Origin of the sequence: Aquimonas voraii, from assembly GCF_900101825.1 — a bacterium.
Lineage (GTDB): Bacteria > Pseudomonadota > Gammaproteobacteria > Xanthomonadales > Xanthomonadaceae > Aquimonas > Aquimonas voraii.
Genome location: NZ_FNAG01000002.1, coordinates 282,032 through 339,702, shown reverse-complemented (window position 1 = coordinate 339,702; position 57,671 = coordinate 282,032). Strand labels below are relative to the sequence as shown.

At 69.6% G+C, this 57,671-nt stretch carries 37 protein-coding genes and 1 pseudogene (2 of these 38 running past the window's edge); 16 read left to right on the top strand and 22 right to left on the bottom strand.

Features of this window, described 5'->3' with window-relative positions; genetic code table 11:
* Positions 1 to 805: the 3' portion of a peptidylprolyl isomerase gene (locus BLP83_RS06085; protein WP_091240137.1), read on the top strand. The gene continues 149 nt to the left of window position 1, outside the view; 805 of the gene's 954 nt are visible here — the last part of the coding sequence; the start codon falls outside the window, past its left edge; the stop codon is at positions 803 to 805.
* A gap of 103 nt (positions 806 to 908) precedes the next feature.
* Here BLP83_RS06085 and BLP83_RS06080 read toward each other — a convergent pair whose 3' ends face one another.
* Complete coding sequence (locus BLP83_RS06080; RefSeq protein ID WP_091240135.1) at positions 909 to 2,321, bottom strand: cryptochrome/photolyase family protein; 1,413 nt, start codon at positions 2,319 to 2,321, stop codon at positions 909 to 911.
* 205 nt (positions 2,322 to 2,526) lie between these two features.
* Here BLP83_RS06080 and BLP83_RS06075 point away from each other — a divergent pair, with 205 nt between their 5' ends.
* The gene (locus BLP83_RS06075; RefSeq protein ID WP_218121204.1) at positions 2,527 to 3,456 is read left to right on the top strand and encodes a DMT family transporter; all 930 of its coding nucleotides are present in this window, start codon (positions 2,527 to 2,529) and stop codon (positions 3,454 to 3,456) included.
* Between the two features lie 293 nt (positions 3,457 to 3,749).
* Here the strand turns inward: BLP83_RS06075 and BLP83_RS06070 are convergent, their stop codons facing one another.
* The 3 genes from BLP83_RS06070 to BLP83_RS06060 form a co-directional block, all read right to left on the bottom strand.
* Entirely contained in the window at positions 3,750 to 6,935 is a 3,186-nt protein-coding gene (locus tag BLP83_RS06070; protein WP_176764033.1) for a ligand-binding sensor domain-containing diguanylate cyclase, read from the bottom strand.
* 295 nt (positions 6,936 to 7,230) lie between these two features.
* Positions 7,231 to 10,539, bottom strand: coding sequence for a ligand-binding sensor domain-containing diguanylate cyclase (locus BLP83_RS06065; RefSeq protein ID WP_218121203.1), 3,309 nt, complete (start codon positions 10,537 to 10,539; stop codon positions 7,231 to 7,233).
* Positions 10,540 to 10,727: 188 nt separating this feature from the next.
* Entirely contained in the window at positions 10,728 to 12,281 is a 1,554-nt protein-coding gene (locus BLP83_RS06060; RefSeq protein ID WP_091240123.1) for a cryptochrome/photolyase family protein, read from the bottom strand.
* 44 nt (positions 12,282 to 12,325) lie between these two features.
* Here BLP83_RS06060 and BLP83_RS06055 point away from each other — a divergent pair, with 44 nt between their 5' ends.
* Positions 12,326 to 17,197, top strand: a complete 4,872-nt coding sequence (locus BLP83_RS06055; protein WP_091240121.1) for an alpha-2-macroglobulin family protein — start codon at positions 12,326 to 12,328, stop codon at positions 17,195 to 17,197.
* 81 nt (positions 17,198 to 17,278) lie between these two features.
* On the opposite strand, the gene BLP83_RS06050 is transcribed toward BLP83_RS06055, so the two are convergent.
* Together BLP83_RS06050 and BLP83_RS06045 are read right to left on the bottom strand one after the other, a co-directional pair.
* The gene (locus BLP83_RS06050; protein WP_091240119.1) at positions 17,279 to 18,034 is read right to left on the bottom strand and encodes a helix-turn-helix domain-containing protein; all 756 of its coding nucleotides are present in this window, start codon (positions 18,032 to 18,034) and stop codon (positions 17,279 to 17,281) included.
* 3 nt (positions 18,035 to 18,037) lie between these two features.
* Entirely contained in the window at positions 18,038 to 20,101 is a 2,064-nt protein-coding gene (locus BLP83_RS06045) for a dipeptidyl-peptidase 5 (RefSeq protein ID WP_091240116.1), read from the bottom strand.
* A gap of 175 nt (positions 20,102 to 20,276) precedes the next feature.
* Between BLP83_RS06045 and BLP83_RS06040 the strand changes: the two genes are divergently transcribed.
* On the top strand, positions 20,277 to 21,863 hold the full coding sequence (locus BLP83_RS06040) for a peptide MFS transporter (RefSeq protein ID WP_245679970.1): 1,587 nt from the start codon (positions 20,277 to 20,279) through the stop codon (positions 21,861 to 21,863).
* 150 nt (positions 21,864 to 22,013) lie between these two features.
* Here BLP83_RS06040 and lptG read toward each other — a convergent pair whose 3' ends face one another.
* Both lptG and lptF read right to left on the bottom strand, forming a co-directional pair.
* On the bottom strand, positions 22,014 to 23,111 hold the full coding sequence (gene lptG / locus BLP83_RS06035; protein ID WP_091240113.1) for an LPS export ABC transporter permease LptG: 1,098 nt from the start codon (positions 23,109 to 23,111) through the stop codon (positions 22,014 to 22,016).
* On the bottom strand, positions 23,108 to 24,205 hold the full coding sequence (lptF, locus tag BLP83_RS06030; RefSeq protein WP_176764032.1) for an LPS export ABC transporter permease LptF: 1,098 nt from the start codon (positions 24,203 to 24,205) through the stop codon (positions 23,108 to 23,110). The genes lptG and lptF overlap by 4 nt, the downstream gene beginning before the upstream one ends.
* A gap of 248 nt (positions 24,206 to 24,453) precedes the next feature.
* Here lptF and BLP83_RS06025 point away from each other — a divergent pair, with 248 nt between their 5' ends.
* Both BLP83_RS06025 and BLP83_RS06020 read left to right on the top strand, forming a co-directional pair.
* Positions 24,454 to 25,929 carry a leucyl aminopeptidase gene (locus BLP83_RS06025; protein ID WP_091240108.1) on the top strand — a complete coding sequence of 492 codons (1,476 nt, stop codon included), beginning with the start codon at positions 24,454 to 24,456 and terminating at the stop codon, positions 25,927 to 25,929.
* A 243-nt stretch (positions 25,930 to 26,172) separates the two neighbouring features.
* Entirely contained in the window at positions 26,173 to 26,595 is a 423-nt protein-coding gene (locus tag BLP83_RS06020) for a DNA polymerase III subunit chi (protein WP_091240105.1), read from the top strand.
* Positions 26,596 to 26,757: 162 nt separating this feature from the next.
* On the opposite strand, the gene BLP83_RS06015 is transcribed toward BLP83_RS06020, so the two are convergent.
* From BLP83_RS06015 to BLP83_RS06005, 3 genes are all read right to left on the bottom strand, one after another.
* On the bottom strand, positions 26,758 to 27,222 hold the full coding sequence (locus BLP83_RS06015; RefSeq protein WP_091240103.1) for a hypothetical protein: 465 nt from the start codon (positions 27,220 to 27,222) through the stop codon (positions 26,758 to 26,760).
* A 184-nt stretch (positions 27,223 to 27,406) separates the two neighbouring features.
* The gene (locus BLP83_RS06010; RefSeq protein WP_091240101.1) at positions 27,407 to 28,051 is read right to left on the bottom strand and encodes a response regulator; all 645 of its coding nucleotides are present in this window, start codon (positions 28,049 to 28,051) and stop codon (positions 27,407 to 27,409) included.
* A gap of 2 nt (positions 28,052 to 28,053) precedes the next feature.
* On the bottom strand, positions 28,054 to 29,712 hold the full coding sequence (locus BLP83_RS06005) for a sensor histidine kinase (protein WP_091240098.1): 1,659 nt from the start codon (positions 29,710 to 29,712) through the stop codon (positions 28,054 to 28,056).
* A 328-nt stretch (positions 29,713 to 30,040) separates the two neighbouring features.
* Between BLP83_RS06005 and BLP83_RS06000 the strand changes: the two genes are divergently transcribed.
* Together BLP83_RS06000 and BLP83_RS05995 are read left to right on the top strand one after the other, a co-directional pair.
* Positions 30,041 to 31,174 (top strand): choice-of-anchor Q domain-containing protein, encoded by a 1,134-nt coding sequence (locus tag BLP83_RS06000; RefSeq protein ID WP_091240096.1) that lies wholly within the window; start codon positions 30,041 to 30,043, stop codon positions 31,172 to 31,174.
* A gap of 451 nt (positions 31,175 to 31,625) precedes the next feature.
* Positions 31,626 to 34,448: a valine--tRNA ligase gene (locus BLP83_RS05995; protein WP_091240094.1), complete on the top strand. Its 2,823-nt coding sequence runs from the start codon at positions 31,626 to 31,628 to the stop codon at positions 34,446 to 34,448.
* 57 nt (positions 34,449 to 34,505) lie between these two features.
* On the opposite strand, the gene BLP83_RS05990 is transcribed toward BLP83_RS05995, so the two are convergent.
* The 3 genes from BLP83_RS05990 to BLP83_RS05980 all read right to left on the bottom strand — a co-directional run bounded on the left by BLP83_RS05990 (position 34,506) and on the right by BLP83_RS05980 (position 38,821).
* Positions 34,506 to 35,711 (bottom strand): GGDEF domain-containing protein, encoded by a 1,206-nt coding sequence (locus BLP83_RS05990; protein ID WP_091240091.1) that lies wholly within the window; start codon positions 35,709 to 35,711, stop codon positions 34,506 to 34,508.
* 69 nt (positions 35,712 to 35,780) lie between these two features.
* Entirely contained in the window at positions 35,781 to 36,455 is a 675-nt protein-coding gene (locus tag BLP83_RS05985) for a methyltransferase domain-containing protein (protein ID WP_218121202.1), read from the bottom strand.
* Positions 36,452 to 38,821, bottom strand: coding sequence for a hypothetical protein (locus tag BLP83_RS05980; protein WP_091240088.1), 2,370 nt, complete (start codon positions 38,819 to 38,821; stop codon positions 36,452 to 36,454). Before BLP83_RS05980 ends, BLP83_RS05985 begins: the two co-directional genes overlap by 4 nt.
* Positions 38,822 to 39,010: 189 nt before the next feature.
* Here BLP83_RS05980 and BLP83_RS05975 point away from each other — a divergent pair, with 189 nt between their 5' ends.
* From BLP83_RS05975 to pdeM, 4 genes and pseudogenes are all read left to right on the top strand, one after another.
* Positions 39,011 to 40,003 (top strand): ligase-associated DNA damage response exonuclease, encoded by a 993-nt coding sequence (locus tag BLP83_RS05975; RefSeq protein WP_091240085.1) that lies wholly within the window; start codon positions 39,011 to 39,013, stop codon positions 40,001 to 40,003.
* Positions 40,003 to 41,730, top strand: a complete 1,728-nt coding sequence (locus tag BLP83_RS05970) for an ATP-dependent DNA ligase (RefSeq protein WP_091240083.1) — start codon at positions 40,003 to 40,005, stop codon at positions 41,728 to 41,730. The genes BLP83_RS05975 and BLP83_RS05970 overlap by 1 nt, the downstream gene beginning before the upstream one ends.
* Before the next feature lie 163 nt (positions 41,731 to 41,893).
* Positions 41,894 to 44,389 (top strand): annotated as a pseudogene (locus tag BLP83_RS05965) (ligase-associated DNA damage response DEXH box helicase); the annotation flags it as partial.
* Positions 44,390 to 44,474: 85 nt separating this feature from the next.
* Positions 44,475 to 45,203 (top strand): ligase-associated DNA damage response endonuclease PdeM, encoded by a 729-nt coding sequence (gene pdeM, locus BLP83_RS05960; protein ID WP_176764031.1) that lies wholly within the window; start codon positions 44,475 to 44,477, stop codon positions 45,201 to 45,203.
* On the opposite strand, the gene purT is transcribed toward pdeM, so the two are convergent.
* Positions 45,191 to 46,387, bottom strand: coding sequence for a formate-dependent phosphoribosylglycinamide formyltransferase (gene purT, locus BLP83_RS05955; protein ID WP_091240074.1), 1,197 nt, complete (start codon positions 46,385 to 46,387; stop codon positions 45,191 to 45,193). The two genes, pdeM and purT, sit on opposite strands and share 13 nt — an antisense overlap.
* 204 nt (positions 46,388 to 46,591) lie before the next feature.
* Between purT and BLP83_RS05950 the strand changes: the two genes are divergently transcribed.
* From BLP83_RS05950 to efpL, 3 genes are all read left to right on the top strand, one after another.
* Positions 46,592 to 47,452, top strand: coding sequence for a hypothetical protein (locus BLP83_RS05950; protein ID WP_218121201.1), 861 nt, complete (start codon positions 46,592 to 46,594; stop codon positions 47,450 to 47,452).
* Entirely contained in the window at positions 47,445 to 47,996 is a 552-nt protein-coding gene (locus BLP83_RS05945; RefSeq protein ID WP_245679969.1) for a putative toxin-antitoxin system toxin component, PIN family, read from the top strand. Before BLP83_RS05950 ends, BLP83_RS05945 begins: the two co-directional genes overlap by 8 nt.
* 79 nt (positions 47,997 to 48,075) lie before the next feature.
* Positions 48,076 to 48,642 carry an elongation factor P-like protein EfpL gene (gene efpL, locus BLP83_RS05940; protein ID WP_091240879.1) on the top strand — a complete coding sequence of 189 codons (567 nt, stop codon included), beginning with the start codon at positions 48,076 to 48,078 and terminating at the stop codon, positions 48,640 to 48,642.
* Positions 48,643 to 48,732: 90 nt separating this feature from the next.
* Here the strand turns inward: efpL and BLP83_RS05935 are convergent, their stop codons facing one another.
* From BLP83_RS05935 to BLP83_RS18165, 7 genes are all read right to left on the bottom strand, one after another.
* Positions 48,733 to 49,635 (bottom strand): flavin monoamine oxidase family protein, encoded by a 903-nt coding sequence (locus tag BLP83_RS05935; protein ID WP_143006561.1) that lies wholly within the window; start codon positions 49,633 to 49,635, stop codon positions 48,733 to 48,735.
* Between the two features lie 139 nt (positions 49,636 to 49,774).
* The gene (locus tag BLP83_RS05930) at positions 49,775 to 50,086 is read right to left on the bottom strand and encodes a hypothetical protein (protein WP_091240068.1); all 312 of its coding nucleotides are present in this window, start codon (positions 50,084 to 50,086) and stop codon (positions 49,775 to 49,777) included.
* Positions 50,087 to 50,131: 45 nt separating this feature from the next.
* Positions 50,132 to 50,935 carry an ABC transporter permease subunit gene (locus BLP83_RS05925; protein ID WP_091240065.1) on the bottom strand — a complete coding sequence of 268 codons (804 nt, stop codon included), beginning with the start codon at positions 50,933 to 50,935 and terminating at the stop codon, positions 50,132 to 50,134.
* A gap of 328 nt (positions 50,936 to 51,263) precedes the next feature.
* Positions 51,264 to 52,121 (bottom strand): ABC transporter permease subunit, encoded by an 858-nt coding sequence (locus BLP83_RS05920; RefSeq protein ID WP_245679977.1) that lies wholly within the window; start codon positions 52,119 to 52,121, stop codon positions 51,264 to 51,266.
* Between the two features lie 280 nt (positions 52,122 to 52,401).
* Positions 52,402 to 53,544, bottom strand: coding sequence for an ABC transporter ATP-binding protein (locus BLP83_RS05915; RefSeq protein ID WP_091240061.1), 1,143 nt, complete (start codon positions 53,542 to 53,544; stop codon positions 52,402 to 52,404).
* Between the two features lie 81 nt (positions 53,545 to 53,625).
* Positions 53,626 to 54,780, bottom strand: a complete 1,155-nt coding sequence (locus BLP83_RS05910) for a polyamine ABC transporter substrate-binding protein (protein WP_091240058.1) — start codon at positions 54,778 to 54,780, stop codon at positions 53,626 to 53,628.
* A gap of 435 nt (positions 54,781 to 55,215) precedes the next feature.
* Positions 55,216 to 55,560 carry a RidA family protein gene (locus BLP83_RS18165; protein WP_143006560.1) on the bottom strand — a complete coding sequence of 115 codons (345 nt, stop codon included), beginning with the start codon at positions 55,558 to 55,560 and terminating at the stop codon, positions 55,216 to 55,218.
* 261 nt (positions 55,561 to 55,821) lie between these two features.
* Between BLP83_RS18165 and BLP83_RS05905 the strand changes: the two genes are divergently transcribed.
* Positions 55,822 to 57,671: the 5' portion of a TonB-dependent receptor family protein gene (locus BLP83_RS05905; protein WP_176764030.1), read on the top strand. 313 nt of this gene lie beyond the right edge of the window; 1,850 of the gene's 2,163 nt are visible here — the first part of the coding sequence; its start codon is at positions 55,822 to 55,824; its stop codon lies beyond the right edge, outside the window.

The following is a 57,671-nucleotide window of genomic DNA, read 5'->3' as shown; positions in this document are numbered from 1 at the left end:
CCTCGCCTACGTCGAAGACGGCAGCTACAACAACACCCTGGTGCACCGCATCGTGAGGGACTTCGTGGTGCAGGCCGGCATTCGCAAGGCCAGCTACGCGCCTATCGCCACCCGCGGCGCCATCGGCTCGGAAGTCCGTCCTGCCCCCAGCAATCTGCGCGGCACCGTGGCGATGGCGCTGACCAGTCTCAACGGCGCCGTCAACCGCAATTCGGCCACTGCAAGCTTCTTCATCAATACGCGCAACAATCCGAATCTTGATCCGGACTTCACCGTGTTCGGACGGGTCGTCTACGGCATGGGTCTGGTCGACCAGCTCAACGCGGAGCCGACCTTTGCCAGCGAAGAGCCGGTGCGCTTCCCCCTGATCAAACGCGCCGTTCGCACCAGCGGTTTCCCGATCCTGCCCCTGCACGCGGGCTCCTGGTTCGACCCGGACAAGTCGGGGCGCGGCATTGTGGTGGAGATCGCGCAGAGTGCGCCGGGCAGCGCCAGCGGCGACCAACCGGTGATGGTCGTCTACTGGTACGACTACTTCGAGGGTCGGCAGATCTGGATGAACGGCGCCGCCACCTTCAACTGGGGCGCGAGTGAGGTCACGCTCCCGCTGCAGATCACGCGCGGTGGCCAGTTCGGTGCCGCCTTCGCTCCCAGCGAGATCGAGGCTGATCGCGAATGGGGGCGGCTGACCGTACGCTTCACCGCCTGCGATCGCGGTCTGTTCCGCTTCGAGTCGAGCTATGGCAATGGCGAATACAGCCTGACCCGCATCACCGTGCCGACGTCCGCGCGCTGCGAGCTCTGATCTCAAGCAACCGCAGGCAGCTGAACGAGCGGGGTCCGCGACCACGAAGCCGAGGTCGCGCACTGGCGCGGGTCGCCGCCGGCGCGCGCGTCGTCCGCCCGACTCAGCCGCGCATCGCCTTGTAGGTCGCCAGCGCGGCCTCGCGCGACGCCTTCATGTCGACCACCGGGCGCGGATAGTCCGGCGCCAGCCGACGCTGCAGATCGGCGTGCTCGAAGGGCGCGTACAGGGCCTTGTCCGGCAGGCGCGCGAGCTCGGGTACCCACTGGCGGATGTAGCTGCCGCGGGCGTCGAACTTCTCGGCCTGGCTCACCGGATTGAAGATGCGGAAGTAGGGCGCGGCGTCGGCGCCGGTGCCGGCGCTCCACTGCCAGCCGCCGGTGTTGTTGGCGAGGTCGGCGTCGACCAGGGTGTCCCAGAACCAGCGCGCGCCGTGCAGCCAGTGCAGGCGCAGGTTCTTGGTGAGGAAGCTCGCCACGATCATGCGCACCCGGTTGTGCATCCAGCCGGTGTGCCAGAGCTCGCGCATGCCGGCATCGATGATCGGGATGCCGGTCCGGCCGCGCTGCCAGGCTTCGAGCTTCCCGTCTGGCGCGTTCCAGGCGAAGTGCTCGAACTGCGGACTCAGGTTTTCGTTGGCGGTCTGCGGAAAGTGATACAGCAGGTGGGCGTTGAACTCGCGCCAGCCGAGCTCGCGGATATAGCCCTCGACCTGCTCGCCGGCGGCGGCCGGCCAGGCCTCGCGCTGCAGGCGGCGGATGACTTGCGCCGGGCTGATCTCGCCGAAATGCAGATGTGCTGACAGCCGCGAGGTGCCGGCACGGTCGGGCAGATCGCGCTGGCTGACATAGCTCGCGGCCGCGCCTTCGATGAAGGCCTCCAGCGCCTCATGCGCACCCGTCTCACCGGGCGTGAAGCGTTCCCAGAAGCCGGCATCCCAACCGAGTCTCGGGGCGAGCTTCAGCGTCGCGATCGGCAGCGACTCGACGGCGGGCGGCTCGGGCAGGCGCGCTGGCGCCTGAACCGCCGCGCCGACCTCGACGCGCGGCCGCGCGTTGCGCCAGAAGGGGGTGAACACGCGGTAGGGCCCGCCGCCGCCAGTCATGACCTCGTCGCGCTCGAACAGGGTGGCGCCGCGGAAGCTCTCGGCGCGTAGTCCGGCGGCCTTCAGGCCCGCCTTGACCGCGGTATCGCGGGCGATCACGGCGGGCTCGTAGCGGCGCTGCCAGTAGATCGACTCGGCGTCGCAGTCGCGGGCCAGCTGCAGCAGGCTGTCCAGGCTGGCGCCGCGGCGAACGATCAGGCGCGAGCCGCGCGCCCGCAGGTCGCCATCCAGCGCCTGCAGCGATCGGTGCAGCCAGGCCAGCGAGGCCGCGCCCGGCGCCCACTCGCCTTCTTCTTCCGGCGCATGCACGTAGACGAAGACCGGCGCCTCGCCGCGCTCCAGCGCAGCGGCCAGCGGCAGGTGGTCGGACAGGCGCAGATCGCGGCGCAGCCAGATCAGGGCGCGGGGCATGGGAACACTCACAGCTTCGGGTCGCAAAGTGTCGTGCAGGTGGCGTGAGCAGGGCAGCAAGGTCCACGCCTGCGGCACACGGAACCCGCGCCGGCCAACGGCCGCAGGACGCGGCTCATGACGCCCTCAGCCCTCGCAGCCGCGTCGCACGTGTTGGCCTCGCGCACTCGCTATGCTGCGCGCCCTGCCCCCGGCCCGGATCGTCTTGAACACGCCCTCCTCCGCCACGCTGAACCACCGCAGCGGCCTGCTGCTCGCCGCAGCTGGCGCCATCCTGTTCTCGGCCAAGGCCATCCTCGCCAAGTTCCAGTACCGCTATGGCCTCGATGCCCTCGACGTGCTGGCCCTGCGCATGCTGTTCGCGCTGCCGCTGTTCGCCCTGCTCGGCCTGCGCGAACGCCTGCGCGGTCCCGGCCCGCGGCTGAGCCGGCGCCAGCGTTGGGCCCTGCTGGTGCTCGGTCTGCTCGGCTACTACCTGTCCTCGCTGCTGGACTTCTGGGGCCTTGAGTACGTGCCGGTTTCGCTGGAGCGGCTGATCCTGTTCCTGAACCCTACCTTCGTGCTGCTGATCGGCCTGCTGTTCCTCGGGCAGCGCGTCAGCGGCCGACAGTGGCTGGCGATGGCCGTGAGCTACGCGGGCATCGTGCTGGTGCTGATCGAGAGCCTGCGCGTCGAGGGCAGCCACGTACTGTTTGGCGCCACCCTGGTGTTGGGCGCGGCGATCTCGTACGCGCTGTATCTCGCGGTCTCGGGCGAGCTGGTCAAGACCCTGGGCACGGCGCGCCTGGTGGTGGCGGCGATGACAGTCTCGACCGCTGCCGTGGTCGCGCACTATCTGCTGCTGCGCTCGCCCACCGACCTGCTCGGCTTTGCGCCGGCGGCCTACGGCTGGGCGCTGGCCAACGCCTTCTTCTGCACCTTCCTGCCGGTCACCTTCACCATGGCGGCGGTGCGCCGGGTCGGGCCCGGCACCGCGGCCCAGCTGTCGGTGATCGGCCCGGTCTCGCTGGTGTTCCTCGGCGCCTGGCTGCTGGACGAGCCGGTGACGGTGCTGCAGGTGCTCGGCACGGCGGTGGTGCTGGCGGCCGTCTATGTGCTGACCCGGGCGAAACCGGCCCGAGCCTGCGCGGACTGAGAGCATGTGAGAACCCTCCGCCTACTGCGGCCGCCTCTGGACGCCGGCAGCGGCAGGGCGCTACGCGAATTCCGCGGTCATTGGGTCCACCAAACTCCCTTGAATTCACGCACCGCGCTTAGCCACGAACGCCCAGCGACGCCCCCGCTACGGCGTCCGGGCTCATTCACACGCTCTGAGGGCACACGGTTAAGGCAAGGCCCAGACTTCAGGCCAGGCCTGCGCCGATGCGATGGCCACGGGGACATGCGAAGGCCACGACGGACACCTCGCCCGACGTCTTCGACTGCGGCTCAGGCCCGCTCCAGTTGCTCCGCATCCTCGGCCAGGGCGGCCAGCGCGTCCTCGACGGGCAGGCTGCTCACCAGCACGGCATCCTCGGCCCGCAGGCGCTGAGGATCCGCCCACTGCTGGGCTTTACGCGGCAGGGCTTCGGCATTGCACGGGAACACGCCCAACCAAGCGTTGCGGCCACCACGCTTGGCCGCATAGAGCATCCGATCGGCGAGATCGACCACCTCCTCCCAGCCGGCCGCCGTGGGCAGCTCGGGCAGAAGCGGAAAGGGCGCGAATCCGATGCTGGCGGTGCAGCCGACACGGTCGCCGCCCTCCAGCAGGAAGGCACGCTCAGCAACCAGACGACGAACGCGCTCCGCCAGTTCGGCCGCATACTCGCGGCCGGTCTCGCGGGCCACCACCAGGAACTCTTCGCCGCCCCAGCGCACCAGGTGGTCAGAACCGCGGAACACTTCGCGCAGGCGCTGGGCAAACTCGACCAGCACGGCATCGCCGGCGGCGTGGCCGTGCTGGTCGTTGATGGCCTTGAAGTGGTCGATGTCGATCAGGAACAGCACCATGCCCGAGCTGTCGGGCTCCGGCTCCAGCGCCGCGGCCTCGATGCGGCGCAGGCAGAGCGCGACTTCCTTGGGCAGCTCCTGCATGGCGAAGCGGCGGTTGCTGAGCCCGGTCAAGGCATCGGTGAGGCTGGCGCGCTCGTATTCGTGGTTGCGCAGCCGCAGCTCCGCCGACAGGCTCTGCAGGTCGGCGGTGCGGGCCTGCACCTCGGCCTCCAGACGGTCTCGCGCGCGCCGCAGCCGGCCTTCGCGCCAGCGCACCACGGCGAATACCGCCAGCGCCAACAGCAGCAGGGCGGCCACCGCTGCAGGAAGGGTCTGCCACCAGTGCGGCAGCACCTGCACATCGATCACCCGCACCGGCGCGGCGAAGCGGCCGTCGCGCGTGCTGCCCTGCAGTTCAAGCCGGTAGCGGCCCGGCCAGAGACCGCCGAAGCTGGCCTGGCGCACGCCGGCGCCGACGTTGACCCACTCGGGCGCGGCGTCCAGCAGGCGGTAGCGATAGCTCAGCAGCTCGGGTGCACTGAAATCCAGCGCAGCGAACTCAAGGGTGAAGCCACGCTCGCCGGGCTTGAGCTCGATGCGCTCGGCCAAGGGCCCCAGTGCGCGGGGCTCGCCGTCGATGCGCAGCTCAGTGGGCACCAGCGGCGGCACGAAATCCCAGGCCCGGAAACGCTCGGGGCGGATCACCAGCAGGCCCTCGGTGGCGCCGAACACCATGCGTCCACCGGGCAGGCGCGCGTAGGCGCGGAACCAGCCGGTGCCGACATGGGCGCCGTCGGCGCGACCCAGGCGGTGGAACTCGCCATGCGCGGGGTCGTACATGAAGCGATGCGACCAGATGCGGCCCTCGGCGTCGTCCAACAAATTGGCGCCGAACGCCACTCCGGCGAAGCCGTGGCGCGCACTGATCGCTTCCAGCGCAATGCCGGTGCCGTCCGCATCGGCGTCCGCGTCCCGCGCGCGATGCAGGCCCGAAGCGTCGATCCACAGCTGGCCGCCGGCGTCGATCAAAAGTCCGAGCACGTCGACGCCCAGCTCGGCGCCATCGACCGTCATCGGCCTGCGCTGCAGATGGGCGCCAGTGGCATCCAGCCGATAGAGGCCGCTGCTGCCGCCGACCCAGCCGCCCTGCTCATCGAACACCAGGGCATTGATCGAGCCGCCGACGCGACTGCCGTCGGCGCTGGTGAGGCGCGCCAGCTGGCCATCCGCGTCGCGCCGGAACAGGCCATCGCCGGTGGCGATCCACAGCCGCCCGTCGGGCCGTGCCCAGAGGCCGCGGATCGCGGCCCGCTCGAGAAACTCGGGCCCGCTGGCAAGTGCGAAGACGCTGGCGCCGGGTTCGCGCATGAACAGACCGCGCTCCGTCGCCACCCACAGCCGGCCGTCTGCAGCCTCGACCAGCCCCGAGGGCTGCTGTCCGGCAAACGCTCCCAGGGCCGGATCGCCCTCGCGCAGGAACTCGCGGATGCCAAGTTCGGCATCAAGACGCACCAGCCCGTTCTGGGCGACGCCCACCCACAGCCCGCCCTCGCGGTCAGGGGCCAGGGTGAGCGCGCTGAGCTGGCTCAAGGGCGCATCGACCAGCGGATCGAAGCGCCGCGACAGCAGGGCGCCGGGGCGCGGATCGATGCGCTGCAGGCCACCGCCGAAACTGCCGCTCCAGATCCAGCCCGAGTGGTCGAGCAGCAGGTCGCGGATCTCGGCATTGGCCAGTGCCCGCGCATCGACGGCGCGCGGGCGGATGCGCTCGCGCAACTCGCCGCTGGCGCTGTCGAAGATATCGATGCCGCGGGCGTGAGCCAGCCACAGGCTGCCGTCGCCCGGCTCGACCGCCGCATTCATGCCGGTGCCGCGCCAGCGCTGCACCTCCTCGGCCCGCGGCGGCGTCGCGCGCTCGGCCACGGCAGCGGGAATGCGCGCCATCTGGCCCTGCTGGGCGCCGACCCACACGTCACCGCTGCGGCTGACGTGGATGCCGCGGATGGTGGTGTTGGCGAAGCCCTCGGCGTCGTCCGGGTCGGACAGCACGCGCTCGACCGTATCGCTGCCCGGCCGCAGGCGCCCAAGGCCCTGCCAGCTGCCGATCCAGAGGGTGCCGGCGCGGTCCACCGCCAGCGCCGAGATGCGTGCGTCCATCTGCAGGCCGCCGGCATCGGCGGCGAGGAAACGGCCAACGCGACCGTCGGGCTCGATGCGCCCCAGCCCGTTGCCGGTGGTGCCGACCCAGACCACGCCGTCGGGCGTCTGCGCCAGCGCCCGGACCGTGCCCGCCGGCAGGCCGTCCTCGCGCCCCGGTTCGGCGCGGAAACGATGGAAGCGGTCGGCCACCGGGTCGTAGACCGCAACGCCATCACCGTGGGTGCCCAGCCAGAGGCGGCCATCGGCGCCGGTCAGGAGCTGCTGGATTCGGTTGCCCGGCAGGCTGTGCGAGTCTTCTGGAGAAGTCTGGTAGAGGCGGAAGCGATAGCCGTCATAGCGGACCAGGCCATCGGTAGTGCCGATCCACAGCAGGCCTTGCCCGTCCTGGGCCAGGGAAGTGATTACCCCGTCGGGAATCTGTTCGATCGTGCCAACCGACTCGAAGGCGCGCGGGATGGCCCCAGCCAGGCCCGCGACCATGAGCGCAGCACAGGCGCAGAGCCCGATCAGCCATCGGCTCGCGACAAGGTGTCCAGGGCGGGAGCGGACGCCGGTCAAGTTCGAGCGGGAAGGACGAGCTGGGGTCACGAGGACAGGGCGTGAGCGCTGGGAATTCCCGAACTTTACAAGCGAATCCCGTGCCAAGCCTATCCTGAGGCCAAGTCCGGTAGGGGCGGCGCCCATGCGGGCCCCCTGCGGCCTCGATGGCCCGACGCCGGCACGGGTGGATCCGGCCTCAGGGCCGCGGCCGCCCACCATGCGCGCTCGCCACCGATCAAGCGCCTGCACTTCCGATCACTGCGTCGGCCGCGCCTGCTCCGCGGGTGGCCTCGCTGCCCGGGCCGAGGGCGCGCACCAGCTCGGCCAGCGGCAGGTTGCTCTCGATCCGAACGTCGCCAGCCTCGATGCGGGCCGGATCGGCCCACTCCACGCAGCGGGCCGGGGCACCGGCATCGCGCTCGACGAACAGGCCCACCCAAGCGTCGCGGCCGGCGCGCTTGCCCGCGAACAGCAGGCGGTCGGCGAGATCGACGGCCTCGTCCCAGCGCGCTGCGAAGGGCGCACGCGCGCTGAGCGGAAACGGCACGAAGCCGAGGCTCACCGTGAGCTGCAGGCTGCGCCCATCATCGAGTCGGAAGGGCTGGCCGCCAATCCGCTGGCGCAGGCGCTCGGCGAGGCCCAGGGCGGCAGCGCGATCGGTGTCGCGGGCGGCGACGAGGAATTCCTCCCCGCCCCAGCGGATGAGGTGATCGGAGGCACGGCAGGCTTCGCGCAGCCGCGCCGCCACCTGCCGCAGCACGGCGTCGCCGGCGGCGTGACCGAAGGCATCGTTGACCCGCTTGAAATGGTCGAGATCAAGCAGAAACAGCACCAGCCCGCCCGCCTGCGCGCCCTGGGCCGCGATCGACAGCGGTCGACGCTGGTAGAGCCCGGCCTCCTTGGGCAACTCCAACTCGGCGAACCGGCGATTTCGCAGGCCGGTCAGCGCATCGGTGAGGCTGGCCTCCTCGGCCACGCGCGAACGCTGCTCCAGTTCGGCGCCGAGCCGCTCCAGCTCGGCCGTGCGCGCAGCCACCTCCGCCTGCAGGGCACGCTGGCGCTGCTGCAGGCGGCGCCGGCGCAGGCGCACCATGGCTTCGATCAGCACGGCGGCGAGCACCGCCAGCAGAGCCAGCAGGTGCGGACGCTGCCACCAGGCGGGCAGCACCTGCACGGGCAGCTCGATCGGCGCTTCGACGAACTGCCCGGCCCGATTGCTGGCCTGTACCTGCACCCGATAACGCCCGGGCCAGAGACCACCGAAGGCGGCGACTCGCGCATCCGCGCCGACCTCGATCCAGGATTCGTCGCCACCCAACAGGCGGTAGCGGTAGCGCAGCAGCTCGGGCGCGGTGTAATCGAGGGCCGCGAATTCGAGGGCGAAGCCGCGTGCCTCCGGGGCCAGCACCAGTTCGCCTCCGCGTGGCCCGATCGGCTGCTCGACGCCGTCCACGCGCAGGCCGGTGAAGACCAGCGGCACCTCGCCTCCGGCATCGTCGAAGCGCTCGCTGTCCACCACCAGCACGCCCTGGTTCATGCCGAAGGCGAAGCGGCCATCGGCGAGGCGGGCATAGGAGCGGAACCAGCCCGAGCCCGCCAGCGCGCCCTCGCGCGGGCCCAGCGGAAACAACCGATCGGCGCCGGGGTCGTACATGAAACGCTGCGACCAGATGCGACCGCGCGCGTCATCCAGCAGGTTGGCGCCGAAGGCGACCCCGTCCTGGCCATGGCGGCCACTGATCGACTGCAGACGCGCATGGCGACCATCGAAGTTCTCGAGCTTCAGCAGCCCGCCCGCGTCCAGCCAGAGCTGGCCGCGCGCATCCAGCAGCAGGCCGAGCACATCGAGCGACCTCGGCCGGCCGTCGACTTCGACGCTGATGGGCTCGATCGCAAGGCGCTCGGCATCGACCCGGAACAACCCGGCCGAGCCCCCCAGCCAAGCGCCCGACGCGTCGAACTGCAGACTGTTGATCGCCCCGCCTACCCGCGAGCCGTCGGCGGTCGCCAGGCGCAGCACCTCGCCGTCCGCACGGCGCAGGAACAGCCCATCGCCAGTGCCGATCCAGACCGCGCCTTGGCGGCCGGGCCACACCCGTCGCACCAGCTTGCCCTCGATGAAATCCGGATCAGTGACGCGCTGCGGCAGGGCCTCGCCGGGGGCGCGCCGGTACAGCCCAAGCTCCGTGGCCACCCATAGACTGCCGTCATCGCCGCGGCTCACACCGTATTGGAGCAGCCCAGCCAGACCGGGCTGGCCCGCTGGCACCAGCGGCAGGGTTTCGCGGATGGCCAGGCGGGCGTCCATCCGCACCAGGCCGAAGCCGTCGACGACGGCCCAGAATCCGCCGTCCGGCTCGGCGGCGATGCTGGACACGCTGAGCCGCTCCAGCGGCGCGTCACGCTCCGGATTGAGGCGCCGCGACTGCACCGGAGCATCGCCCGGAAAGCTGCGCAGCAGGCCACCGCCGAAACTGCCCAGCCACAGCCAGCCGCTGCGATCGATCAGCAGGTCGCGGATACCCATGTCGGTCAAGCCATAGGGCTCGCCGCGCCGATGCCGGTAGCTCGACACATGGCGGCCGTCGGCGGCGAACAGCTCCAGGCCGCGCCCGTGCGCGATCCAAAGCCGTCCATCCGCGGTTTCGACGGCGCTGTTGAGGCCCATCCGCAGCCAAGGCTGGGGCAGCGCGTGCGTCGCTACCGGCGCCGCAGCAGCGAGCGCCTCCGCCGAGGGCAGGCGCAGCAGGCGACCGTCCTGCGCGCCGACCCAGAGCGCGCCATCGGCGGAGGCGTGCAGCCCGCGCACCGTGACGTTGTGGAAACCCTGCGGGTCGCCCGGATCGGACAAGACCCGCTGGAAGCGCTCGCTGCCCGCCGGCAGCACGGCCAGACCGGCCCAGCTGCCTACCCACAGATTGCCCTGGCGGTCGACCGCCAGCGCGCTGATGCGGTCATCCGGCAGACCGGCCCAGGTGTCGGCGGCCTCGAACACGGTGATCCGATCGTCCGGCGCGATCCGCCACAGCCCGAGGCCGGAGGTGCCGACCCAGACGGCGCCGTCCGGAGTCTGCGCAAAGGCACGGGCGGGCGCGGGCCCCGGTACACGCGGCAGGCTGGCCGGATCGCGCGGCGGCTGCAGCGCCACGAAGACATCGCGCTCGGCGTCGTGGCGGGCGACGCCGTGCGCGTAGGTGCCGATCCACAGACGACCGTCGCGATCGGTGAACAGGTGCTCGATGCGATTGCCCGGCAGACTCTGCGGGTCGTCATGGACGTGGCGATAGGGCTTGAAGCGATAGCCGTCGTGGCGGATCAGGCCCTCGGTCGTGCCGACCCACAGAAAGCCGTGGGCATCCTGCGCCAGCCCGGTGATCACCCCGTCGCGCAGCTGCTGGTCATCGCCGATCCCTTGGAACAGCAGGCGCGGGGCGAGATCCTGCTGGGCCTGCGCGCCGTCGGCGGCAGCGGCGACAAGAACGACCAGCATCGACAGGGCCGCCAGCAGCCACAGCCACGCGCGACGGCGAAGTGGCCCGCGCAAGAGCCGCATGCAGCGACGCCGCAAAGCGCTCGAAGACTCGCGTGGCCCAAGGGCCTGGCTGACGATCACGGCCTCTCCGGGCGCTGGCAATCGATGGTCGCCCGACTATACGGGCCATGGCCCTGCCGAAGCACGCATGCGCATCGACACTCGACCAATCGCCTAGGCCCGGCCCCGGTCGCCCGCGCTCAGCGGACTGCCAGCGCCTCGCGCAGCGCGTTCGCCTGCGCGCGTATCGCCTCACGCTTGGCCTCGGGCAGACGCTCCAGGCTGCGCCACTGCAGCGCAGCGCGCGGGTGCCTGGCGAAGCGATCCTTGTGGCGCTCAAGGAAATCCCAGTACAGCGTCGTGAACGGGCAGGCCTTGGGGCCGACCGCCTCGTCCGGCTTGAAGCGGCAGCCGCTGCAGTAGTTGCCCATGCGCTGGATGTACTTGCCCGAGGCGCAGTAGGGCTTGCTGGCCATCACCCCGCCGTCGGCGAACTGGCTCATGCCCAGCACGTTCGGCAGCTCGACCCACTCGACCGCGTCGACATAGACCGCGAGGTACCAGGCGTGCACTTCGCGCGGGCGCACGCCGAGCAGCAGGGCGAACAGGCCGGTCACCATCAGGCGCTGGATGTGGTGGGCATAGCCGTAGCGCAGCGTTTGCCCGATCGCCTGCTTCAGGCACTGCATGTCGGTGTCGCCGGTCCAGTAGAAGGCCGGCAGCGGCGCATCGGCGCCCAGCGCGTTGTCGTCCAGATAGCCGGGCATGCGCAGCCAGTACAGCCCCCGCACGTACTCGCGCCAGCCGAGGATCTGGCGCACGAAGCCCTCGACTGCGGCCAGCGGTGCGTGGCCATCGTGCCAGGCCTGCACCGCCGCATCGATGACCCGGCGCGGGTGGATCAGCTTGAGATTCAGCGCCACCGACAGGCGCGAGTGGTAGAGCCAGGGCTCGTCGGTCCACATCGCGTCCTGGTAGCGGCCGAACAGCGGCAGGCGATGGCGGATGAAATCCTCCAGCGCCTCTTCGGCCTGCGCGGGCGTCAGCGGCCAGTCGAAGTGCTCGAGCTCGCCGGGGTGATCGGCGAAGCGCTCGGCGACACGCCCCAGCACTTCGGCCGTGATCCCATCGGGCTCGAACGCGACGGGCGCCGGCAGCAGACCCGGCCCGCGCGCGTCGAAGCTCTCGCGGTTGTCGGCGTCGAAATTCCACTGCCCGCCGGCCGGCTCGCGGCCGTTCATCAGCACATCGTGGCGCTGACGCAGCCAGCGATAGAAGAACTCCAGGCGCAGCTCCTTCTTGCCGCGGGCCCAGCCGGCGTAGTCGTCGATCGTGCACAGGAAGTGGCGGTCCTCGCGCTCGCTGACGGCGAGCCCGGCTTCGGCCGCCACCGCCAGCAGGCGCTGCCAGACCCGCCAGTCGCCGGGCCGCACCCAGCACAGCTCCGCGGGCTTCAAGCGCGCGATGTCCGCCGCCAGGACCGAGCCGAGATCGGCGTGCGCGTGCTCACCGAGCCGGTGATAGACCAGCGCCCTGCCCTGCGCGCGCTGGTCTTGCGCGAAGTGGCGCATGCCGGCGAGGAACACGGCGATGCGCGCCTTGTGCGACCACACGTGGGTGCTCTCGTCGGCGACCTCGGCCATCCACACGGCGTCGCAGGCCGGATCGAAGTCGTCGAACACTGCGCTGTCGCGGTCGAGCTGATCGCCCAGCACAAGGTGCAGGCGACGAAGGCGAGCGGGGAGCGGTTGCATGGCTGACCTATACTGGCCGCCCCATTCGGGGCTGGGAGCAAAACATGGGCAGTGTGCGCAGCGGGACGTGGATGGCATGTGCGTTGGCGGCGGCTCTGGCCCTGTTGGGGGCCGGATGTTCGCGCGAGGCGCCACCGCCCGCGCCAATCGAAGCCCCGGCGCTGGAAACCGCCCAGGTGCAGGGCTTTGGCCTGGCCCGCTGGGGCGCCGAGCGCCACAACGGCCGCCCGGCCCTGGTGCTGGAGTTCTCGCAGCCGCTGGCGGTCACCCAGCCCTTCGACGAGCTGCTCAAGGTGACCGGCCCGGACGGCGCCGAAGGCCAGAGCGGCTGGACGCTCGACCCCGACCGCACGCGCCTGCGCTACCCCTACATCGAGGCCGACAAGAGCTACACGGTGCGCATCGACGCGGGCCTGACCGCGGCCGAAGGCGCCAGCCTCGGCAGCGAGGTGGTCAAGGAAATCCACTCCGGCGCGCTGCCGCCGCAGGTCGGCTTCGCCAGTCAGGGCAGCGTGCTGCCGGCGCGCAATACCGACGGCCTGCCGGTGGTGTCGGTCAACGTCGCCGAGGTCGATGTCGAATTCCTGCGCGTGCGGCCCAGCGAGTACTCGAATTTCTTCGCCAACTTCCAGCGCTCCGGCCAGCGCCAGTGGTGGGACCTGGGCAATCTGTCCGGGCTGGCCGATTCGGTCTATGCCAACCGCTTCGTGCTGAACCAGCGGCCCAATGAGCGGACGGTGAGCTTCCTGCCCGTGCAGACCGTGCCCGAGCTGCGCGAGCCCGGCCTGTACTTCGCGGTGCTGCGCCAGGTCGGCGACTTCAGCGGCCAGTACCAGACCACCTTCTTCAGCGTCACCGACATCGGCCTGCACGCCCGCCTGCACGGCAGCCAGCTGTGGGTGCGCGCGGCCTCGCTGGACAGCGGCCAGCCGCGCGGTGGCGTGCGCGTGGAAGTGATCGACGGCAGCGGCCGCGTGGTGGCCGAAGCCGCCACCGACGGCGACGGCCAGGCCACCCTTTCGCATGCACCGACGCCCGAGGACGTGCTGGTCGCCCGCCGCGACGCCGAGCTGGCCCTGATTCCCTTCCGCCAGCCGGCGCTGGACCTGGCCGACTTCGAGGTCGCCGGCCGCCGCCACACGGCGCTCGATGCCTATGTGTGGTCCGGCCGTGACCTGTTCCGCCCGGGCGAGACGGTGCAGGCCTCGGCGCTGCTGCGCGATTTCGATGGCCGCTCGCTGAGCGCGGCACAGCCGCTGTTCGCGCGCCTGCTGCAGCCCGACGGCCGCGCCGTGGTGGAGCGCGAGCTCGCCGCCGCGGAGCTGGGCTACTACAGCTTCGAGCAGAAGGTCGCCGAGGATGCCCCCACCGGCCGCTGGCGGCTGGAGCTGCGCACCGCGCCAGACGACAAGACCCCGGTCGGCAGCTTCAACTTCCGCGTCGAGGAGTTCCTGCCCGAGCGCATGAAGCTGAACCTTGACGCCGAAGCCGGCCCGCTGGCGCGCGGTGCCGATCTCGCGATCGCGGTTGAAGGTGCCTACCTGTATGGCGCACCTGCGGGCGGCAACCGGTTCAGTGCTGAGCTGGCCTATCGCATCGACAGCGAGGCCGTGCCGGCGCTGCGCGGCTACCGCTTCGGCGACGCCACCCTGCAGCTGCCGGCGCCGCAGCAGGTGCTGGACATCGAACTGGGCGAAGACGGCCGCAGCGCGCAGACCATCGAGCTGCTGAAGGACGGCGCCGCCAGTGCCAGCCCGCTGCAGCTGATCGTCAACGGCAGCCTTTTCGAGAGCGGCGGCCGCGCGATCCGCCGCAGTCTGGTGCGCAGCCTGTGGCCGGCGCCGCAGCTGGTCGGCGTGCGCCCCCTGTTCGAACTGGCCGATGGCCCCGGCACCGACACCGAAGCCGGCTTCGAGATCGTGCGCAGCGACGCGCAGGGCCAGCTGCAGTCGGGTCAGGGCCTGCAGGTCAAACTGGTGCAGGCGCTGCGCGACCTGCACTGGAGCTGGGTCGACGGCAGCGGCTGGAAAACCGACTACAGCGAGCGCTTCCTCACCGTCGAATCGCGCACGGTCGACGTCGATGGCCGCACGCCGACGACGATCCGCTTGCCGGTTCAGTGGGGCGAGTACCGCCTCGAAATCACCGACCCCGCCACCGGCCTCACCACCCGCCTGCCGTTTACCGCCGGATGGGGCTGGGATGACGAGAACCGCGGGCTCGATGCCCGCCCCGACAAGGTCAAGCTGGCGCTGGACAAGCCCGCCTACCGCGTCGGCGACATCGCCGAGATCACCGTGACCGCGCCCTATGAAGGCCCGGGCGTGCTGGTGGTCGAGAGCGACCAGCTGCTGCACAGCGAATCGGTCGAGGTCGGCCCGGGCACGGTGCTGCGCGTGCCGATCAGCGAGGCGATGAACCGCCACGACGTCTACGCCAGCCTGATCCTGCTGCGGCCCGGGCAGAACGCCCGCCAGCCGGGACCGAACCGCGCCCTGGGCATGGTGCATCTGCCGATGGCCCGCGAGGAGCGCCGCATCGCGCTCAGCGTCGACGCGCCGGACACGCCGGTGCGTCCGGGCCAGCCGCTGGAGATCACCGTGCAGGCCAGCGACCTGGCCGGCGAGACCGCGCGGGTGACGATCGATGCCGTTGACCAGGGCATCCTCAGCCTCACCCGCTACCCGCTGCCCGACCCGATCGCGCACTTCCTGGCGCGGCGCGGGCTGTCGATCGAAGCCTGGGACCTCTACGGCCGGGTCATCGAACGCTTCGAGGGCCAGCGTGCGCGTCTGCGCTTCGGCGGCGATGCGGCCCTGCCCAACCTGCCGCAGGCGCGTCGCCCCACCGCCAAGGTCAAGACCATCGCCCTGCATTCCGGGCCGGTCGTCTTCGATGCCGAGGGTCGCGCGACCGTGCGCTTCGAAGCCCCCGACTTCAACGGCGCCCTGCGGGTGGCGGCGCTCGCCTTCAGCGCCGATCGCTACGGCCAGGCCGAGGACGAGGTCATCGTGCGCGCGCCGCTGGTGATGGAGGTCAGCACGCCACGCGTGATGGCGCCCGGCGACCGCGCCCAGCTCAGCGTCGACCTGCAGAACCTGAGCGGCGCCGATGCGCGCTACACGCTCAGCGCGAAGGCCGACGCACCGCTGCGCATCGCCGGCGGCAGCCAGCAGGTCGAACTGCGCGACGGCGCGCGCCGCACCCTGGCGTTCGATCTGGAGGCCGGTGCCGGCAACACCGCCGCGAAGTTCAGCGTGAGCGCCAGCGACGGCAGCCGCGAACTCACGCGCGAGTTCGAGCTGGTGGTGCGCCCGGCCTGGCCGGCCGAACGCTTGAGCCGCATGCGCGTGCTCAACGATGGGGAGAGCTTGAGCTACGACACCGGCGACCTCGCCCCCCTCGAGGTCGACAGCGCCCTGCTGCAGGTCAGCCTGAGCCGACGCCCGCCGATTCCGTTCACCGATGCGCTCAAAGGGTTGATCGACTACCCCTACGGCTGCCTGGAGCAGACCAGCAGCCGGCTGTGGCCGCTGGTCTGGCTGGGCAGCGAAGGCGGTCAGCGCCTGCCGGTCGCGCCGATGAACGCCCACATGCGCCGTGACGCCATCGCCGCCGGGTTCGCGCGGCTGTCGGCGATGCAGCAGGCCAGCGGCCACTTCAGCTTCTGGCCCGGCGACAGCTGGGAGCAGCCGATGCTGACGCCCTATGTCGCCGACCTGCTGCTGAGCGCGCGCGAGCAGGGCGAAGCCATCCCCGAAGCCGTGCTCGAAGCCGCCCTGAAGCGCCTGTCCGAAGACCTGTTGAGCGGCGGCGAGGGCTATTGGAACTACGAGAACCCCGCGCACCTGCGCTTCGCCGCACGCGCCTACGCCGGCTACGTGCTCGCACGCGTCAACCGTGCGCCACTCGGCACCCTGCGCACCCTGTTCGACAATGAGCAGGGCCAGTCGCTGACCGCCCTGCCCTTGGTGCATCTGGCGGTGGCCCTGCAGCTGCAGGGCGATCCCGAGCGCGCGCGCAAGGCGCTGGCGGCGGCGGAGAAAAAGACCGATGCGCGGCCGGAGTATCTCGGCGACTACGGTTCGGAGGTGCGCGACGCCGCGCTCATCCAGGTCCTGCTGCGCAGCCACGGATTGAACGACGCCGGCACCGACGAGGCCCTGCTCAAGCTGGTCCGCGCCATCGACGCACGCGGGCCGCAACGCTGGTTCAGCACCCAGGAGCAGGCCGCCCTGTTCCGTCTCGGCAGCCTGCTGCTGAAGGAGGGCGACGAGCGCCTCGGCCTGCGCGTTTCCGGGGAAGAGCCGCGCCCGCCCGCCCTGCTGCACAGCCTGCAGCTCGATGCCGACGCGCTGCGCCGCGGCGTGCGCGTGGAACCCGAGGGCGCCGCACCGATCCATGTGGTGGAGGACGTGGTCGGCTTCCGCCGGCAGGCGCCGTCACCGATCAGCGAAGGCTTGCGCGTGCAGCGCCACTACTTCCACACCGACGGCCGCGAATGGGACGGCAGCGCGCTGAAGGAAGGCGACACCCTGGTGGTGCGGCTAACGCTGGAGGCCGAGACCGTGCTGCGCGAGGGTCTGGTGGTTGATCTGCTGCCCGGCGGGTTGGAAGCCGAAAATCTCGGCCTCGGCGACCCCAACCAGATCGGCAGCATGGTCATCGACGGGCTGGCGATGAGCGAGCGCCAGTGGCAAGCCGACATCAAGCATCAGGAATACCGCGACGACCGCTTTGTCGCCGCGGTCAGCCTGTGGCCGGGCCAGCAGGCGCGCCTGTTCTACCTGGTGCGCGCGGTCAGCCCCGGCGACTACGTGCTGCCGCCACCCTTTGCCGAAGACATGTATCGCCCGGACCGCCGCGCCATCGGTGAGGCCAAGCCCGCGCGGGTGCGGGTGGGTGGGGTGGAGTGAGCTGGGCGGGATAGGCCGCTTGGAGAACGACAGGGTTGGGACGCGCCTTCGGCGTGTCCCAACCTGCGGCGTACCAAGCGCTTACCGCCCCGCCGCGCGCATCTGCTCCGGCGCGTGTGCCGCATCGGACAGGCGCTTGCTGTCGAGGATCTTCAGCTGGCGGCCGCGGATGCTGATGATTCCGTCTTCCTGCAGCTTGGTGAAGCTGCGGCTGACCGTTTCGATGACCAGGCCCAGGTAGCTCGCGATCTCCTCGCGGCTCATCGGCAGACTGAACTGGTCGTGCGGCCGGCCCAGCGAACGCAGGCGCTCGCTCAGGCCGTGCACGAACAGCAGCACGCGCTCGGCCGCGTGGCGGCGGCCGAGCATGCCCAGGTGGTCCTGATCGAGCTCCATGCTCTTGCCGATGATGCGCAGCAGCTGGTGCTGCAGGCCCGGCACCTGCTGGGCCACGCGCTCGAGCTCGTTCATCGGGATCTCGCAGACTTCGGCGCCTTCCAAGGCTTCTGCCTCGCAGCGGTGGCTGCCGCTGCCCAGCGCATCGAGGCCGATCAACTCGCCCGGCAGGTGGAAGCCGATGATCTGCTCGTCACCGTCCTCATTCATGGCCACGGTCTTGAAGCTGCCGGTGCGCGCCACGTACAGCGCAGACAGCGCGCTGCCGGTGCGGAACAGGCGGTCGCCGCGCTCCAGCGGGCGACGCTTCTTGACCAGCTCGTCGAGGCGCTCCAGCTCCTCGCCGCTGATGCCGGCCGGCAGGCAGAGCTGCTGCAGCGAGCACTGGCCGCAGCTTTTGCGCAGGCGGGCGAGATCCAGCACGGTGGAATCGGCAGACACGGCTTACTCCTTGGTCCAGCGATCCAGCCAGTCGAGCACAGCGTCGTGCCACTGCACGCTGTTGGCGGGCTTCAGGATCCAATGGTTCTCGTCGGGGAAGTACAGGAACTGGCTGGGCACGCCGCGACGCTGCAGGGCGGTGAAGGCGGCGATGCCCTGCTCCACCGGAATGCGGTAATCGAGCTGACCGTGGATGACCAGCATCGGCGTGTTCCACTTGTCGACGTGCAGCAGCGGGTTGAACTGCTCGTAGGCCTTGGGGTTTTCGTAGACCGTGCCGCCGTTCTCCCACTCGGTGAACCACAGTTCCTCGGTGCTGTAGCCCATCATGCGGGTGTCGAACACGCCGGCGTGGCTGACCAGGCAGTCCCAGGCTTCGCCCCACTGGCCGGCGATCCAGTTGACCATGTAGCCGCCGTAGCTCGCGCCCAGCGCGCAGGCGCGTTCACCGTCGAGAAATTCGTAGCGCGACAGCGCGGCCGCCCAGCCCTTCTGCAGGTCTTCGAGCGGCTTGCCGCCCCAGTCCTGCGAGATCGAATCGGTGAAGGCCTGGCCGTAGCCGGTGGAACCATGGAAGTCGATGAAGACCACGCCGTAGCCGCGTGCCGCGTAGGTCTGCGGGTTCCAGCGGTAGTGGAAGCTGTTGCCCATCGAGCCCTGCGGGCCGCCGTGGATGATGAAGGCCACGGGGTACTTCTGCCCGGCCTCGTAGCCGACCGGCTTGACCACGTAGCCGTAGACCGTCGCGCCGCCATGGCCCTCGAAGCTGAACTGCTCGAAGGCGCCCATGCCGATGCCGGCCAGACGCTCGCGGTTGAAGTCGGTGAGCGCACGCTCGACCCCGCCCTTGGGCGTGGAGACGAACAGCTGGGCCGGCTGGGTCAGGCTGTCGCGCTGGAACACGAGCGTGTCGCCGTGCAGGGCGAAGCCGGTGACGTTGCCACCGCCGACGACGATACGGGCCTCGCCACTGTCGGGTTTGAGCGCGAACAGCGGGTGTTCGCCGAGGCGATTGGTGGTGGTGTAGAGCTCACCCTGATGCAGGCTGAGCGCGCCGGCGGAAAAATCCCACTCGGGGGCGATCTCACGGCGCGCGCCACTCTCGATGTCGAGCGCCATCACCGCCATGCGGTCGGCCTCGAAGCCGGGGCGCTTCATGGCCGTGTAGTACAGGGTCTTGCCGTCATCGGCGAACAGCGGATTGGCATCCCAGGCCGGATTGTCGGGCGTCAGGTTGCGCGGCGCCGCGTCACCGGTGACCTCGGCATGGAACAGGTCGAAGTTGGTCGAGATCGGCTCGATGCGGCCGGCAACCCGCACGCTGAAGACCAGGCTCTGCGAGTCCGGCGCCCAGGTGTAGTCGTCCGCGCCGCCGAAGGGCATCGAGGGCACGTCGCCGTCGATGCCGCGACTGACCCGCACCGGCTCGCCGCGGGCCTGGCCATCCTTCAGCTCGGCGACGAAGAGCTGGTTGCGCTGGCCATCATTCCAGCTGTCCCAGTGGCGCACGAACAGCTGGTCGTAGCTTTGGCCGGTGGTCTTGGCGCTGGCCTTGGCCTCATTGCGCTGCTTGCTGCAGGCGAGATCCGCACAGTCCGGATGCACACGGAAGCTCAGCGCCACGCGCCGGCCATCGGGCGAGATGCGGTAGGTGCCGACGTCCAGCGGGTAGTCGCTGACCTGGCGCGCGCGGCCGCCGCGCACAGGTGCGGCCCACAGCTGCATCGAGCCGCTCTCGGCGCTCAGGTAGTAGAGGGTGCGGCCATCGGGCGAGAAGCTCGGGCTGTTGCCGCTCTTGCCCTCGGTATTGACCCGGCGCGGCTCCGCACCGTCTTCAAGCCCCCGCAGGAACACGCCCGTGACGGCACGGTTGGCCTCGAGGTCCGCTTCCCGCAGGGTGTAGGCCAGCAGCCGGCCATCGGGCGACAGCGTTGGCGCACCGACGCGATCCAGTGCATTCAGGTCGCGGGCGTCAAGGCCGCGCTCCTTGGCGTTGGCGGGCAGCGAAGCGAGCAAGGGCGGAACGGCAAGGAGCAGAAAGGCGAAGCGCGCGAGCGGCTGGATCATCGTGGTCACTCCGAAAGGACTTGGGCATGTTAGGGCGCCCCCCTGAAGCTGCCAACCCGCTCGTTCGGCCAAGGCGGCGGGCCGCCGGGCTGTCGCTATACTCCCGGCGGCCTGCGCACGGCATCGACCTTGGTCGAACGCGCGCAGTTGAATCCAATCGGGGGAGTTCAAACGCGTGTCCCAAGCCATCCAGCCCGCGAACAGCGGGGAGCTGTTCGGCCATCCCAAAGGCCTGTACGTCTGCTTCCTCACCGAAATGTGGGAGCGCTTCGCCTTCTATGGCATGAAGGCCCTGCTGTTCCTCTACCTCACCAAGCACCACCTGTTCACTGACAGCAACGGCTACCTGCTGCTCGGCACCTACGCCGGCTTGGCCTATGCCCTGCCCCTGCTGGGCGGCATCCTCGCTGACCGCTATCTCGGCATGCGCAAGGCCGTGGTGTTCGGCGGCGTGCTGCTGGTGCTCGGGCAGCTCGGCATGGCCTATACCGGCAGCCAGGCCGGCGGCAGCGTCGGGGCCGCCCAGCAGGACCTGCTGGCGATCCAGGTGATGTATGCCTCGCTGGCCCTGATCGCGGTCGGCGTGGGATTCCTGAAACCCAACATCTCGACCATCGTCGGGCGTCTGTACGCCGACACCGACCCGCGCCGCGAGTCCGGCTTCACGATCTTCTACATGGGCATCAATGTCGGCGCCGCACTGTCCTCGATCGTGGTCGCCTGGATCGGCGAGACCATTGGCTGGGGCTACGGTTTCGCTCTGGCCGGCGTGATGATGGGCGTCGGACTGGTGCAGTTCGTGCTCGGCCAGAAGCATCTGCTGGGCCGCGCCGAACCGGCCGACCCTGCCTTCCTGCGCGCACCGGCCTTGGCCGGACTCTCACGCGAGTGGCTGATCTACCTGGCCGGGCTGGTGACCGTGGTGGTGGTCTGGCAGGTACTGCAGACCCGCCTCGACTTCAGCTGGCTGGGGGCTGTGTTCGAGGGCCACGAAGTCACTCTGACCGAAGTGGTCGCCGTGGTGATGGGCGCTGGTCTGTTCGTATGGTTCGGCTTTTTTCTGTTCTCCGGCGTCACCGCCGTCGAGCGCGGGCGGATGATCGTGCTGATGGTGCTGATCGTCATCAGTGCGCTGTTCTGGGGTCTGTACGAACAGAGCTATGGCCCGTGGGTGGCCTTCGCCGAGCGCGTCATGGACCGCAGCTTCCTCGGCATGGAGTGGACCGCCGGCCAGACCACCGCCATCGGCGCGATCTGCGTAATCGCCTTCAGCCCGGTCTTCGCCTGGCTGTGGCCGCGGCTCGACAAGGCGGGCCTCAATCCCAGCCTGCCGGCCAAGTTCGGCTGGGCTCTGGTGCTGGTGGGCGCAGCCATGGGCGTATTGCAGTGGTCGACGGCGGCGGCCGAAGGTGGCGCCCTGGTCGGCATGGGCTGGCTGATCGCCGCCTATGCGGTGATGGTGGCCGGCGAGATGCTGCTCTCGCCGATCGGCCTGTCGGCGGTGACCACCCTGTCGGTGCCGCGCGTGGTCGGCATGATGATGGGCGCGTGGTTCCTGTTCTCGGCCTTCGGCGAGATGATCGCCGGCCGCTTCGGTACCTGGGCCTCGATTGCGCCCGAGGCGGACGGCAGCTTCGATGTGGCCAAAGCGCTGACCACCTACGGCGAGTTTTTCGGCCAGATGATGTGGATTGGCGTGGCCGCGGGCGTGTTCATGCTGCTGCTGTCGCCGCTGCTCAATCGCCTGACCCGTCCGCGTTGAAACCGGCGCTTTGCGCGGGTCCGAACGGCGTTCGGACCCGCGCGGAGCCGCGCAAAGGACGGGCCGTGGAGTGGGCCAACGCTGACCCCCACCACGCAAGCTGCCGGCACTTCAACAGCAGGAAGGTCGCGATTTTTCAAGCCGGCGTATTCAGAACCGCCGGCGGAAGCGCCACCACGAAAGGCCGCCCAAGAGCAGCGGCGGCGCCAGGTTTGCCAACCAGATCGGCTGCCGGTAGACCTCGGCGAGGTTCACGCTCAGCCGCTGCAGCACGAAGTAACCGAGGCCAAAAGCGATGCCGAGGAACAGGCGCTTGCCGAAGCCGCCGGTACGCAGGCTGCCGAAAGCAAAGGGCATCACCGCCAGGCACAGCACCAGCGCGTTCAGCGGATAGAACACCCGCGCCCACCAGGCGGTGATGAAAGCGCCCGCATCGAGTTCGTTGCGCGTGAGGTAGTCGATGCTGTGGCCGAGGTCGCTGAGCGCCAGATAGCGCGGCCGGGTGATGCTGAAGTCGAGGATCTCGGGGCTCAACGCCGAGTTCCAGCGCTCGCGCGGCTTTTCCTCGACTTCGGCATGGCGCTCGAAGAAGCGCGTGCGGCGCACGTCGATCAGGTCCCAGCTGCTGCCGAGGTGCTCGGCGCGCGCGGCCAGCGCGATCGCCGACAGACGTCCCTCGGCATCGAACTCGAACAGGCGCACCTCCTCCAGCACGACCTTGGATAGGCTGCCCTCACCCTGCACCGAGCCGCGCCGCGCGTTGAGAAAGAGATCGCCCTCGCGCGCCCACAGGCCGGAGCCGCCGGCCAGCGAGACGTCCGTGGACTTGGCCCGCACCACCAGGGCTTGGGCCGCGCGGTCGCCCCAAGGGCCGAGGGTTTCGCCGGAGATCACCATCAGCCCGGTCAGCATCAGCACCAGGGCGCCCGCAGCGGCCGAGATGCGCCAGCGCGGCATGCCGGCAGCGCGTAGCGCAGTGAGTTCCGAAGTCGCGGCCAAACTGCCCAGGCCAAGCACGCTGCCGATCAGGGCGGCGGTGGGGAAGAGCTCGTAAGCGCGACGCGGCAGGGTCAGGGTGACGTACAGGAAGGCCGTATCAAGGGCGTAGTCGCCCTCGCCGATCTCGTCGAGCTCATTGATCAACGCCGACAGCGCATCGAAACCGACCAGCAGGCCCCAGGTCAGCAGCAGCGCGCCCAGCACTTGGCTCATCACCAGCCAGTCCGCGCGGTTGATCCAGCCCCTCATGCCGCCCCCCGGGCGCGCAGGCGCGGACGATTGGCGCGCGACTGCCGCCGCAACAGCCCGATGGCGATCACCGCCACAGCGGCATGCACCCACCACAGGCCGAGCCAGCCAGGCAGGGTGCCGTCCGCGATCAACGAGCGACCCACCGCGAGCATGTTCAGGTAGACCACGTAGCCAAGCAGGGCAATCAGCAGGCCACCGTAGCGCGCCGCCCGCGGCGGCGTGCGCGCCAGCGGCAGGGCCAGCAGCACCAGCAGAAGGGAAGCGATGGGCGCGGCCAGGCGCCAGTGCAGCTCGGCCTGGCTGGCCGGGTCCTCGGCCGCCAGCAGCACCGGCAGGCTGCGCTGAGACTCGGGGCGGCCGACCTCGGCGCGCTCGCTGTCGGGCACGCGGATGTCGTTGCGGGCAAAGCGCATCATCCGGAAATCGAGCGCATTCGGATCGCCCTCCACGCGGAAGCCGTCGGTGAGCGACAGGTAGCGCTCGTCGCCCTGCGCTTCGAGGAACAGTTCACCCGAACGCGCGGTGACCACGTCCAGCCGCCCCTCGCGCTCGCTGGCCACGAACAGGCGCCGGAACTCGCTGCCGTCCTCGCTCATGTCGGAAAGGTAGATCACCGCGCTGCGCCCCGGCAGCTCGACAAAGCGGCCGGGTTCGAGCCCGATCACCAGCAGGCTCTTGTTGGCCTCCTCGATCATCCGCGCGGCCGCTCGCTGCGCCAGCGGCGACAGCCACAGCGAAGCGAGGCCAACCATCAGCGCCACCGGCAGGGCCAGCGCGAGGATCGCGCGCTTCAGCTCGGCGATGCCAAGGCCGAGCGAGGCCAGCACCGCCATCTCGCTGTCGCGGTACAGGCGCCCCAGGCCCAGCATCACGCCGAGGAACAGAGCCAGCGGCAGCAGCAGGGGCAGGATGTCGACCGAGCGCAGGCCGACCTGCGAGAGCAGCAGGGCGGCAGGCACCTTGCCGCGCGCGATCTTGCCGAGCAGGTCGGCGAACAGGCCGCTGAAACTCACCATCAGCAGCACCAGGGTGGCAGCCACGAAGGCGCCCGTCAGCTCGCGCCAGACATAGCGGTCGATGCGCCGTATCACCTGCTCCGGCTCCAGCGGTGCGAGGCAAGGCCAGCGATGGGAGCGTGCATGGATTCCAAGGGCGTCGTTCGGAGGTCGCCGCGCGGTGGCCGCGACGGCGGTTCGTGAAGGCGGGGCAACAGTGGGCTCGAGGCGGACTGGTAGAATCGCGGGCTTTCCGCTTCCCGCCGACCCGCCGCCGCTGTCCAGCAGGCGGGCCAAGGACCGGGGCGCGGCAGTATCCACCGATCGCGATTTACAGGAAAGCCATGGCACTCAAGCTGAACCTCGTCCAGACCCATCCCGCCGAGGCGGATGTCGACACGCTCGTCCTCGGCGTCTTCGAGGATGCCGGCCTGAGCGCCCCGGCCAAGGCCGTGGACGAGCGCAGCGGCGGCCAACTGTCCGCCTGGCTGTCGGCGGGCGACATCAGCGGCAAGCTGGGCCGCAGTACGCTGCTGCGCGGGGTCGCCGGCAGCCGCGCCAGTCGCGTGCTCTGCGTGGGCCTCGGTGAGACCGGAAAGTTCGACGCCGGTCGCTACCAGAAGGTGGTTGGCGATGCCGTCAAGTCGCTGTCCGGCAGTCCGGCCCGGCATGTCCTGTTAACGCTTTCCGCGCTGGCCGTGGTCGGCCGCGATACGGCCTGGAACCTGCGCCAGGCGGCCGTCATCGGCGACCATGCCTGCTATCGCTACACCGCCACCAAGAAGCCGGCCAGCGATGCCGGTGTGGACACCCTGAGCCTGCTGGGCGACAGCGCGCACGCGGCCGAGCTGGACCGCGCGCAGGCCATCGCCGAAGGCGTGCGTCTGTGCCGCGAGCTGGGCAACCTGCCCCCCAACATCTGCACGCCGGCCTACCTCGCCGATACCGCGCGCGGCATCGCCTCCAGCCACGACAAGGTCAGCGTCGAAGTGCTCGAGCGCGAGCAGATGCAGGCGCTGGGCATGGGCAGTCTGCTGGGCGTGGCCGCCGGTTCCGGCAATCCGCCGCGGCTGATCGTGCTGAAGTACGCCGGCGGCCCCAACGATCAACGCCCCTACGCGCTGGTCGGCAAGGCCATCACCTTCGACACCGGCGGCATCAGCCTGAAGCCCGGCCCCGGCATGGAGGAGATGAAGTTCGACATGTGCGGCGGCGCGTCCGTCATCGGCACTTTCCTCGCCGTTGCCAAGCTCGGGCTGAACATCAACCTGGTCGCGGTGGTGCCTGCCGTCGAGAACATGCCCGACGCCCACGCCTACCGGCCCTCCGACGTGCTGACCTCGATGTCGGGCAAGACCATCGAAGTGCTGAACACCGATGCCGAGGGCCGACTGATCCTCTGCGATGCGCTGACCTACGCGCAGAAGTACGAGCCGCAGGCCCTGATCGACGTGGCCACGCTGACCGGCGCCTGCGTGATCGCGCTCGGCAAGTTCCCGCACGGCCTGATGACCAAACACGACGATCTGGCGAACGAGCTGCTGGCCGCCGGCGAGCAGGTCCACGACCGCGCCTGGCGCCTGCCGCTGTGGGACGACTACCAGCCCCTGCTCGACTCGGGCTTTGCAGACATGGCCAATATCGGCGGCAAGTGGGCCGGCGCGATCACCGCCGGCTGCTTCCTCGCCCGCTTCACCGAAGGCCAGCGCTGGGCCCACCTCGACATCGCCGGCACCGCCTGGGATGAAGGACGCAAGGGCCTCGCCACGGGGCGGCCCGTGCCGCTGCTGGTGGAGTGGCTGAGCTCGAAGGCGTCTTGACGCCTTCGAGCGGGGATTCGGGATTGGGGATTCGGGATTCGTTGGGACGCGGATCGCTGGATTCGAGGCATGGCTGCGGGTTAAGCGCGCAGACAAGGACTGGCCGTTGCGGTCAGCGTGTTTGCTGCTGACAAGCGAGTGCCGGGCGCTCTGCGCCCGGCGCAATCCAGCGAATCCCGAATCCCAACTCCCGAATCCCGGCCTCTCAACGAATCCCGAATCCCCAATCCCGGCTCTTAAAAGATGCGCGCCGACTTCTACCTGATCGCCAAACCGCGCTTCCTTGAGGAGCCGCTGAAGCTCGTCTGCGAGCTCACCAAGCGCGGCTATGGCGCCGGCCAGCCGATGCTGATCCTTGCGCGCAGCGAGGAGCAGGCCGAAGAGATCGACCAGCTGCTGTGGGAATTCGACGACGAGGCCTACATCCCGCACCAGGTGGCGGGCATGGACGAGGACGACGACATCACCCCGGTGCTGATCGTGCCACCGGGCGTCGATACGCCCTCGCGGCCGCTGGTGCTGAACCTGCGCGATGAAGTGGCCCCGCCGCCCTTCGAGCGCGTGCTCGAAGTCGTGCCCGCCGACCCGACCGCGCGCGAGCCGCTGCGCGCGCGCTGGAGCCAGTACAAGGCGCTGGGCTACGCGCTCAACAAGCACGACATGTAGCTTGAGAGCCGGGACTGCGGATTCGTCAAAGCCCTCTGCCGTCTGGATCCGGATCGGCGAAGGATGCCGCGGCTCCACCCCGCGAAGGGTGCATCCCGATGCGCCGCCTGCCTCGTGCTGTCGGCGGCGCAGCATCCAAGTCAGGCCCCACGATGCCGCGCCCTAACCGGTGATGACGTACTCGCGGGCAGCGTCCACGCGCCGCGACTTCAGCGGATGACAGGGCTCGAAACAGATTGGACAGCGATCTTCGCCGGCACAGGCGCGCGTGTGCTGCCAGCGTGCGCCGCAGGCGCAGGCGTACTGGCTTTCAATCGCGCAGTGGGTGCTCAAGCGCGGCGGCGCGACGACCGAGGCATGCTCGCGCAGCGCTCGCTGCAAGCCGCTTCGCACCGCCTCGCTGGTCAGCAGGTTCCAGTCGACGGTTGGCAGCAGTGCTTGCAGCCGCTCGGGCGAGATCTGGACGGCCTCGCACGGATAGGTCGAACCCTCGGCCACCAGCTGTAAGAGACACACCAGAGGGCGCTCGCCGTCGGACATCGGCCGGCCGAGGTCCATCGCCTCAAGGGCCGGAAAGAACGCCGTGCAGGCGCCGAGGCTGGTCAGGACAATCACTCGCAGCTGCATGGGTCGACTCCCGGTGATGATGGCTGGATCCGCAGGCTTGCCCTGCGGGTGCATCACCAGTCTTCGTCTCCCGCGCCGCAGCGGGAACTGCATGGGGTGAGGCATCGCTCCTGTCGAAAGTGAGGATCGATACCCCCCCGACTACCCGTGTCGGGTTGCGCAGGCGCGGCGGATCGGGCTCGCTTCAGGCCTGCGGCTTCAGCTTGCTGTAGGCCAGCGCCGCCTGCGTGCGATCGTCGACCCCCAGCTTCTCCAGCACCGTGCTGACGTAGCCCTTGACCGTACCCTCGGTCAGGCCCAGATGGGTGGCGATGCGGCGGTTGTTCATGCCCTGTCCGATCAGCTCGAGCACGCTGCGCTCGCGCGGGGTCAGGCCGGCCAACGGATCCTCGGGCGCTGGTCTACGCATCAACTCCAGCAGCTGACGCTGCATGCTCTCGTTGAGCCAGGGCCGGCCTTGCGCCACCGAATGCACGGCGCTCAGCAGGTCATGGCGCGCGGCATCCTTGAGCAGATAGCCCATCGCACCCGCCTGCAGAGTTGCGCGAAGCGCTTCATCCTCACCGAAGCTGGTGAACACGATGACATTGCACTGCGGCAGCTGCTGCTTGAGCCGCGCAATGGTTTCGGCGGCCGAGAGACCGGGCATCATCAGATCCATCATCACCACATCGGGCCGCACCGATTCGAGCAGGCGCAGGGCCTCGTCTCCGGAGCCGGCTTCCGCCACCACTTCGCAGCCACTGGCGCCCAGAAACACCGCACGCAGGCCCTCGCGGACCACGGCGTGGTCATCCACCAGCATCAGCCGAACCGCGCTCTCGCTCATTGCTACCCCAGTATTCGATCCTTGCGCGGCAGCCGCGCCCACACCTCCAGCCCGCGGGACTGGTCCGAGCGCAGCTCAAGCTGCCCCCCCAGGCGCGCGAGCCGTTCCTTCATGCTCTTCAGCCCGATGCCCGCGCGCATGTTGATCGGCAGACCGCCGCCATCGTCGCAGACGCGCAGCCAGGCGTGCTCGGCATCAACCCGCGCTTCAACCACGATCTCGTCCGCACCGGAGTGCCGGATCGCGTTGGAGACCGCCTCCTGGCACACCCGGTACAGCGTCTCCTCATGCGCGAGGTCCTGGGTGAGGTACTGATCGAAGTGATAGCGGCGCGCAAGGCCGGGCGGAATCATCGCCTCCAGCAGGCGCGCCAGCCCCGGTACCAGACCGGCGTGACGCATGCTCTCGATGCCCGTGCGCAGACACACCGAACTCGAATCACCGCGTGCCGATGCCTCGGGCTCGAGTTCACGCAGCAGCGCACGCATCTCGCCGAACGCGGTCTGCGCCAGCTCGGCCAGCCGTGCTGCCGCGGCCTCGCCTTCCGATGGGCTGCGGCGCCAAGCCGAGGGCAGCGCCTGCGAAAGCAGGCTGACGCTGGACAGGATCTGGGTCACCGAGTCATGCAGCTCTCGACGCAGGCGCAGGCGCTCCTGCCACACCGCGGCCTCGCGGTTCTGCTGGTGCAGCCGCGCGTTCTGGATCGCCACGCCCAGGTGGTCGGCGATGATTTCGAGCGTGAGCTGATCCAGATCGTCGAAGGGGTGCTCGCCCTCGACATTGACCACTCCCAGCACCTCGCCGGCGGCCATGATCGGCACTGCCAGTTCGGCCAGCGCGCCCCTGGTGTTCGGTGGGCGCACGTAGCGGGGATCGTCGTAGACGTTGTCGATCCGCAGCGCGCGGCGCTCCCGCACCGCCGAGCCCATCACGCCCTGGTGGATCGACAGCCGGTCAATGCCCGAAATCGCGCGCTTGTAGCCACCGCCGCGCACTTCGACCACCAGGACGTTGGGGTCTTCGGTGTCGAGCATGGGAATGTCGACATTCGGGTACTCGAGCACCTCGTGAATGGCGTCGGCAGTCTGTTGCAGCATCGACCCGAGCTCCGAGCCGGCATTGATGCAGCGCGCGACCCGCGCGATCAGGGCGAAGCGTGCAGTGCGTCGCCGCGCCTGTTCGTAGCGGCGCGCGTTGGTGATAGCGATGCCGGCATGTCGGGCGAAGGTGCCCAGCATCTCCAGCGCGTCGTCTGGGAGCCGCCGCTCCGCTTCGGCGCCGATGCCGAACACGCCGACCAGCTGCCCGTTCCACAGAATCGGCATGCCGATGACCTGGTTGTCCGCCAGCTCCGGCAGGGTGATGCCGGGCAAGTCGCCATAGCGCGAGACCACCGGCTGCCCGGTCAGCAGGACCTGCCCGGACAGCCCTACCCCGCGCGCCATCTCCGAGCCCAGCTCGCGATGCGGCATGCGATATACCGCCGCCGTGCGGATCACGCCTTTTCGCAAGTCGTGCAGACCGATGGTGCCGTCGTCGGCCCCGATCAGCCGGCAGGCCAGTTCGACGAGACGCGAGAGCAGCGGCTCCAGCTGCAGCTCACCGCTCATCTCCTCGATGAAGCGGTTGAGCTGGGCCTGCGGGGATTCGGACAGCTTCATCGTGTTCAGGCCGCGCGCGGCCGACGACGCCGGCTTCGCAGCGCAGCCCGGGACGACGCGGTCGCGAAGACCCGAGGTTCGGATGTCACCTGGCTGGCCATACGCGCCCGCAGGACTGGATGGGCCTGCAGTCTAGCCTGCCCGGCCGACTGCACCGACTGCGTGCGCCGTGCGCGGGTGGGAGCTTGAGTCATGCACGACATGGAGCCCCCGTAGCTCACGCTCGCACCACCCACTTTGGTCAGTGTCGACAACCCACTGCGCTCAGTTCTGGCAGGGCCTGCACCACGACTACCGTGCATCGCCTTCCAAACGCACGGACTCCGACATGTTGAACCCTCGCCTCACTGATCACGCGCTGCGACCCTGCCTGCTTGCCGCTGCCATCGCCCTTGCCGCGGACGCCGCCGCAACGCCGACGCCGCTGGGCTGCGTCAACACCGCGATTGTCAGCACGGCCAACGACAGCGGCGCAGGTTCGCTGCGCAATGCCGTGTCCAGCGTCTGCGCGAAGGGCACCATCGAGTTCGCCCAGCGTTTCGTGATCCAGCTGGCGAGCGAGATCGTAATCGACCAGGCGCTCACGATTGACGGCAGCCGTGTCGCCAGCGCATCGGCAGGCACAGGCAACGCGCTGGTGCAGCTTCGCGGTGGCGCGGATCACCGGATCTTCCGCATCACCCAGACTGGAAACCTCAGCCTGGTCAGGCTGCGGCTCAGCAATGGCAATGTCCCCGGTACCGGCGGCGCGGCCAGCAATTCCGGCGAGCTCAGGGTCTTTGAATGCCGCATGGACAACAACTCCGCGGCCAGCGGCAACCTCGGCGGCGGCGCAATCTTCAGCGACGTCGGTTCCACCCTGAGGATCGAAGGCAGCACCTTCGACGGCAACAGCGCCACCCGGGGCGCAGCGGTCTTCAACGTCGGCGAGGCAGAGCTGCTCAACAGCAGCTTCAGCGGCAATCGCGGCATCACCAATGAGGGCGCCATCCAGAATCGCGGGATTCTGGTGGCCAACCACATCACCGTGACCGACAACGGCCGCATCGACAGCACGCCGACCGCGGGCGGCCTGTTCGCCTTCAATGCCGACACCACCATCATCAACAGCATCCTCGCCGGCAACCGCGGGCCGGACTGCTTCATCAGCGGCGGCGTCGTCGACACGGTCGCGACGCTGGCGCAGGACACGCGCAGTTGCACGGCCCAGCTGACATCGGCCCCTGAGCTTCAGCCACTGGCCGGAAACGGCGGCGTCACCCGGACCCACGGCCTGTCGGCGACCAGCCCGGCCCTGGGCGCGGGCGATCGCGACTTCTGCCTTCCACGGGATCAGCGCGGGTTTGTGCGACCGGACGACGATCGCTGCGATCTCGGCGCGCTGGAGCGGGGCGGATTCGACCCCGACCAGATTTTCAACAGCGGCTTTGAAAGCCAGTCACCGCCACCTGCAGTGGACTGACGACTCGATTGCCTCGCCGCAATGCTCACCAGGCCGTCCGATCAGGCGCTCCGGAGCGAAGGATGTCCATGGACGCGGGCTGACGACCGGCTTCCCGGGCCCGGATCGCGCCAACAGGCTGGCACCGCTTCAGCCCGCTGGCGGTGACCTGGGCCTGCAGTTCTTTTTGGAACCTGGATCCGAACCCGCACCGGCTCAGGCGGCCCGACTGAAGTGTCCGTGGAGCCCAGCGGAAAACTGCGTTTGACTCGCGGCTTCATCTGCTCGCGGGCGGTGAGTCGAGCCCCGTCCCAGGACAGCCGGCGATCGTGCTGGCTTCGGACGAATCCCGAATCCCGGCCCCACAGCGCTTCCGGCTCCCGCCCCCCTCCCCTACAATTGGCGCCCATTTCCCTTCTCCGGAGCGGGCGCCGCGCGCAGGTTTGCGCTGCCGGCCCCATCGAACGCGCGCATGGACAAGAGCTTCAACCCGCAGGATTTCGAATCGAGCTGGTACGCACGCTGGGAACAGAGCGGCTGCTTCAAGCCGAGCGGCACCGGCCCCGCCTACAGCATCCTGCTGCCGCCGCCGAACGTCACCGGCACCCTGCACATGGGCCACGCGTTCCAGCACACCCTGATGGACACGCTGGTGCGCTACCACCGCATGCGCGGCTACGACACCCTGTGGCAGATGGGCACCGACCACGCCGGCATCGCCACCGAGATGGTGGTCAGCCGCAATCTTGCGCTTGAGGGCCGTGGCGAAACCCGCGACAGCCTGGGCCGCGACGGTTTCATCGAGCGCGTGTGGGCTTGGAAGCAGGAGTCGGGCGACACCATCGAGCGGCAGATGCGGCGCATGGGCACCTCCGGCGACTGGTCGCGCAGCGTGTTCACCATGGACCCGATGCCGTCGAAGGCGGTGATCGAGTGCTTCGTGAAGCTCTACGAGCAGGGCCTGATCTACCGCGGCAAGAAGCTGGTCAACTGGGATCCGGTGTTGAAGACCGCGATCTCCGATCTGGAGGTGGTCAGCGAGGAAGAGGAAGGCCGGCTGTGGTCGATCCGCTACCCGCTGGCGGACGGCGTGCGCTACGAGCACGTCGAAGTGGATGCCGAGGGCGTCGAAACCCTGCGCGAGACCCGCGACTACCTGGTCGTCGCCACCACCCGCCCCGAGACCATGCTCGGCGACACCGCGGTGATGGTGCATCCGGAAGACGCGCGCTACGCGAGCCTGATCGGCAAGTCGGTGCGCCTGCCGCTGTCGAACCGCGAGATCCCGATCATCGCGGATGCCTATGTCGACAAGGCGTTTGGCACCGGCTGCGTCAAGGTCACGCCGGCGCATGACTTCAATGACTATGCGGTGGGCCAGCGCCACGGCCTGCCGATGATCAACATCCTCACTGATGAGGCCGCGATCAACGACAACGGGCCTGAGAAGTACCGCGGCCTCGATCGCTTCGCTGCGCGCAAGGCGGTGCTGGCCGACCTCGAAGCCGAGGGCTGGCTGCTGGAGGAGAAGAAGCACAAGTTGATGGTGCCCCGAGGCGACCGCACCGGCCAGGTGATCGAGCCCTACCTCACCGACCAGTGGTTCGTGCGCATGGACGTCATGGGCAAGCGCGGGCTGCAGTTGGTCGAGAACGGAACCATCGAGTTCGTGCCGCCGAACTGGATCAACACCTACCGTCACTGGATGGAGAACATCCAGGACTGGTGCATCAGCCGTCAGCTCTGGTGGGGGCACCGCATTCCGGCCTGGTATGGCGAGGACGGTTCGATCCATGTCGGCCGCGATGAGGACGAAGCCCGTGCCGCAGCCGCCAAAGCGGGCTACAGCGGTCCGCTGCGCCAGGACAGCGACGTGCTGGAAACCTGGTTCAGCTCGGCACTCTGGCCCTTCTCCACCCAGGGCTGGCCGGATGAATCCGCCATGGCCGAGCGCGGCTTCGAGCGCTACCTGCCGTCCTCGGTGCTGGTGACGGGCTTCGACATCATTTTCTTCTGGGTCGCCCGGATGGTGATGATGACCGACCACTTCACCGGCCAGATTCCGTTCAAGCACGTCTACATCACTGGCCTGGTGCGCGATGCGCAGGGCCAGAAGATGTCGAAGTCGAAGGGCAATGTGCTCGACCCCATCGATCTCATTGACGGCATCAGCGCCGACGCTCTCGTCGCCAAGCGCACCTCGGGGCTGATGAAGCCGCAGGACGCGCCGAAGATCGAGAAGGCGACGCGCAAGGAGTTCCCGGAGGGCATTCCCGCCTTCGGTGCGGATGCATTGCGCTTCACCTTCGCCAGCCTCGCCACCCACGGCCGCGACATCAAGTTCGATCTGAACCGCTGCGAGGGCTACAAGAATTTCTGCAACAAGCTGTGGAACGCCGCGCGCTTTACGCTGATGAACGTGGGCGAGGCGAGCTTCAGCGGCGAGCCCACGCCGCGCACCGACGCCGAGCGCTGGATCCTGGCGCGGCTCGATCGCATGGTCGCCGAGGTGCACGCGCAGTTCGCCGGCTACCGCTTCGATCTGGCCTCGCAGGCCATGTACGAGTTCGCCTGGAACGAGTTCTGCGACTGGTTCGTCGAGCTGGCCAAGCCGGCGCTCAATGGCGAGGACGCTGACGCCGCCCGCAGCACCCGCCACACCCTGCTGCACGTGCTGGAAACCCTGCTGCGCGCCCTGCACCCGTTGATCCCGTTCGTGACGGAGGAAATCTGGCAGCACGTGGCGCCCAGGCTGGGCCGCGGCGCCGACAGCATCAGCCGCGTCAGCTACCCCGAAGCGGGCACCGGCAGCGACTACGCGCAGTCCGAGGCCGACATCGAGTGGCTGAAGCGCGTGGTCAGTGCCCTGCGCCAGATCCGCAGCGAACTGCAGCTCTCGCCCGGCAAACCCGTACCCCTGCTGCTGGCCGGTGGCGATGCCGCGGACCGTTCGCGCTTTGAACGCTTCGGCCGGCAGATCGGCTTTCTCTGCAAGCTGGAGTCCCAGAGCTGGCTGGCCAGCGAAGCGGACGCACCGGCCGCCGCACCGGCCGTACTCGGCGAGCTGACCCTGCTGATCCCGCTCGAAGGTCTGGTCGATCTCGACGCCGAGCGCGCGCGTCTCGACAAGGAGATCAAGCGTCTGCAGGGCGAGATCGCGAAGTGCGAGGGCAAGCTCGGCAACGCCAACTTCGTCGCCAATGCGCCGGCCGAGGTGGTGGCGCAGGAGCGCCAGCGCATCGCCGATTTCAGCACCCAACTGAAGGGCCTCACCGCCCAGCGCGCGCGGCTGTAATCCCCCTCTGCCCGGACATCGCTGGCGCTGGGTGGCGCCAGCGGTGTGCACGCGTGTTCAGCCTGTCGCGAGATCGGCAGCCGCAGGGAAGGGCGAAGCCACGGTGTCGTCGGCCAGCGTATCGACCACCCGATCGCGGCCCTGCGCCTTGGCCGCAGACAGAAACCGATCGGCGGCCTCCATCAGCAGCTCCGGCGTGCCCTCGCCCGCCAGCGAGGAGACCACACCGATCGACACGCTGATCGGGTAGTGCTCGCCCTCGATCAGCACGGGCGCCTCGGCGATACGGCGGCGGATACGCTCGGCGACCTCGCGCGCGGCCTCGCCCTCGCAGCCCGGCAGCAGCACACCGAACTCCTCGCCGCCCAGCCGGGCAAGGCTGTCCTCGGGACGCAAGGCGGCATGGAGGCGGCGACAGACCTCGACCAGCACGCGATCGCCGGCGGCGTGACCCGCCGCGTCGTTGATGCGCTTGAAATGGTCGATATCCAGCATCAGCAGGGCCAGCGGCGTGTGGTGGCGACGCGCACCCGCCAGCGCCCGATGCACGGCGTCGACAAAAGCGCGGCGATTCGGCACGCCGGTCAGGCCATCGCTGAGGCTGCTGGTCAGCAGACGATGGCCAAGACGCTCGCCGCAGGCCAGCACGAAGGCGAAGGAGCCCAGCACCGGCCCGATCGAACTCAAGACGAACAGCCAGGCCCGCGGCGTGCTGGTGAAGCCCGCGGGCGCGCCCGAGCGCAGGCTCGAGAACAGCAGACCGAGGCGCAACAGCGCGACGACGGCGAGCAGCGACAGCACCGCGACCAGCAGCCAGCGCCCGACCGGGTGCGGCAGCTCAGGGATCTTGAGCGCTTGCCAGGCACCGCCCAGATACAGCGCAGCGAACAGGCTGGACGTCATCAGCACGCCGAGCGGATGGGCCTCGACCTGCAGCAGGCCCAGACCGGCCGCGCCGATCAGCACATAGGGCCAGCGCAGCCGGCGGGTCTCGCCGCGGTACAGGCGCAGCGCGTGCAGCCACTCGGCGATGCCGAGGCCCGCAAGCACGGTGAACACCGCGGTGAGCGCCTGTGTCTCCCAGCCGATGAAGAACAGCAGGTCGCTGGCGACCACCAGCGCCGTGCCCAGCAGCCAGGCGCGCTGGCTGCCGCCGAATTCACTGGCAGGGCGCAGCAGGGCCGGCGTCAGGCAGGCCAGGCTGAACAGGCCGAGGACGACCGGGGCCAGCGACAGCGACTGCAGGTGGTAATACGCGTCCATGGCGGACTCCAGCGCGATACGGGGGCACGCTCTGGACCGGCGAAGCAACTTGTGTGCCGACGCCCGCCTTCAGTGCGGCGGAGCGCGCATCAGCGCCACGTTCGGCGCCGGGCTCTCGAAGTCGAGCGCCAGCCAGTCGGCGATCCAGTGCAGCGTGCGCTCGCGGTAGAAGGCCACGTGGGTCGGATCGTGCACGTAGCGCCACTGTTCGAAGGCGTAGCCCTCGCGGCGCCATTGGGTCATCAGCGCGAGCCAGCCGCCCGGCGCCAGCAGCCCGCGCAGGCGAAGCAGTTCGGCGTGCGGATCGCTGAAGTGCTCGGCCACCTCGGTGCAACAGACGAAGTCGTAGCGCGCTTGCAGGCGCTCGGGATGGTCGGCGAACAGCGGGTCGTAGCCGACGCAGTCGAATCCGCGCTCGCGCAGCATCGCCACCAGCGCAGGACCCGGCCCGCAGCCGTAGTCGAGCCCGCGCGCGCCGGGCGCCAGCCGCGCGCAAAGCGGAGCGGCGAGGCAGTCGAGAAAGCCGCGGTAGCCGGGATCGTCGATCGCGTTGTGGTGCAGGGCGTATTCGGCCTGCGCGCGTTCGGGGCTGGGCCAATCGGCAGGGCGCATGAAGGACAGGCCGCAGGCGCCGCACTCGGCGTAGGCCCGGCCACGCACTGCCGGCAAGGCGACAGCAGAGGCGTGGTGGCACAGCGGGCAGCGCGCCTCGGGCCAGGGCGGTGGCCTCATCCTCAGGTTCATGCCGAAGCGCGCGCCGCCCGCCGCGCCAGCGCTCGCCAGTCGCAGGCTTCGATCTGCTCGGGAGGCACGCGCAGCCCGCCCGCCTCGACCAGCTCAACCCGCGCGTAACGCGCCAGCAGCGACTCCAGCACCAGCACCCCGCTGCGTCGCGGCGTGCCCGTCGTCCACCACGGGTGCTCGCACCATTCGTAGCGCGCGCTGCCGCCGTGGAAGCCAAGGAAGAAAGGCATGCCCGGCAGCGCGGCGTGGCCGGCTTCGTCAGCGCGCGGCCGGTGCAGCACTTCGTTCTCGGTGTCGAGCAGCCAGGGCGTCCAGGTCCGCAGCTGCGGATCGGGCGCATGCACCAGCAGCAGCCAGCGGCCGTCGGCCGACCAGACCATCGCCGGGCTCAGCCCGGCGCAGGCCAGACCGCCGCGGGTGCAGGCGAGCGCGCCGAAGCGGGCGTCCTGCGGCCGCGGCCCGGCATCGTCATAGCGCCCGCGCGCTCCCTCCAGGTAGACCCACTGCCCCATCGGCCCGGGATAGACGAGATCGAAAGCCGCCAGCGGCGAGGGGGGAATCCGCACCTGCACGGAGCGCGGCAACGGGCCTTGGATCGCATCACCGCCGACAGAAACCGCATAACGCTCGCAGCCCAGGCGCAGCCACTGGCCACGGCGCGCCCGCAGAAAGGCCGCACCGCGCGCCGCCTCGGGCTGGCCACCGATCAGCGCCCCGCCCGGCGCCTGCACGCGGCCGAGCACCAGACGCACCTGCAGCACGCCGCCCACCATGGCGATCGGCCGCAGCTCGAAGCCCTGCACGCGCCCCGACAGCAGGGCGCGGCTGGCGCAATCGACCACGATGCAGGTCTCGGCCACGCCGCCTTCGGGCACGGCCGGCTGCAGCACCAGGTGGCGTCCATCGTCACTCCAGACGTGCAGCAGCGACAGCGGGCTGAAGGGCAGCACCTCGCCGTCGAGACGACAGCGCCAGCAGCCCTCGGCCTGGCGCTGGAACAGGGCGACATGTCCGCCCGGGCCGAGACTCTCCACCTCGGCACGCCCCTCGCTGTCGGCGAGGTCATCGAGGGGCAGCCAAAGCAACCATTCGCCGGGCGGCTCGAACTCGCGCACGCTCGCGGCCCCATCCGGCTGCGGGGAGACCCAGACCAGGCTGCCGCCGACGCGCTGCCCCGCTTCGAGGGTGCTGGCATCCCAGGGCTGCGGATAGCTCGATGCCGGCAGCGCCTGCTTCAGCTCGATGCCCACGCGCCGTGCATCCAGCGCGCGCACGCGGCCCAGGCTGAGTGCGGGGTGTCCGTGCTTCACGTCCCAGCGCAGGGCCAGACGGCGCGGCGGTCGGCCGTCCTCGTACAGCCAGGCGCCGCTGCCGTCGTCCGGCACGAGCAGCAGGGCCTGGCCATCGGCCCGCCACACTGCGCTGTCAGGACCGGCGACGGAGAAGGGCAGCACCGTGCGGTCGAACTGCACCTCGTAGCGCGGCTGCAGCGCGTAGGCCAGCGGCTGCAGGGCCTCGGCCACGCGCGTGGAGGCGCGCTGGGCAACGAAAGCGAGACGCGGGCGGCCCTGCGGGTCGGGAATCTCGATACGCTCCGGCGCCGCGCGCAGCAGCTCCGCTGCGCTCAGCCACAGGCCGAAGCGGAGCTGCAGCGGCTCGTCCTGATCGGCGAGCGGGCGCCACTGCTCGATCGATTTGGGCCAGCGCTCGGAGGCCTCGATCTGGGCCCAGAGCGACGCGCCATCCGACCAGTACAGCCGCCGCGCAGCCTGTCGATCGAGCGCGACCACGCCGCCGTTGCGCAGGCTGCGCACCACCAGCCAGCGACCGTCACGCGAGACATGCAGACTCTGGTCGCGCCCTTCCAGCACATGGCCGTCCTCGAACACCCAGGTGCAGCCCTGCGGCTGTGAGGATCTGGGCTTGGCGCCCGGCACCATGCGGAAGCGCAGGCCGCTGCCCGGCAGGCGCGACCACACGTGGCCGCCGGGACCATTCAGCGCGTGCTCGCTGGTGAAGGGATAGCGGGCCGCGAGCTCGGCCCTGGGCCCCAGCATCCAGCGGAACACCCGGGCGTGCAGCAGCACGCCGAGCAGCAGCATGCCCAGCGCGAGCGGCAACGCCAGCCAAGGGCCGACCACCGGCCAGGCCCAGAACGCGAGGCTGACGGCCAGAGACAGCGGCATCAAGCCGGAAAGGGCCCGCGGGAAGTGTGGAGCACGGCCCCGGCCGCGGCGTTCAATGGCGAAACTGAGCGCGAAGGCCCCCAGGGCACCCAGCCAGACCAGCACCACCAGCCAAGGTGGAAGAAACGCCACACCGATGCACAGCAGCACGGCCAAGAGCGTTTCCAGCAGTGCGGGCATGCAGGGACTTGAGGGAGCAGGGTCGAGGTCGCGATTCTAGCGGTCGCCCTCGAAAAAGTGTGATGCTGAGCGCATTCCACTCACACACCCCAGGACACGCGCCCCGGGCGCAACCGCGTTTCGCTTTTCCTCCGCTACACGCGCCGCGCGCGAGGCTTATGCGGGTCGCACTCGCGCAAGAGCCCGCCCCTGATCCAGCTCAGCCCCTCCGGCCTGTACTGCCCGGCCGGCGACTTCCACATCGATCCCTGGCGTCCGGTGCCGCGGGCGGTGATCACGCACGCCCACAGCGACCACGCCCGCGCCGGCAGCGCGCGGTATTTCGCCCATGTCGACAGCCTGCCCCTGCTGCGCTGGCGACTGGGCGAGGACGCCAACCTGCAGCCGGTGGCCTATGGCGAGCGCTTCCGCCTGGGCGATGCCACGCTCAGCCTGCATCCCGCCGGCCACGTGCTGGGCTCGGCGCAGGTGCGGATCGAGCACGGCGGCGAGGTCTGGGTGATCTCGGGCGACTACAAGCGCGATGCCGACCCGACCTGCGCCGGCTTCGAGGTGGTGCCCTGCGACACCTTTATCACCGAGGCGACGTTCGCCCTGCCGGTCTATCGCTGGCGCCCCGCCAGCGAAGTCGCCGCGGAAGTGCTGGCCTGGTGGAACGACTGCGCCGCACGCGGCGAAACCGCCGTGCTGGGCTGCTACGCGCTGGGCAAGGCGCAGCGCCTGCTGGCCGAGATCGGCGCACTCGCCGGCGCGCGCGGCCGCCGCATTCTGCTGCACGGGGCGATGGCGCCGGCGGTGGAGATCTATCGCGAGGCCGGCATTGCCCTGCCGCCGACCGAGCCCGTCAGCGAGCAGGCGCGGGGCAAGGACCTCGCCGGCGAATTGGTGCTGGCGCCACCGTCGGCACTTGGCACGCCGTGGATGCGCCGCTTCCGCCAGGTGTCCACCGGCTTCGCGTCGGGCTGGATGCGCCTGCGCGGCAACCGCCGCCGGCGCGGCTTCGATCGCGGCTTCGTGCTGAGCGACCATGCCGACTGGCCGGGCCTGATCGACACGGCGCTCGCCACCGGCGCCCGCCGTGTGCTGGCCACCCACGGCAGCACCGACGTGTTCGTGCGCTACTTGAACGAACGCGGGATTGAAGCCGCAGCGCTGGCCACCGAGCTGGGCGGCGAAAACTGATGCGCGCCTTCGCCGAGCTCTATCGCGAGATCGAGGGCAGCACCTCGCTGAAGCGCAAGCGCGAGGCGCTGGTCGCCTACTTCCAGCGCGCGGAGCACGCCGATGCCGCCTGGGCCCTGCACGTTCTGCTGGGTCGCAAACTCGCGCGCATCGCCACAAGCGGCGAGCTGCGCGCCTGGGTGTGCGACGCCAGCGGGCTCGCGCCCTGGCTGGTCGAAGACAGCTACGCCCACGTCGGCGATCTCGCTGAAACGCTCAGCCTGCTGCTGCCCGAGCCTTCGACGCCACCGCCGAAGCGCGCACTCTCAAGCTGGGTCGAGGACGTGCTGCTGCCGCTGCGCGGTGCAGCGGTCGAGACGCGCCAGCGCGCGCTCACCGCCGCCTGGGCCGAGCTGCCCGAACTCGAACGACTGGTATTCAACAAGCTGCTGACCGGCGCGCTGCGGATCGGCGTGTCCGCCGGCCTGGTCCAGCAGGCGCTGGCGCAGATCGCCGGCGTCGATGCCGCGCTGATCGCCCAGCGTCTGCTCGGCGACTGGACGCCCGCGGCAGAGTTCATGGCGCGCGTGCTCGCACCCGCCGACGCCGGCGCAGGTGCCGTCGCGATCCAGCCCTTCCAGCTCGCCTCGCCGCTGGAAGACCCGCCGGAGACGCTGGGCCCGATCGAGCACTGGCAGCTCGAATGGAAATGGGACGGCATCCGCGCCCAGCTGCTGCGAAGCGCGGACGGCGTGGTGTTCTGGTCGCGCGGCGAGGAGCGTCTCGACGGCCGCTTCCCGGAACTCGAAGCCGCCGCCCTGCGCCTGCCCGAGGGCTGCCTGCTCGACGGCGAGATCCTCGCCTGGAAAGACGGCGCTCCCCTGCCCTTCGTGCAGCTGCAGAAGCGCATCAACCGGCTGAAGCCCGGTCCCAAGCTGCTGGCCGAATGCCCGCTGCGCTTTCTGGCCTATGACGCGCTGTTCGTGCACGGCGAAGACCTGCGTGCGGCACCGCTCTCGCAGCGGCGCGCAGCGCTCGATGCCCTGCTGACGGAGGCGTCCTCGCCGCGACCGCTCGACGCATCGGCGCCTGCCTCCGCAGCGGCAGCGGCAGCGGCGCCTGGAACGGCCACTGCCACGGCACGCCCCCCAGCGACCGACCCAGCCGAACGCGGCACGCTCGGCATTTCGCCGCAGGTGCAGGCCGCCACGTGGCGAGACGCCGAAGCCTTGCGCGCCAGCGCCCGCGAGCGCGGCGTCGAGGGCCTGATGCTGAAACGTGCCGACAGCCCCTGGCAGCCGGGCCGCAAGCGCGGTGCCTGGTGGAAGTGGAAGCTCGACCCGCTGAGCATCGACGCCGTGCTGATCTACGCCCAGGCCGGCCACGGCCGCCGCGCCACGCTCTACACCGACTACACCTTCGCGCTGTGGGACGGCGCGCAGCTGCTGCCCGTCGCCAAGGCCTATTCCGGACTCGACGAGGCCGAGATCCTGCGCCTCGACCGCTGGATCCGCGCCAATACGCTCGAGCGTTTCGGACCCGTGCGATCGGTCAGGGCCGAGCTGGTGTTCGAACTCGGCTTCGAGGGCGTGAACCTGTCGTCCCGACACAAGTCGGGCGTGGCCCTGCGTTTCCCGCGCATCCTGCGCTGGCGCGAGGACAAGCTGGCGCGCGAGGCGGATCAGCTGTCCGAGCTTCGTCGACTGGCAGAACGATTGGCGCGATCGCCGAGCGAGGCGATCGAATGACCAAGACGTCCCCAAGGTTGTCCCTGGCCCACCATGAGCCCCACCCTCGCCCCTGTCCTGGGGGGCAAGGCCGCGTGTGTGATCGTCCGATCGGCCGCGGTTTCCCGGCGCCACGAGTTCAAGGCCACGGTGGGCCAGGGCCCACCCTATGGGGCTCCGGTTGATGCCGCGCGCGAAGGCCGCATCCGCTCCGGGGCGTGAACGCGAGGCACTCTCAATCCGCGCCGCCGAGACACGCCTGGAAGCCTTCTTCGCCGCCCGCGGCTGGCAGGTGCAAGGTTTCCAGCGCGAGCTCTGGCGCGCCTGGCAGGCCGGCGACTCCGGCCTGCTGCTCGCCCCCACCGGCAGCGGCAAGACGCTGGCCGTGTTCGGCGGCGCCTTGATTGAAGCGCTGCGCAATCCCTTGCCCAAACCGCGTCTGCGCTGGCTGTGGATCACCCCGCTGCGCGCGCTGGCCGCCGACACCCGCGAGGCGCTGGGCAACGCATCGAAAGGGGTCGGCCTCGACCTGCGCATCGAGCTGCGCACCGGCGACTCCGGCAGCGGCGCGCGCGCTCGGGCCCGCCGCGGCGACTGCGATGTGCTCATCACCACGCCCGAAAGCCTGGCCCTGCTGTTGAGCTATGCCGACACCGCCGAGGTGCTGGCGAGCCTGTCTGCTGTCGTTGTCGACGAATGGCATGAGCTCCTGGGCAGCAAGCGCGGCGTGCTGCTGGAGCTCTGCCTTGCGCGCCTGCAGGCGCTCAATCCGAAGCTGCGCCGCTGGGGCCTGTCGGCCACGCTGGGCAACGCCGAGGAAGCCCTGCGCACGCTCTGCCCGCAGTCGCCCGAGGCGCGGCTTCTGCAGGTGTCGGCGCAGTCGATCCAGCAAGCACCGCCGCAGATCGACACCGTGCTGCCGCGCGAGGGCCGGCGCTTTCCCTTCGCCGGCCATCTCGGCCTGTCCCAGCTGGATGAGGTGCTGCCGCGGATCTTCGCCGCACGCTCCAGCCTGCTGTTCACCAACACCCGCGCCCAGGCCGAGCTGTGGCACCGCGCGCTGTCGGCGGTGTGGCTCGAAGACGAGGCCACGCTGGCCCTGCACCACGGCTCGCTCGACCGTTCAATTCGCGAACAGGTCGAGGAGGGCTTGCGCGCGCAGCGCCTGCGCTGCGTGGTCGCCACCTCCAGCCTCGACCTCGGCGTCGACTTCCCTGCGGTCGACCAGGTGATCCAGGTCGGCAGCCCCAAGGGCCTTGCCCGCCTGCTGCAGCGTGCCGGGCGCGCCGGTCACGCGCCGGGCCTGCAGTCGCGCCTGCTCTGCGTGCCCACGCACGGGCTGGAGCTGGTCGAGTTCGCCGCCGCGCGGCGCGCGCTTGCGCGCGGCGAACTCGAAGCGCGGCGGCCGCTGCAGCACTGCCTCGACGTGCTGGCCCAGCATCTGGTCACGCTGGCTGCGGGCGGCGGCTTTGCGCCCGACACGGCCTTCGCCGAAGTGCGCTCGACCGCCGCCTTCGCTGAGCTCGAACGCAGCGACTTCGAGGCCGTGCTCGACTTCATCGAGCGCGGCGGCAGCGCCCTGCAGCAGTACCCGGAGTTCCGCCGCGTCGAGCGCGATGAAGACGATCTGCGCGTGCTGCGCGAGCCGCGCCAGACCCTGCGCCATCGGCTGTCGATCGGCACCATCACCAGCGACGGCGCGCTGCGGGTGAAGTTTGTCAGCGGCGGCGATCTCGGCGCGGTCGAGGAGAGCTTCATCGGTCGTCTGAACCCCGGAGAGGTCTTCCTGTTCGCCGGCAAGCTGCTGGAGCTGGTGCGCCTGAAGGACATGACCGCCTACGTGCGCGCCGCCAGCGGCGCGCGCGGCAGCGTGCCGCGCTGGATGGGCGGGCGCATGCCGCTGTCGACCCTGCTCGGTGCCGAGGTGCGCGGGCTGCTGGCCGACAGTGGGCACGCCAGTGCGGAGATGCAGGCCGCGCGACCGATGCTGGCCCTGCAGTCGCGACTGTCTGCGCTGCCCAAGCCGGACGCACTGCTGGTCGAAGTAATCCCCGAGCGCGGCGGCCTGCTGCTGGCCCTGTATCCCTTTGCCGGCCGGCTGGTGCACGAAGGCCTGGCCGCGCTTCTGGCCGCGCGCTATGCCCGGCAGCGCGCCGCCAGCGTGCGCTTCGCCGCCAACGACTACGGTCTGCTGTTGGGTATCGCCCCGCGCGCCGACGTCGACGAGGCGCTGCTGCGCGGCCTGCTGTCGCCCGAGCACCTCGAACGCGACGTGCGCGCCTCGCTCAATCTGGCCGAGCTGGCCAAGCGCCAGTTCCGCGACATCGCCCGCATCGCCGGCCTGCTGCCGCCCAATCAGCCCGGCCGCGCCGCCCGCTCGATGCGCCAGCTGCAGGCCTCGAGCAGCCTGATCTACGAGGTGCTGCGCCAGTTCGACCCTGGGCATCTGCTGCTCACGCTCGCCGAGCGCGAAGTGCTGGAGGGCGAACTCGCCCTGCCCCAGCTCGACGCCCTGCTCGAACGTATCGCCGGTGAACGACTGCAGCTGTGCCGCCCCGATACGCTAACGCCGCTGTCGTTTCCGCTGTGGGCCGAGACCCAGAAAGGCGCGCTCAGCAGCGAGGACTGGCGCACCCGCATCGAGCGCGCGGCGGATGCGCTGGAGGCGCGCGCCAACCGGCCTGCGCGCGGACGCCGTCCGAAGCGCGGCGTGCAGACTGCGGCCGAAGCGGTCACGGCGGATCTCTCCGCGGAGGGCGGAGCCCATGCGCCCTGACGCAGGAGAAACCGGCGCGATGGAAGGCCCATCCGCAGGACTGGCGTTCGGCGAGCTTCGGCTCGAACTGCTGCCCGAGCGGGCCGTCCATGTGCCCGAGCTCAGCACCCTGCTGCTCGCCGACCTGCACCTCGGCAAGGGCGATGCCTTCCGCCGCGCGGGCATCGCCCTGCCCGCCGGCGGCACCGCGCAGGATCTCGCACGGCTGTCCGCGCTCATCGAACGCCATCAGCCGGAACAGGTGATCGTGCTGGGCGATCTGATCCACGGCCCGCTTCCCTCCGACGCCCACTGGCGTCAGCAGTGGCGCGACTTCCTCGATCGCCATGCGGGCCGGCGCTTCGCTGCTGTGTTGGGCAACCACGATCGCGCGCTGCGCGGCGCCGACGAATTCGAAGGCGTGGAGCTGCTGCCGGAGGGCAGCGCCTGCGGCCCGCTCAGCCTGCATCACGAACCGCCCGAATGCGGGCTTTCAGCACACGCCTCGACAGCGCAGGCACGGGTGCTGTGCGGGCATCTGCATCCGGTGCTGCGCCTGCGCCAGCCGGGCCTGCCACCGCGCCTGCCGGCCTTCTGGCTGCGCCAGCAGCGGCTGACGCTGCCGGCCTTCAGCGCCTTCACCGGCGGCTTCACGCTGCAGCCCAAGGCCGATGAGCAGGTTTGGCTGTGCGCGGGGGATCGTGTGTTGGCCCTGCCGGGGCGCACTCACTCGGGCTGAAGGTCCAGGTTGAGCGCGGCCGCCACCGCTCGTGCACGCGCCCGTGCATTCTCCACATCGCTGCCGCGCGCCAGCGCGACGCCCACGCGACGCTTGCCGGCCACGCGCGGCTTGCCGAACAGGCGTAGGCCGGTCTGTGGCTCGGCAAGAGCCGCTTCGAGGCCGCTGAATTCGGGCACGCCGTTTCCTTCCGCGAGCAGGGCGAGCGAGGCCGAGGGGCCAAGTGCATCGATGGCGGGAATGGGCAAACCGAGAATGGCGCGCGCGTGCAGGGCGAATTCGCTCTGCTCCTGCGAGATCAGGGTGACCAGGCCGGTATCGTGTGGGCGCGGCGAGACCTCGGAGAACCAGACCTCGTCGCCGCGCACGAACAGCTCGACGCCGAACAGGCCCCAGCCGCCCAGGGCCTCGGTGATCGCGCGGGCGATCTGCTGCGAGCGCACCAGCGCGGCGTCGCTCATCGGCTGCGGCTGCCAGCTCTCGCGGTAGTCGCCGTCGATCTGCAGGTGACCGATCGGAGCGCAGAAGCTCGTGCCGTCCCGGTGGCGCACCGTCAGCAGAGTGATCTCGTACTCGAAGTCGATGAAACCCTCGACGATGCAGCGGCCCGCGCCGGCACGGCCGCCCTCCTGTGCATAGGCCCAGGCGCGGCCCAGGTCGGATTCGCTGCGTAGCGTGCTCTGGCCCTTGCCCGAGGAGGACATCAGCGGCTTGACCACGCAGGGCAGGCCGATCGCGGCGACGGCCGCGCGGAATTCGGCTTCGGTATCGACGAAGCGATAGGGCGAGGTCGGCAGGCCGAGCTCTTCGGCGGCGAGGCGACGGATGCCCTCGCGGTCCATGGTCAGCCGCGCGGCGCGGGCGGTCGGAATCACCCGAAGGCCTTCTGCTTCCAGCTCGACCAGGGTCTGGGTGTGGATGGCCTCGATTTCGGGCACCACCAGATGCGGCTGCTCTTTCGCGATCAAAGCGCGCAGGGCGACCGGATCAAGCATGTCGAGCACGTGGCTGCGGTGAGCCACCTGCATGGCCGGGGCATCGGCATAGCGGTCGGCGGCGATCACTTCCACGCCGAGGCGCTGCAGTTCGATCACCACTTCCTTGCCCAGTTCTCCCGAACCCAGCAGCAGCACGCGAGTGGCGCCAGGCGACAGCGGCGTTCCGAGACGGATGGCGGTGGACATGGAGCGACTCCGGTGAGGTTCAGGGCGGCGCACAGTGTAGCCGCCGCCCCTCTGGCACACTTCCGCGCCATGACTACGGACGGTCCCTCGTCGCGCCCTGTCCCGCCCCCAGCGCGGGCTCGCGCCTTCTGCGCCAGCCTGCTGGCGCTGGCGCTGCTGGCGGCGGTGAGCGCGGCCGCATCGGCGCAGGACGGAGCCACCGGGATGACCGGGGACCCTTCCATGCCGCGCATCGCCGGCCTCATCCGCGAGCCACGACTGCCCGAGATCAGCGGCATCGCCGCCTCGCGCAGGCACGCCGATGTGTTCTGGGTGCACAACGACAGCGGCTACCCCGCCGAGGTGCACGCCATCGACGTCCGTGGCCGCCACAGGGCGACGCTGCGCATCGATGGCGTCGCGGGCCGCGACTTCGAAGACATGGCGACCTTCGAGCTGGACGGCGTGGCCTACCTCCTGGTCGCCGACACCGGCGACAACGGCGGCCTGCGCAGCGAAGTCGAGCTGGTGGTGCTCGCCGAGCCCGAGCGTCTTGAGGACGCGCAGGTGAGCCCGGCCTGGGTGCAGCGCCTGCGCTGGCCCGACGGCCCGCGCGATGTCGAAGCCGTGGCCGTCGACGCGCATTCGCGCCAGGTGCTGCTGGTCTCGAAGAAGCGCACGCCGCCCGAGCTGTTCGTGCTGCCGCTGGGCGAGGCCGCGACCGCGCAGACGGCGCAGACCGCGCAGCGCGTCGGTACGCTGCAGGGCATCGAGCCGCCGAGCACGCAGGAGCTCAGCGGCAATCCGCGCTTCGGCCGCTATCGCGCGCAGATCACCGCCGCCGACCTGTCGGCGGACGGCCGCCAGCTGGCGGTGCTCAACTACCGTAGTGCCTACGTCTACACGCGCGGCGCCAGCGAGGACTGGGCTGCGGCCGTGGCGCGTTCGCCAGAGCCGCGGGCCTTCGGCTGGCTGGCGCAGGCCGAAGCGCTGGCCTTCGATCGCGACGGGCGCAGCCTGTGGATCACCAGCGAGCGGCTGCCGGCGCCGCTGATCCAGCTGCCACTGGCGGCCGGCGATGAGTAGCCCGCGCAGCGCGGAGGAGCGTCTTGGCCACGGCGACGGCCTCGCCCTGGACCGCATGCCCCTCGCTCCGCCCGCAGCCCTGCGTCTGGTGCTGGACACCAATGTCTGGCTGGATCTGCTGGTGTTCAGCGATCCGCGCTGTGCTCCGCTGCGCGCGGCGCTGGCGGATCGCCGCGTCTGCGCCCTGCTCGACGCCCACTGCCACGCCGAATGGCAGCGCGTGCTGGCCTATCCCACGCTACGACTGGATGAGGCGAGGCAGGCGCAGCTCGCCGCGGCGCAGCGTGCGCACGCCGTTTGGATCGAGAGCGCGGACAGCGGCCCGCAGCCCGCAGTGCCCCTGCCCCGCTGCCGCGACGGCGACGACCAGAAGTTCCTGCAGCTGGCCGAGTCGGGCGAAGCCCACGCCCTGCTCAGCCGTGACCAAGCCCTGCTGGAGTTGGATCGGCGCCTGCGGAAACAGGGCCGCTTTGTCGTGCTGGGCCCCGAGGGTTTCGACGACTGGCTGCAGTCCCGGCTGGCGGCTGGCCCTGCGGGAATCTGAGCGCGCGCCTCTGGCGGCTTGGGCAAGCCCAGCGGTTTCGGCGAGAATGCGCGCCCTCTCTCCTCTCGGAATGCGCGTCATGAAGGCCAATGAAGTCAAGAAGGGCAATGTCGTCGAACACAACGGCACGGTCTACCAGGTGCGCGACATCGAGCGCAGCGCGCCGACCGCGCGCGGCGGCAATGTCACCTTCCGCTTCACCCTCTACAGCATTCCCGGCGGCGCCAAGTACGACCTCAGCCTGCGCGCCGACGATGACCTGAAGGAGCTCGACCTGGTGCGCCGCCAGGCCACCTTCTCGTACAAGGACGGTGAGGCCTTCGTGTTCCTCGACAGCGAGGACTACACCAGCTACCAGCTCGACGCCGACGTGGTCGGCGACGCCGCCGGCTACATCACCGACGGCCTCGAGAACTGCTACGTCGCGGTCATCGACGACCAGCCCGTGGCCCTGCAGCTGCCGGCCAGCGTGGTGCTGGAAGTGGTCGACACCGCCCCCGAAATGAAGGGCGCCACCGCCACCAAGCGGCCGAAGCCGGCCAAGCTCTCCACCGGCATCGAGATCCAGGTGCCGGAATACATCACCAACGGCGAGCGCATCCTCGTCAGCACCGTGACCGGCGAGTTCGCCGGGCGGGCGGACTGAAGGCCTAGCGGGAGCCCTGCGTCTGCCGGCGCAGGCGCCCGCAGCTACCCACCCGTCCTTGGCACCGCGGCCTGTATCCGGCCGCGCGTGTCATCCGCCTCCGGGGCGGCGGAAGCGTGAGGGCGTCTGCAGCACCGTGAGCGTTGGTGGCTCGCCACGACGCTCAGGGCGCCACCGCTCGCGATTGGGCCGCATCTGCAGGTTGGCCAGATCGGGCCGGCCCAGCTGGTGCATGGAGCGCTGCCAGCTTTCGTGGTACTCGGGCAGGCTGCGAAGCACGGTAGCGTCCAGCGACTGGCGCTCGCGTGCAGTGAGATGCCGCGTGTGGGCGTAGGCGAAGTCGGCAGCGCGCTGATCCCCCAGTTGGGCGGCGAGAGCGGTGGCCAGGCGGAACACCACATAGGCATCCTGAGGATGCATCACGTGGGCCGGGTCCACCGAAAGCGCGTGCAGCAGAGAGGCACGCATATGGGCGTAGAGCGACCCATGGCTGCTGGCCACGGCGAACATTGCCCGCGCACGCTCGGTGTCGCCGGACCGCAGCAACTGCTCGGCCAGCAGGGTCTGGGCGATCGCGTCGCCCTGCGAGGCGGCGCGGCGGATGGCGTCCCAGTCCAGCAGATCGAGATTCTCCAGCTCCCAGGCCGCGGGATAGCCGCGCGCACGCAGCCAGGCTTGCTCTTCCACGCTCAGCGCCGAGGCCAGGGATTCGCGATCGCTCATCTCGGCAAGCGACTTCGTCAACTCGCGCGGGGCTGCGTCCGCCGACAGGAGAGCAGCACTCGGCGCCGCGGCTTCCGGATCGCCCGCCTTGAATGAGTCCACTGCCTCCTTTGCCCTACTCCCCGCGCTGCCCGGCCGGGGAGTCGGCTCCATGGCGGCGTGCTGCGACGATGAAACCACAGCCTCCTTTTCAGACTGACCTGTCTTCAACGCGTAGGCGCCGATGCCCAACACCACGCTGAGAATCAGTACGAGAGCGAGCTTCTTCATGGACGAATCGTCGAATTGATATGGCGACAAAGGCAGCAGCTGTTGCCGGGGTTCAGGCCCCGGGGACATCCGCACCTCACCCTCCACCCCGGCGCCGGGGAGCGCGCACGCCTCTGGCTTCGCTCTTGGGCGTCCCCGATCAGACAGATCGCTCGGCAAACAACAGCCCTGCCGCGATGAGCACGAGCCCCAGCCATTGAAGCCACGAAGCAAAGTCCAGCAGGAACCGGTTGACGTATCTGCCTCGCTCAGCCGGTGAGAGAAGCGCCCGGTCCGCCCGGAGACGGCGACGCGGATACCGGGCGACGACCTCCCAGATCGAATCCTCGACTTTCACGGAAGCCTCGGCCAGTCGCGCCTGAACGATGAGATGGACGAGGGCCCAGAACGCCAAAGTCGAGACCGTCAGCAGGGTGAACCCGCCGTACGCGAGCGCGGTCGCGAGACTCATGCAAACCCCAATCGATGGCTTGGTCGCGTCGCCAACGACTTGATCTCAGACCCGTCGGTCGGCTCGATGCATCAGCCAGCCGGCAATCAGGATCGCGGTGGTGACGAACAGGATGATCAGCGTGGCGAGCGCGTTGATCTCGGGGGTGATGCCGAACTTGACCTTGGAATACACCACCATCGGAAGCGTGCTGCTGCCAGGGCCGGAAACGAAGCTTGCCACGACCAGGTCATCCACCGACAACGTGAAGGCCAGCAGCCAGCCGGCGATCAGCGCCGGGAAGATCTGCGGCAGGGTGATCAGGAAGAACACCTTCCACGGCCGCGCACCAAGATCCATCGCGGCTTCTTCAAGGCTTTCATCCATCTGCGCCAAGCGCGACTGCACCACCACGGTGACGTAGGCGGTGCAGAAGGTGATGTGGGCGATGGCGATCGTGGTGAAGCCACGCTGCGCCGGCCAGCCGGTGAGCTGTTGCAGGAACACGAACAGCAGCAGCGCCGACAGGCCGAGCATCACCTCGGGCATGACCAGCGGCGCCGAGGTCATGATCGACAGCAGCGGCCGGCTGCGGAAGCGGCCCAAGCGGGTGAGCGCGGTGCCGGCGAAGGTGCCGATGACCACCGCCAGCGTCGCCGCGGTGGCGGCGATCAGCAGGCTGCGCCAGGCGGCTTGCAGGATCTGCTCGTTCTGCAGCAGGCGGCCGTACCACTCGGTGGAGAACCCACCCCAGACCGTCACCAGCCGTGAGCTGTTGAAGCTGTAGGCGATCACCGAAACGATCGGCAGGTACAGGAAGGCGTAGCCGAAGGCCATCGCGGTGAACAGCAGGAAGGGTTTGCGGTTCATGGCGTGCGTGCGCTGCGCGGGTCTTGCCGCTTGGGCGGCAAGACGGGATTGGGGATTCGGGATTCGGGATTGCCGAAAGCCGACAGCTCACCGTGCACACATGGGGTGGGCCCTGGCCCACCGTGGCGGCCGATCCACATCAAGGTTCGGGCGCTGGAGCGATGACGGCACACTCGCCCCGCGCGCGTCCCTGCGAACCGCAGACAGGCCGAAACGAGGCCAGCGTCCAGCTCCGGTGGGCCAGGGCCCACCCTATGCCCGCAAGAGGAAACTCCGACGCAAGCCGAGGCTTCGCGAATCCCGAATCCCCGATCCCCAATCCCCGCTCTCATCCCTTCGCCTCCTTCTCGGCGCGACGGTTCTGCACGTGCTCGAAGAGCAGCACGGGAATCACGATCAGCATCAGCATCGCCATCGCCACCGAGGAGGCCACCGGCCAGTTGCGGTTGTGGAAGAACTCGGTCCACAGCACCTTGCCGATCATCAGCGCGTCCGAGCCGCCCAGCAGATCGGGGATCACGAACTCGCCCACGGCGGGAATGAACACCAGCAGGCAGCCGGCGATCACGCCCGGCATCGACAGCGGGAAGGTGATGCGCCAGAACGCCTGCATCGGTCGACAGCCGAGGTCGGAGGCGGCTTCCAGCAGGCGGCGGTCGAGCTTCATCAGGTTGGCTGCCAGCGGCAGCACCATGAAGGGCAGGTAGGAATAGACGATGCCGACGTAGACCGCGAAGTCGGTATTGAGCAGGCGCAGGGGCTCGTCGATCAGACCGAGCCACTGCAGGGTCTGGTTGATCAGCCCGTTGTTGCGCAAGAGACCAATCCAGGCATAGATGCGGATCAGGAAGCTGGTCCAGAACGGCAGGATCACCAGCATCAACAGGATCATGCGAGCGCGCGGCGTGGCCCGCGCGATGCCGTAGGCCATGGGGTAGCCGACGACCAGGGCAATCAGGGTCGAGATCGCCGCGATCTTCAGCGAGTTCAGGTACGCCGCCAGATACAGCGAGTCCTCGAACAGCTGCAGATAGTTGCCGAGATTCAGCGTCAGCTGCAGGCGCCAGTGCTCGCCCCAGCTGAGCAGATCGCCATAGGGCGGACGCGCGCCCGGCATGGGATCGGTCAGGCTGATCTTGGCGAGGATCAGGAAAGGGACGAGGAAGAACACGCCCAGCCACAGCATCGGCACGCCGGCGACGAAAATCCGCCCGCGCCGCTGCCGCAGCTCGCGGCCCAGCAGACCGATGCGCTGGTAGACACCGAGAAAGACCTGGTACCACAGGCTCAGCCAGTTGAAGCCACCGCCATTGCTCATGCCAGGCCCTCCACGCCGCCCTGCCCCACCCGCAAACCCCCACAGGGTGGGCCCTGGCCCACCCTGGGCTGCTCACCGCCCCAGTCATGGCGAGCGCCGTCGCCGCCGCGCAGCACGCTGATACATCCGTCCATGGCGACGACCGTCCTCAACTCGTCAGCACCACGCCGTCATCGGGATCCCAGCTCAAATACAGCTCGTCATCCCAGCTGTAGTGCGGGCGCTCGTAGCGGGCCTCGTGGGTGATCTGCACGCGAACGATCTGGCCGTGCTCGGTGGCGACGTGGTAGATCGATACGTCGCCCAGGTAGGCGATCTCCACCACCCGCCCGCGCGCCCAGTTGCGGCGGTCCGCCGGCGGCGCATCGTGCACGCTGATCTTCTCGGGCCGCACCGCCACCGCCACCGGCGTGCCGATCGGCAGCGGATCGGAATGCCACATCAGGAATTCGCCGCCCAGCTTCTCGCAGGCGAACTCCAGCTCCTCGTCGCGCTGTGCCGAGACGCGGCCCTCGAAAATGTTCACCGCACCAATGAACTCGGCCACCAGCCGGTTGGCCGGGAACTCGTAGAGCTGGGCTGGCGTCGCCACCTGCACGATGCGCCCGGCGTCCATCACCGCGACGCGCGAGGACATGGTCATGGCCTCTTCCTGGTCGTGGGTGACGGTGATGAAGGTGACGCCCACGCGCTCCTGGATGCCGACCAGCTCGAACTGGGTGTGCTCGCGCAGTTTGCGGTCGAGCGCGCCCAAGGGTTCATCCAGCAGCAGCAGCTTGGGCTGCTTGGCCAAGGCGCGCGCCAAGGCCACGCGCTGACGCTGGCCGCCGGAGAGCTGGTCCGGCTTGCGGCGTCCGAAGTCCTGCAGCTTGACCAGCTCGAGCATGCTCGCCACCCGGTCGCGGATTTCGCCCTTGGAGAGGCGGTCCTGCTGCAGGCCGAAGGCGATGTTCTGCTCCACGCTCATGTGCGGGAACAGCGCATAGCTCTGGAACATCATGTTCACCGGCCGCTCGTAAGGAGGCAGGTCGGTGATGTCGCGCTCACCGAGCAGGATGCGCCCTTTGTCGGCGGTCTCCAGCCCGGCGAGGATGCGCAGCAGGGTCGACTTGCCGCAGCCCGAGCCGCCCAGCAGGGAGAAGAACTCGCCCTGGTAGACATTCAGGCTGACATCGTCGACCGCATAGGTCTTGCCGAAGGTCTTGGTAACGCCTTCGATACGCAGGAAGGGCTGGGCATCGGGCTGCTGCCAGGGTTCGATCGGTGCCTGCTTGCGTCCGGGTTGGGCCATTGCGGGCTCGGTCCTGAGGTCGGAAAGAAAGGCGGCCCGCCGGCGCCGGCGGGCCGCTGCTTCAAGGCGCCAAGAGCGGACTCAGCGCCCCGACTTGATCTGCGTCCAGGCGCGCACGCGCGCCTGCTGGGCATCGTCGGGCAAGCGCTTGGGATCGACCAGCTTGGCCATCACCTCATCGGAGGGATACACGCCGCCGTCGGCCAGGATTTCCGGATCGATGAAGTCCTTCGACGGCGGGTTCGGATTGGCATAGACCACGTAGTTGGTGATGTCGCCGATCACCTGCGGTTCCAGCACGTAGTTGATGAAGGCGTACGCACTGTCGGCATGCGGCGCATCGGCAGGAATCGCCATCACATCGACCCAGCGCACCGCGCCTTCCTTGGGGATGATGTACTGCAGTTCGACGCCGGTACCGGCCTCTTCGGCGCGCGCCGCGGCCTGGGCGACATCGCCCGAATAGCCCATGGCGATGCAGGTTTCGCCGGTGGCGAGGTCGTTGATGTACTGCGAATTGTTGAAACTGCGGATGTGCGGGCGGATGCCGGCATAGATCTGCTGCACCGCCTCGATCTCGTCGCCATCGGTGCGGTTGGGGTCACGGCCCTTCCAGATCAGGGCGGCGGCAAAGGCCTCCTGCTCGTCGTCGAGCACGCTGATGCCGCAGCCGGCGAGCTTCTCGGCATTGGCCGGGTCGAACAGCAGGCTCCAGGAGTCGAGTGCGGCGTCCTCGCCCAGCACTTCGCGCACCTTGGCGACATTGATGCCGAGGCCCGTGGTGCCCCACATGTAGGGCACCAGGTGCTTGTTGTCGGGATCGGCATCGGTCATGCCGGCCAGCAGCTGCGGATCGAGGTTGCCGTAGTTCGACAGGCGCGCGCGATCGATGGGCTGGTACAGGCCGGCGCTGACATGACGCTCGGCGAAGGGCCGCAGAGAGGGGAAGACCAGGTCATAGCCCGAACCGCCAGCCATCAGCTTGGCCTCCAGCACCTCGTTCTCGCTGTAGACGTCGTAGACGACCTTGATGCCGGTGCGCTGCTCGAAGTTGGCGATGGTGTCTTCGGCGACGTAGTCCGACCAGTTGTAGATGTGCAGCACCTTGGATGCGGCCGGCGCAGCCGCCGGGGCAGACGAGGACGAGGACGCGGTGTCTGCAGAGGGTTGTCCGCCGCCGCAGGCGGTGAGGGCGAACGCGATCGAAGCGGCCAGAAGGCCGGCGGGCAGGCGCATGGGGAATCTCCGCAGCGATGGAAAGGACCCCCGCATGTTCGGCAGGGCTGGCGGGGGTGTCAACGCGTTTGCGGGGGCGGCGCCTTCATGGCCAGGAAGACCGGGGCAAGCCTTTGGCTCACGGTGGGTCGGGGCCACCTTGTGAGCGGGGTCGTTCGGCGCGAGAGCCGCTTGCCGCCGCAACCGCGCAGGTGCGGGGCAAGCTTTGGGCTCGTGGTGGGCCAGGGCCCACCCTATGCGAGAGGGTTTCGATGCGCCGGCAGCCCGGCAGGTTGAGCCAAGCGCAGCGGCCCAACCTTGCTGATCGGGCCGCAGCCGCGGTGAGCCCGCGATCCTTGGACCCTGCGGCCTCGTCGCGTGTGGAGAGTGTGGAGCTTGCGCTGGGCCCACCCATGCTCCGCGCTGGTTGTGGTGGCCTTGCGCTGTCGCGCGGGCTCAGACCGCAGCAGTCACCACGATCTCGACCTTCCACTTCGGATTGGCCAGCGCGGCCTGCACGGTGGCGCGGGCGGGCGTATGGCCGGGCAGCACCCACTGTTCCCATGCCGCATTCATCGCCGCGAAGTCGGCGAGGTCCGCCAGGAAGATCTGCGCGCGCAGGATCTTCGAGCGATCGCTGCCCGCACGCGCCAGCAAGGCGTCGATCTGCGCGAGCACTTCGCGGGTCTGACCGCTGATGTCGAGGCTGTCGTCCTCCGCCACCTGGCCGGCGAGATAGGCCACGCCGTTATGGACGGTCATCTCGGACATGCGCGGACCGGTGTCGAAACGCTGGATCACATTGAACTCCCATCGGGCGTTGAAGAGAGCCGCAGGCTTGCAGAGCCTGGCGAGCTCGGCAAGCGTCGAAACGCCATGCCCGTCTGGCCAGTTGGTTGCGAGTCCAGGCCGTGCTGGCTGGGCGCCTGCCAGCGGGTCCGCCTCCGTTCCGCGGCGGGGGCTTGGCCATCGATCGCGAACCAGTTGCGACATCAATTGCAAATCGTTCGCGTTTCTCTTCATACTCTGCGGCGCGCAACTTCACCACCCAAGTCGAACCGAATGCCCCTCGTCTCCCGCCCCCACCCGCTGAGCCTCGCACTCGGCCTGATCCTCTCCAGCGCGTCCGCCTGCAGCCTGGCGGACGCCAGTGCAAAGGCCAATGCCGACGCAGCCGAAGCCAAGCGCACGCTCGCCACCATCCAGGTGGTCGAGAAGAACTTGAGCGGCGAGCCTGCGGAGGGCAGCTCGACCATCCTCGACCAGAGCGTGCTGGTCTCAGGTCGCGCGCTCACGGTCAATGAGGCTCTGCGCAAGGTGCCTGGCGTCACCGTGCGCGATGAAGAGGGCTTCGGCCTGCGACCCAACATCGGCATCCGCGGCAGCAACCCGACCCGCTCGACCAAGGTGCTGCTGCTGGAGGACGGCCTGCCGGCGATGTACGCCCCCTACGGCGACAACGCCAGCTACTATCACGCGCCGATCCAGCGCTACGACCGCATCGAGGTGCTGAAGGGCGCCGGCCTGCTGCGCTTCGGGCCGCAGACCATTACGGGCGCCATCAACTACATCACCCCCGATCCGCCGCAGGACCCGGCCGGTCACGTGCAGATCGCCACGGGAACCCGCGGCTACACGGCCGCCCATGCCAGCGTCGGCGGCAAGGGCTTGCTGTTCGACCTCGGCCACAAGCAGGGCGACGGCGCCCGCGACAACACCGCGCTGGAGCAGAGCGACCTGTTCGCCAAGTACAGCCGCGAAATCGGCGACAGCCACGCGCTGACGCTGCGCGCCAACCACCTGCGCGAGGAGTCGCAGGTGGGCTATTCCGGCATCACCGACGCCGAGTACGCGAGCTTTGGCGCCGAGTACTACCCCTTCCTCGACGACCTGTTCGACATCGAGCACAGCGCGCTGTCGCTGAGCCATGCGTTCTCGCCCGCCGAGGGCATCCAGCTGCTCAGCTCGCTGTACTACAGCAGCTTCGACCGCGGCTGGTGGCGGCAGTCCAGCACCACCTCGGACACCCAGTGCGGCACCGCCTTCCGCGACGCGCGCTATCGCGGTGAGCGGGTCGACCCTCGCACCTGCAACTCCGCCCAGGGCCGCGTGCGCAGCTATGACACCTGGGGCTTCGACACCCGTTTGAGCCTGCCGCGCTCGCTGTTCGGCACCCAGGGCAGCACCGAATTCGGACTGCGCTGGCACGAGGAAGAGCAGGACCGCCTGCAGATCAACGGCACGGCGCCGGCCGCGCGCAGCGGCACGCTGGCCGAGAGCAACTTCCGCACCACCGAGGCGCTGTCGGGCTTCCTCACCAGCACTTTCGACTTCGGCGCGCTGCAGCTCACGCCCAGCCTGCGTCGCGAGGACATCGACTTCAGCCGGCGCAACCGCCTGCCGGGCGGGGCCTTCGGTGAAGACAGCGTGCGCGAGACTCTGTGGGGCCTTGGCCTCAATTACGAGCTGGCCAGTGGCACCACCCTGTATGCGTCGGCGCACGAGGGCTTCGCGCCGCCGCGCGTCGAGGACCTGATCGCCGGCAATGGCACCAGCACCGATGTCGACGCCGAGAGCAGCACCAACCTCGAACTCGGTCTGCGCAGCCGCGTCGGCCGTATCGACCTCGAGGCCACGGCCTTCCACAGCGACTTCGACAACCAGATCGCGGTGGGCTCGATCGCCGGCGGCAGCACGCCGCTGGCACAGGGCGAGACCGAATACGCCGGTCTGGAACTGGCGGTCGGCCTGAACCGCCAGGCCCTGCAGAGCCGGGGCGGAGAGTTCTATGCCAATGCGGCGGTCACCTGGCTCGCGACCGCCGAGCAGTCGAGCGTGCTGCGCCGGGTCGACAACGGCCAGGCGGCCAATGGCAGCGCCGCCGGCAATCGCCTGCCCTATGCGCCCGAGTT

Excerpts from the sequence above, each read along its gene's own strand:
- BLP83_RS06080 (WP_091240135.1), bottom strand. The coding sequence starts at position 2,321 with ATGCCCCGCGCCCTGATCTGGCTGCGCCGCGATCTGCGCCTGTCCGAC.
- BLP83_RS06070 (WP_176764033.1), bottom strand. The coding sequence starts at position 6,935 with ATGGTCGCGGGCCTGGCTGGGGCCATCCCGCGCGCCTTCGAGTCGGTT.
- BLP83_RS06060 (WP_091240123.1), bottom strand. The coding sequence starts at position 12,281 with ATGCAACCGCTCCCCGCTCGCCTTCGTCGCCTGCACCTTGTGCTGGGC.
- BLP83_RS06055 (WP_091240121.1), top strand. The coding sequence starts at position 12,326 with ATGGGCAGTGTGCGCAGCGGGACGTGGATGGCATGTGCGTTGGCGGCG.
- BLP83_RS06045 (WP_091240116.1), bottom strand. The coding sequence starts at position 20,101 with ATGATCCAGCCGCTCGCGCGCTTCGCCTTTCTGCTCCTTGCCGTTCCG.
- lptG (WP_091240113.1), bottom strand. The coding sequence starts at position 23,111 with ATGAGGGGCTGGATCAACCGCGCGGACTGGCTGGTGATGAGCCAAGTG.
- BLP83_RS06025 (WP_091240108.1), top strand. The coding sequence starts at position 24,454 with ATGGCACTCAAGCTGAACCTCGTCCAGACCCATCCCGCCGAGGCGGAT.
- BLP83_RS06020 (WP_091240105.1), top strand. The coding sequence starts at position 26,173 with ATGCGCGCCGACTTCTACCTGATCGCCAAACCGCGCTTCCTTGAGGAG.
- BLP83_RS06015 (WP_091240103.1), bottom strand. The coding sequence starts at position 27,222 with ATGCAGCTGCGAGTGATTGTCCTGACCAGCCTCGGCGCCTGCACGGCG.
- BLP83_RS06010 (WP_091240101.1), bottom strand. The coding sequence starts at position 28,051 with ATGAGCGAGAGCGCGGTTCGGCTGATGCTGGTGGATGACCACGCCGTG.
- BLP83_RS06005 (WP_091240098.1), bottom strand. The coding sequence starts at position 29,712 with ATGAAGCTGTCCGAATCCCCGCAGGCCCAGCTCAACCGCTTCATCGAG.
- BLP83_RS06000 (WP_091240096.1), top strand. The coding sequence starts at position 30,041 with ATGTTGAACCCTCGCCTCACTGATCACGCGCTGCGACCCTGCCTGCTT.
- BLP83_RS05995 (WP_091240094.1), top strand. The coding sequence starts at position 31,626 with ATGGACAAGAGCTTCAACCCGCAGGATTTCGAATCGAGCTGGTACGCA.
- BLP83_RS05990 (WP_091240091.1), bottom strand. The coding sequence starts at position 35,711 with ATGGACGCGTATTACCACCTGCAGTCGCTGTCGCTGGCCCCGGTCGTC.
- BLP83_RS05985 (WP_218121202.1), bottom strand. The coding sequence starts at position 36,455 with ATGAACCTGAGGATGAGGCCACCGCCCTGGCCCGAGGCGCGCTGCCCG.
- BLP83_RS05980 (WP_091240088.1), bottom strand. The coding sequence starts at position 38,821 with ATGCCCGCACTGCTGGAAACGCTCTTGGCCGTGCTGCTGTGCATCGGT.
- BLP83_RS05970 (WP_091240083.1), top strand. The coding sequence starts at position 40,003 with ATGCGCGCCTTCGCCGAGCTCTATCGCGAGATCGAGGGCAGCACCTCG.
- pdeM (WP_176764031.1), top strand. The coding sequence starts at position 44,475 with ATGCGCCCTGACGCAGGAGAAACCGGCGCGATGGAAGGCCCATCCGCA.
- purT (WP_091240074.1), bottom strand. The coding sequence starts at position 46,387 with ATGTCCACCGCCATCCGTCTCGGAACGCCGCTGTCGCCTGGCGCCACT.
- BLP83_RS05950 (WP_218121201.1), top strand. The coding sequence starts at position 46,592 with ATGACCGGGGACCCTTCCATGCCGCGCATCGCCGGCCTCATCCGCGAG.
- BLP83_RS05945 (WP_245679969.1), top strand. The coding sequence starts at position 47,445 with ATGAGTAGCCCGCGCAGCGCGGAGGAGCGTCTTGGCCACGGCGACGGC.
- efpL (WP_091240879.1), top strand. The coding sequence starts at position 48,076 with ATGAAGGCCAATGAAGTCAAGAAGGGCAATGTCGTCGAACACAACGGC.
- BLP83_RS05935 (WP_143006561.1), bottom strand. The coding sequence starts at position 49,635 with ATGAAGAAGCTCGCTCTCGTACTGATTCTCAGCGTGGTGTTGGGCATC.
- BLP83_RS05930 (WP_091240068.1), bottom strand. The coding sequence starts at position 50,086 with ATGAGTCTCGCGACCGCGCTCGCGTACGGCGGGTTCACCCTGCTGACG.
- BLP83_RS05925 (WP_091240065.1), bottom strand. The coding sequence starts at position 50,935 with ATGAACCGCAAACCCTTCCTGCTGTTCACCGCGATGGCCTTCGGCTAC.
- BLP83_RS05920 (WP_245679977.1), bottom strand. The coding sequence starts at position 52,121 with ATGCTGTGGCTGGGCGTGTTCTTCCTCGTCCCTTTCCTGATCCTCGCC.
- BLP83_RS05915 (WP_091240061.1), bottom strand. The coding sequence starts at position 53,544 with ATGGCCCAACCCGGACGCAAGCAGGCACCGATCGAACCCTGGCAGCAG.
- BLP83_RS05910 (WP_091240058.1), bottom strand. The coding sequence starts at position 54,780 with ATGCGCCTGCCCGCCGGCCTTCTGGCCGCTTCGATCGCGTTCGCCCTC.